The 55381-nt window shown below is 69.8% G+C and carries 53 protein-coding genes and 2 pseudogenes (2 of these 55 running past the window's edge); 26 read left to right on the top strand and 29 right to left on the bottom strand.

The genetic code is table 11. The annotated features are described in order from the left end of the window. Both ACFWYW_RS14400 and ACFWYW_RS14395 read left to right on the top strand, forming a co-directional pair. Positions 1-712, top strand: the 3' portion of a protein-coding gene (locus ACFWYW_RS14400) for an aspartate kinase (protein WP_379613168.1). It extends 578 nt beyond the left edge of the window; only the last 712 of its 1290 coding nucleotides appear in the window; its start codon lies off the left edge, out of view; the stop codon is at positions 710-712. Further along, a complete protein-coding gene (locus ACFWYW_RS14395; RefSeq protein WP_379613169.1) occupies positions 709-1767 on the top strand; it encodes an aspartate-semialdehyde dehydrogenase in 1059 nt (352 codons plus the stop codon). Before ACFWYW_RS14400 ends, ACFWYW_RS14395 begins: the two co-directional genes overlap by 4 nt. Positions 1768-2242: 475 nt before the next feature. Here the strand turns inward: ACFWYW_RS14395 and ACFWYW_RS14390 are convergent, their stop codons facing one another. Further along, on the bottom strand, positions 2243-2656 hold the full coding sequence (locus ACFWYW_RS14390) for a hypothetical protein (protein WP_379613170.1): 414 nt from the start codon (positions 2654-2656) through the stop codon (positions 2243-2245). Between the two features lie 369 nt (positions 2657-3025). Here ACFWYW_RS14390 and ACFWYW_RS14385 point away from each other — a divergent pair, with 369 nt between their 5' ends. Then, a complete protein-coding gene (locus ACFWYW_RS14385; protein ID WP_184959208.1) occupies positions 3026-3694 on the top strand; it encodes a TetR family transcriptional regulator in 669 nt (222 codons plus the stop codon). Here ACFWYW_RS14385 and ACFWYW_RS14380 read toward each other — a convergent pair. Then, on the bottom strand, positions 3663-3845 hold the full coding sequence (locus ACFWYW_RS14380) for a hypothetical protein (RefSeq protein WP_379613171.1): 183 nt from the start codon (positions 3843-3845) through the stop codon (positions 3663-3665). The two genes, ACFWYW_RS14385 and ACFWYW_RS14380, sit on opposite strands and share 32 nt — an antisense overlap. A 105-nt stretch (positions 3846-3950) precedes the next feature. Between ACFWYW_RS14380 and ACFWYW_RS14375 the strand changes: the two genes are divergently transcribed. Genes ACFWYW_RS14375 through ACFWYW_RS14365 form a run of 3 tightly spaced genes read left to right on the top strand, consistent with a single transcriptional unit; the run spans position 3951 to position 6772 of the window. Then, complete coding sequence (locus ACFWYW_RS14375; RefSeq protein WP_379613172.1) at positions 3951-4913, top strand: LLM class F420-dependent oxidoreductase; 963 nt, start codon at positions 3951-3953, stop codon at positions 4911-4913. 10 nt (positions 4914-4923) lie between these two features. Beyond that, on the top strand, positions 4924-6342 hold the full coding sequence (locus tag ACFWYW_RS14370; RefSeq protein ID WP_379613173.1) for an amidase: 1419 nt from the start codon (positions 4924-4926) through the stop codon (positions 6340-6342). Between the two features lie 58 nt (positions 6343-6400). Continuing rightward, positions 6401-6772 carry a YkvA family protein gene (locus ACFWYW_RS14365; protein ID WP_379613174.1) on the top strand — a complete coding sequence of 124 codons (372 nt, stop codon included), beginning with the start codon at positions 6401-6403 and terminating at the stop codon, positions 6770-6772. Here the strand turns inward: ACFWYW_RS14365 and ACFWYW_RS14360 are convergent. Next, on the bottom strand, positions 6753-7949 hold the full coding sequence (locus ACFWYW_RS14360; protein ID WP_379613175.1) for an amidohydrolase family protein: 1197 nt from the start codon (positions 7947-7949) through the stop codon (positions 6753-6755). The genes ACFWYW_RS14365 and ACFWYW_RS14360 overlap by 20 nt on opposite strands. 232 nt (positions 7950-8181) lie before the next feature. On the opposite strand from ACFWYW_RS14360, the gene ACFWYW_RS14355 reads away from it, so the two are divergent. Then, the gene (locus ACFWYW_RS14355; RefSeq protein WP_379613176.1) at positions 8182-8763 is read left to right on the top strand and encodes a class IV adenylate cyclase; all 582 of its coding nucleotides are present in this window, start codon (positions 8182-8184) and stop codon (positions 8761-8763) included. Here ACFWYW_RS14355 and ACFWYW_RS14350 read toward each other — a convergent pair. The 3 genes from ACFWYW_RS14350 to ACFWYW_RS14340 are packed head-to-tail and all read right to left on the bottom strand — an operon-like array spanning position 8760 to position 11245. After that, on the bottom strand, positions 8760-9557 hold the full coding sequence (locus ACFWYW_RS14350; RefSeq protein WP_379613177.1) for an endonuclease/exonuclease/phosphatase family protein: 798 nt from the start codon (positions 9555-9557) through the stop codon (positions 8760-8762). The genes ACFWYW_RS14355 and ACFWYW_RS14350 overlap by 4 nt on opposite strands. 3 nt (positions 9558-9560) lie before the next feature. Continuing rightward, positions 9561-10157 (bottom strand): dTMP kinase, encoded by a 597-nt coding sequence (gene tmk / locus ACFWYW_RS14345; RefSeq protein WP_379613178.1) that lies wholly within the window; start codon positions 10155-10157, stop codon positions 9561-9563. Then, positions 10154-11245 carry a radical SAM protein gene (locus ACFWYW_RS14340; protein WP_379613179.1) on the bottom strand — a complete coding sequence of 364 codons (1092 nt, stop codon included), beginning with the start codon at positions 11243-11245 and terminating at the stop codon, positions 10154-10156. The genes tmk and ACFWYW_RS14340 overlap by 4 nt, the downstream gene beginning before the upstream one ends. Positions 11246-11921: 676 nt before the next feature. Here ACFWYW_RS14340 and ACFWYW_RS14335 point away from each other — a divergent pair. Further along, the gene (locus ACFWYW_RS14335) at positions 11922-12464 is read left to right on the top strand and encodes a GntR family transcriptional regulator (RefSeq protein WP_379640982.1); all 543 of its coding nucleotides are present in this window, start codon (positions 11922-11924) and stop codon (positions 12462-12464) included. Continuing rightward, the gene (locus ACFWYW_RS14330; protein WP_379613180.1) at positions 12461-13195 is read left to right on the top strand and encodes a GntR family transcriptional regulator; all 735 of its coding nucleotides are present in this window, start codon (positions 12461-12463) and stop codon (positions 13193-13195) included. The genes ACFWYW_RS14335 and ACFWYW_RS14330 overlap by 4 nt, the downstream gene beginning before the upstream one ends. A gap of 449 nt (positions 13196-13644) precedes the next feature. On the opposite strand, the gene ACFWYW_RS14325 is transcribed toward ACFWYW_RS14330, so the two are convergent. Then, positions 13645-14388 carry a tyrosine-protein phosphatase gene (locus tag ACFWYW_RS14325; RefSeq protein ID WP_379613181.1) on the bottom strand — a complete coding sequence of 248 codons (744 nt, stop codon included), beginning with the start codon at positions 14386-14388 and terminating at the stop codon, positions 13645-13647. A 453-nt stretch (positions 14389-14841) separates the two neighbouring features. Further along, the gene (locus tag ACFWYW_RS14320; protein WP_379613182.1) at positions 14842-15621 is read right to left on the bottom strand and encodes an SURF1 family protein; all 780 of its coding nucleotides are present in this window, start codon (positions 15619-15621) and stop codon (positions 14842-14844) included. Positions 15622-15748: 127 nt separating this feature from the next. Between ACFWYW_RS14320 and ACFWYW_RS14315 the strand changes: the two genes are divergently transcribed. Next, a complete protein-coding gene (locus ACFWYW_RS14315) occupies positions 15749-16396 on the top strand; it encodes a VC0807 family protein (protein WP_379635187.1) in 648 nt (215 codons plus the stop codon). Here the strand turns inward: ACFWYW_RS14315 and ACFWYW_RS14310 are convergent. Next, positions 16370-16837, bottom strand: coding sequence for a winged helix-turn-helix transcriptional regulator (locus ACFWYW_RS14310; RefSeq protein WP_379613184.1), 468 nt, complete (start codon positions 16835-16837; stop codon positions 16370-16372). The genes ACFWYW_RS14315 and ACFWYW_RS14310 overlap by 27 nt on opposite strands. Positions 16838-16897: 60 nt before the next feature. On the opposite strand from ACFWYW_RS14310, the gene ACFWYW_RS14305 reads away from it, so the two are divergent. From ACFWYW_RS14305 to ACFWYW_RS14295, 3 genes are read left to right on the top strand one after another with little or no spacing between them, the layout of a single operon-like run. Then, positions 16898-17410, top strand: coding sequence for a GNAT family N-acetyltransferase (locus ACFWYW_RS14305; protein WP_379613185.1), 513 nt, complete (start codon positions 16898-16900; stop codon positions 17408-17410). Beyond that, complete coding sequence (locus ACFWYW_RS14300) at positions 17407-18006, top strand: TetR/AcrR family transcriptional regulator (RefSeq protein WP_379613186.1); 600 nt, start codon at positions 17407-17409, stop codon at positions 18004-18006. The genes ACFWYW_RS14305 and ACFWYW_RS14300 overlap by 4 nt, the downstream gene beginning before the upstream one ends. 35 nt (positions 18007-18041) lie before the next feature. Continuing rightward, positions 18042-19016 carry an NAD(P)-dependent oxidoreductase gene (locus tag ACFWYW_RS14295; protein WP_379613187.1) on the top strand — a complete coding sequence of 325 codons (975 nt, stop codon included), beginning with the start codon at positions 18042-18044 and terminating at the stop codon, positions 19014-19016. On the opposite strand, the gene ACFWYW_RS14290 is transcribed toward ACFWYW_RS14295, so the two are convergent. After that, positions 18991-19293, bottom strand: coding sequence for a hypothetical protein (locus tag ACFWYW_RS14290; protein WP_379613188.1), 303 nt, complete (start codon positions 19291-19293; stop codon positions 18991-18993). The genes ACFWYW_RS14295 and ACFWYW_RS14290 overlap by 26 nt on opposite strands. Before the next feature lie 130 nt (positions 19294-19423). Here ACFWYW_RS14290 and ACFWYW_RS14285 point away from each other — a divergent pair, with 130 nt between their 5' ends. Continuing rightward, positions 19424-20824, top strand: a complete 1401-nt coding sequence (locus ACFWYW_RS14285; RefSeq protein WP_379613189.1) for a methyltransferase — start codon at positions 19424-19426, stop codon at positions 20822-20824. A 279-nt stretch (positions 20825-21103) separates the two neighbouring features. Here the strand turns inward: ACFWYW_RS14285 and ACFWYW_RS14280 are convergent, their stop codons facing one another. The 3 genes from ACFWYW_RS14280 to ACFWYW_RS14270 form a co-directional block, all read right to left on the bottom strand. After that, a complete protein-coding gene (locus tag ACFWYW_RS14280; RefSeq protein ID WP_379613190.1) occupies positions 21104-24085 on the bottom strand; it encodes a BTAD domain-containing putative transcriptional regulator in 2982 nt (993 codons plus the stop codon). A 244-nt stretch (positions 24086-24329) separates the two neighbouring features. Next, positions 24330-24977, bottom strand: coding sequence for a GNAT family N-acetyltransferase (locus ACFWYW_RS14275; protein ID WP_379613191.1), 648 nt, complete (start codon positions 24975-24977; stop codon positions 24330-24332). A 103-nt stretch (positions 24978-25080) separates the two neighbouring features. Next, the gene (locus tag ACFWYW_RS14270; RefSeq protein WP_379613192.1) at positions 25081-26364 is read right to left on the bottom strand and encodes a pyridoxal phosphate-dependent aminotransferase; all 1284 of its coding nucleotides are present in this window, start codon (positions 26362-26364) and stop codon (positions 25081-25083) included. Between the two features lie 79 nt (positions 26365-26443). Here ACFWYW_RS14270 and ACFWYW_RS14265 point away from each other — a divergent pair, with 79 nt between their 5' ends. Both ACFWYW_RS14265 and ACFWYW_RS14260 read left to right on the top strand, forming a co-directional pair. Beyond that, positions 26444-27379, top strand: coding sequence for a LysR family transcriptional regulator (locus ACFWYW_RS14265; RefSeq protein WP_184959225.1), 936 nt, complete (start codon positions 26444-26446; stop codon positions 27377-27379). A gap of 10 nt (positions 27380-27389) precedes the next feature. Beyond that, the gene (locus ACFWYW_RS14260) at positions 27390-28061 is read left to right on the top strand and encodes a ribonuclease HII (protein ID WP_379613193.1); all 672 of its coding nucleotides are present in this window, start codon (positions 27390-27392) and stop codon (positions 28059-28061) included. On the opposite strand, the gene ACFWYW_RS14255 is transcribed toward ACFWYW_RS14260, so the two are convergent. Genes ACFWYW_RS14255 through ACFWYW_RS14245 form a run of 3 tightly spaced genes read right to left on the bottom strand, consistent with a single transcriptional unit; the run spans position 28058 to position 30305 of the window. Beyond that, positions 28058-29317: an FAD-binding oxidoreductase gene (locus tag ACFWYW_RS14255; RefSeq protein ID WP_379613194.1), complete on the bottom strand. Its 1260-nt coding sequence runs from the start codon at positions 29315-29317 to the stop codon at positions 28058-28060. The two genes, ACFWYW_RS14260 and ACFWYW_RS14255, sit on opposite strands and share 4 nt — an antisense overlap. A 4-nt stretch (positions 29318-29321) precedes the next feature. Further along, positions 29322-29759 (bottom strand): carboxymuconolactone decarboxylase family protein, encoded by a 438-nt coding sequence (locus ACFWYW_RS14250; RefSeq protein ID WP_379613195.1) that lies wholly within the window; start codon positions 29757-29759, stop codon positions 29322-29324. A gap of 60 nt (positions 29760-29819) precedes the next feature. After that, the gene (locus ACFWYW_RS14245; RefSeq protein WP_379613196.1) at positions 29820-30305 is read right to left on the bottom strand and encodes an RrF2 family transcriptional regulator; all 486 of its coding nucleotides are present in this window, start codon (positions 30303-30305) and stop codon (positions 29820-29822) included. A 55-nt stretch (positions 30306-30360) separates the two neighbouring features. Between ACFWYW_RS14245 and ACFWYW_RS14240 the strand changes: the two genes are divergently transcribed. Further along, positions 30361-31395 (top strand): LLM class flavin-dependent oxidoreductase, encoded by a 1035-nt coding sequence (locus tag ACFWYW_RS14240; RefSeq protein ID WP_379613197.1) that lies wholly within the window; start codon positions 30361-30363, stop codon positions 31393-31395. Here the strand turns inward: ACFWYW_RS14240 and ACFWYW_RS14235 are convergent. Both ACFWYW_RS14235 and ACFWYW_RS14230 read right to left on the bottom strand, forming a co-directional pair. Then, a complete protein-coding gene (locus ACFWYW_RS14235) occupies positions 31364-31750 on the bottom strand; it encodes an SCO5389 family protein (RefSeq protein ID WP_379613198.1) in 387 nt (128 codons plus the stop codon). The genes ACFWYW_RS14240 and ACFWYW_RS14235 overlap by 32 nt on opposite strands. 88 nt (positions 31751-31838) lie before the next feature. Further along, positions 31839-32774: an ATP-binding protein gene (locus tag ACFWYW_RS14230; protein ID WP_379613199.1), complete on the bottom strand. Its 936-nt coding sequence runs from the start codon at positions 32772-32774 to the stop codon at positions 31839-31841. A gap of 70 nt (positions 32775-32844) precedes the next feature. On the opposite strand from ACFWYW_RS14230, the gene ACFWYW_RS14225 reads away from it, so the two are divergent. Continuing rightward, entirely contained in the window at positions 32845-33318 is a 474-nt protein-coding gene (locus tag ACFWYW_RS14225; RefSeq protein WP_379613200.1) for a tetratricopeptide repeat protein, read from the top strand. Here ACFWYW_RS14225 and ACFWYW_RS14220 read toward each other — a convergent pair. Beyond that, positions 33315-34712, bottom strand: a complete 1398-nt coding sequence (locus tag ACFWYW_RS14220) for an LCP family protein (protein ID WP_379613201.1) — start codon at positions 34710-34712, stop codon at positions 33315-33317. The two genes, ACFWYW_RS14225 and ACFWYW_RS14220, sit on opposite strands and share 4 nt — an antisense overlap. Before the next feature lie 125 nt (positions 34713-34837). Between ACFWYW_RS14220 and ACFWYW_RS14215 the strand changes: the two genes are divergently transcribed. Next, positions 34838-35554 carry a class I SAM-dependent methyltransferase gene (locus ACFWYW_RS14215; RefSeq protein ID WP_379613202.1) on the top strand — a complete coding sequence of 239 codons (717 nt, stop codon included), beginning with the start codon at positions 34838-34840 and terminating at the stop codon, positions 35552-35554. Between the two features lie 40 nt (positions 35555-35594). Here ACFWYW_RS14215 and ACFWYW_RS14210 read toward each other — a convergent pair whose 3' ends face one another. The 4 genes from ACFWYW_RS14210 to ACFWYW_RS14195 all read right to left on the bottom strand — a co-directional run bounded on the left by ACFWYW_RS14210 (position 35595) and on the right by ACFWYW_RS14195 (position 39452). Next, complete coding sequence (locus ACFWYW_RS14210) at positions 35595-36212, bottom strand: hypothetical protein (RefSeq protein WP_379613203.1); 618 nt, start codon at positions 36210-36212, stop codon at positions 35595-35597. Next, on the bottom strand, positions 36213-36875 hold the full coding sequence (locus ACFWYW_RS14205) for a hypothetical protein (protein ID WP_379613204.1): 663 nt from the start codon (positions 36873-36875) through the stop codon (positions 36213-36215). Positions 36876-36963: 88 nt separating this feature from the next. Then, the gene (locus ACFWYW_RS14200) at positions 36964-37965 is read right to left on the bottom strand and encodes a polyprenyl synthetase family protein (protein ID WP_379613205.1); all 1002 of its coding nucleotides are present in this window, start codon (positions 37963-37965) and stop codon (positions 36964-36966) included. A gap of 74 nt (positions 37966-38039) precedes the next feature. After that, a complete protein-coding gene (locus ACFWYW_RS14195) occupies positions 38040-39452 on the bottom strand; it encodes an MDR family MFS transporter (protein ID WP_379613206.1) in 1413 nt (470 codons plus the stop codon). Between the two features lie 56 nt (positions 39453-39508). On the opposite strand from ACFWYW_RS14195, the gene ACFWYW_RS14190 reads away from it, so the two are divergent. From ACFWYW_RS14190 to ACFWYW_RS14180, 3 genes are read left to right on the top strand one after another with little or no spacing between them, the layout of a single operon-like run. Beyond that, positions 39509-40015: a PadR family transcriptional regulator gene (locus ACFWYW_RS14190; RefSeq protein ID WP_379613207.1), complete on the top strand. Its 507-nt coding sequence runs from the start codon at positions 39509-39511 to the stop codon at positions 40013-40015. 14 nt (positions 40016-40029) lie between these two features. After that, positions 40030-40428: a VOC family protein gene (locus ACFWYW_RS14185; RefSeq protein WP_379613208.1), complete on the top strand. Its 399-nt coding sequence runs from the start codon at positions 40030-40032 to the stop codon at positions 40426-40428. Positions 40429-40462: 34 nt separating this feature from the next. Continuing rightward, positions 40463-41401, top strand: coding sequence for a serine hydrolase domain-containing protein (locus tag ACFWYW_RS14180; RefSeq protein ID WP_379613209.1), 939 nt, complete (start codon positions 40463-40465; stop codon positions 41399-41401). On the opposite strand, the gene ACFWYW_RS14175 is transcribed toward ACFWYW_RS14180, so the two are convergent. Then, on the bottom strand, positions 41376-42251 hold the full coding sequence (locus tag ACFWYW_RS14175; RefSeq protein WP_379613210.1) for a LysR family transcriptional regulator: 876 nt from the start codon (positions 42249-42251) through the stop codon (positions 41376-41378). The genes ACFWYW_RS14180 and ACFWYW_RS14175 overlap by 26 nt on opposite strands. 71 nt (positions 42252-42322) lie before the next feature. On the opposite strand from ACFWYW_RS14175, the gene dapA reads away from it, so the two are divergent. Then, positions 42323-43198: a 4-hydroxy-tetrahydrodipicolinate synthase gene (gene dapA, locus ACFWYW_RS14170; protein ID WP_379613211.1), complete on the top strand. Its 876-nt coding sequence runs from the start codon at positions 42323-42325 to the stop codon at positions 43196-43198. A gap of 4 nt (positions 43199-43202) precedes the next feature. Here dapA and ACFWYW_RS14165 read toward each other — a convergent pair whose 3' ends face one another. Further along, the gene (locus ACFWYW_RS14165; protein WP_379613212.1) at positions 43203-44348 is read right to left on the bottom strand and encodes an FAD-dependent monooxygenase; all 1146 of its coding nucleotides are present in this window, start codon (positions 44346-44348) and stop codon (positions 43203-43205) included. 51 nt (positions 44349-44399) lie between these two features. Here ACFWYW_RS14165 and ACFWYW_RS14160 point away from each other — a divergent pair, with 51 nt between their 5' ends. From ACFWYW_RS14160 to ACFWYW_RS14150, 3 genes and pseudogenes are all read left to right on the top strand, one after another. Next, positions 44400-44894, top strand: a complete 495-nt coding sequence (locus ACFWYW_RS14160) for a MarR family winged helix-turn-helix transcriptional regulator (protein ID WP_379613213.1) — start codon at positions 44400-44402, stop codon at positions 44892-44894. Positions 44895-45055: 161 nt separating this feature from the next. Beyond that, positions 45056-45385, top strand: a pseudogene (locus ACFWYW_RS14155) (ATP-binding cassette domain-containing protein); the annotation flags it as partial. Positions 45386-45814: 429 nt separating this feature from the next. Then, positions 45815-47350: pseudogene (locus ACFWYW_RS14150) on the top strand (ATP-binding cassette domain-containing protein); the annotation flags it as partial. Between the two features lie 340 nt (positions 47351-47690). Here ACFWYW_RS14150 and ACFWYW_RS14145 read toward each other — a convergent pair. From ACFWYW_RS14145 to ACFWYW_RS14130, 4 genes are all read right to left on the bottom strand, one after another. Next, positions 47691-52457 (bottom strand): DNA repair ATPase, encoded by a 4767-nt coding sequence (locus tag ACFWYW_RS14145; RefSeq protein WP_379613214.1) that lies wholly within the window; start codon positions 52455-52457, stop codon positions 47691-47693. Positions 52458-52461: 4 nt separating this feature from the next. After that, the gene (locus ACFWYW_RS14140; RefSeq protein WP_379613215.1) at positions 52462-54546 is read right to left on the bottom strand and encodes an SPFH domain-containing protein; all 2085 of its coding nucleotides are present in this window, start codon (positions 54544-54546) and stop codon (positions 52462-52464) included. Further along, a complete protein-coding gene (locus tag ACFWYW_RS14135) occupies positions 54546-55103 on the bottom strand; it encodes a hypothetical protein (RefSeq protein WP_379613216.1) in 558 nt (185 codons plus the stop codon). Before ACFWYW_RS14135 ends, ACFWYW_RS14140 begins: the two co-directional genes overlap by 1 nt. 137 nt (positions 55104-55240) lie before the next feature. Further along, positions 55241-55381, bottom strand: the 3' portion of a protein-coding gene (locus ACFWYW_RS14130; protein WP_379613217.1) for a DUF1269 domain-containing protein. The gene runs 351 nt beyond the window's last position; the window shows 141 of its 492 coding nt (coding positions 352-492); the start codon falls outside the window, past its right edge — the gene reads right to left on this strand; it ends in the stop codon at positions 55241-55243.

The following is a 55381-nucleotide window of genomic DNA, read 5'->3' as shown; positions in this document are numbered from 1 at the left end:
CCCCAAGATCTCCTACGAGGAGATGATGGAGATGGCGGCGTGCGGCGCGAAGATTCTGCACCTCCGGTGTGTCGAGTATGCTCGCCGCTTCAACCTGCCGATCCACGTACGCAGCTCTTTCAGCACCAAGGAAGGCACGTGGGTCGTGTCCGACCCTTACACCCCGAACGAAGCGAGTGAAGGAACCGAGATGGAGCAGCCGATCATCTCCGGCGTCGCGCACGACCGGAGCGAGGCCAAGATCACCGTTGTCGGGGTTCCCGACAAGGTCGGCGAGGCTGCCCACATCTTCAAAACCCTGGCCGACGCCGAGATCAACATCGACATGATCGTGCAGAACGTCTCGGCCGCGGCGACGGGCCGTACCGACATCTCCTTCACGCTTCCCACGACGGACGCCTCGACGGCGCTGACGTCGCTGAAGAAGATCCAGGACAAGGTCGGCTTCGAGTCGCTGCTGTTCGATGACCAGATCGGCAAGGTCTCGCTGATCGGCGCGGGCATGCGCTCGCACCCCGGCGTGACCGCGACGTTCTTCGCGGCCCTCGCCGACGCGGGGGTCAACATCGAGATGATCTCCACGTCGGAGATCCGCATCTCGGTGATCGTCGAGCAGGAAGGTGTGGACGCGGCCGTGGCCGCCGCCCACCGGGCGTTCGACCTTGACGCAGACCAGGTGGAAGCAGTGGTGTACGGAGGAAGTGGCAGATGAGCAGGCCTAATCTCGCACTCGTGGGCGCGACGGGTGCGGTCGGCACCGTCATGCGCGACATCGTCTCCAACCGGGCGGACATCTGGGGCGAGATCCGCCTCGTGGCCTCCCCGCGCAGCGCCGGGAAGGTGCTGAAGGTCCGTGGCGAGGACGTCGTCGTCCAGGCGCTGGCGCCCGAGGTCTTCGACGGCATCGACATCGCCATCTTCGACGTGCCCGACGAGGTGTCGGCCGAGTGGGTGCCGGTCGCGGCCGAGCGCGGCGCGATCGCGATCGACAAGTCCGGCACGTTCCGCATGCAGGCGGACGTCCCGCTCGTCGTCCCCGAGGTGAACCCCCTCGACGCCCGCCGGCGGCCGCGCAACATCATCTCCACCCCCAACTGCACCACGCTGTCGATGATGGCCGCGATGGGCGCCCTGCACGCCGAGTACGGCCTCCAGGAGCTCGTCGTCGCGTCCTACCAGGCGGCGTCCGGTGCGGGAGTGGCGGGTTCGGCCCGGCTCTACGACGAGATCGAGGCGCTGGCCGGAGACCGCAACATCGGCCAGGTGGCCGGTGACGTACGCCAGGTCTTCGACAAGAAGCTGCCCGCCGACTCGCCGTTCCCGGCGCCGCTCGCGTTCAACGTGGTGCCGTGGGCGGGCTCGCTCAAGGAGGACGGCTGGGCGTCCGAGGAGCTCAAGCTCCGCAACGAGTCCCGCAAGATCCTCGGCATCCCCTCGCTGAAGGTCTCCGCGACCTGCGTGCGGGTGCCGGTGATCACGACGCACTCGCTGGCGGTGCACGCGCGCTTCGAGCGCGAGGTGACGGTGGCGGGCGCGCACCGCGTGCTCACCGCGGCGCCGACGGTGGTGCTCGTGGACGACCCGGCCAACGGGGTGTGGCCGACGCCGCTTGAGGTGGTCGGCACGGATCCCACGTATGTGGGACGGGTCCGGCAGGCGATCGACTTCCCCAATACGCTGGACCTGTTCGTCTGCGGCGACAACCTGCGCAAGGGGGCGGCTCTCAACGCCGCCGAAATCGCCGAGCTGGTGGCTGCCGAGCTCTAGTTCTTCTGTTACAGCTTTTCTGTTACGGCGAGGCGCTTTTAGCCTCTCTAAGTTACGGCGAGGCCGCCGGATCCGCCTCCGTCCGGCGTGGGTTGCCCCCGGTCATCGGGCGCTTCTCACGTCGGACGTGGTCCCCGCCGTCACAAGGCCCTCTTGACCGGGTCCCGCGGGCTCCGGCTGGGCGCCGTGCGCGTTGCGCCGGGTCCGGCCGTCCGGGTGTTCGCCGTACCGGCGCTGACAAGCGTTGGGGGGCGGGTCAGCGCGTGGTGTGGTGGCGGGTGCCGTGCGTGGTGTGGTGGCTGGGCGTCGTGCGCGTTGCGCCGGGCTCGGCCGTTCGGGTGTTCGCCGTACCGGCGCTGACAAGCGTGGGGGGCCGGTACGGGTCCGGGCCTGTATGGGTCCGGGTCGGTCGGTTCGGCTGGGCTCGGCTCGGGCGTGGCGGTGTGGTGGCTGTGGGGCCCGGTTCTGGCTCTGGTCAGCGGAACAGGATGTCCCAGTGGTCGGACTCCTTGGCGAAGACGGTTCCGTCTGAGGAGCGGTACAGGGCTGAGCCGTCGCTGCGGGTGCCCACGCGGGTGTGGCTGGTGGCGATGTGCCGGTCGACGCATGGGCTCAAGGAGATGTCCAGCTTGTAGCCGTGCTCGTGGCTGTAGCGGCCGGGCATGTGGCCCGCCTCGGTGCCGCCGGTCACCATGATCTTGCAGCCGCTGTCCCGCTTCAGCTCGATGATCTTGGCGATCGTGGCCGTGCGGACGGCGTCCAGCGAGGTGCAGTACCGTAGCCGCCGGTTGGCGCAGCCGCCCGTCGACTTCCAGCGCAGGCCGGCGTTCCTCAGGCGGCCCACTGCTGTGTGGTGCGAGATGCGTACGGCGGCCTGCCGGGTCTTCACCCGCTTCAGGTTCACCTTCGGGGGGTCGGCCGTCGTGAACCAGTGTCCGGTGTGAACGCCTCCTTCGATCGCGTACGTGCGCGTTACCGGTGGCGGCGACTTCCGTGCTTCTCCTGTCGAAGCAGCGGATGCGGCCGATGCCAATGCGATTATCGAGATCTCAAGGCCGAGGAGTGCGACGACCATCAGCCGCACCTTGCCACGTATCCACATGTCGATGCTCTTTTCGCGGAATAGCCCTCCCGCCAGAAACATCAATCCCACGCTTCACACCAGATGACCCCTTCCTCAGAGCGATCTTTGCCTTGTGGCGGCGATCACCGTGCGGCTCCATGACCTAAAGGCGGTCTTGCCCGTAAAGTGACGAGGGTGTCCGAACCCCGAAACCGAGGATCGGAGAGCACCCGAGAGGTCATCGTCGAGACGGCCTTGAGACTGTTTCGGGAGCGCGGCTTCGATGCGACGACGATGCGGGCAATCGCGGCCGAGGCCGGGGTATCCGTGGGTAACGCCTACTACTACTTCGCGAGCAAGGAGGCGTTGATCCAGGCCTACTACGACCGCGCCCAGACGGAGCACGAAGAGGCCTGCCGCGAGCTGCTCGCGACGGAGCGCTCGTTCGCGGCCCGGCTGAGCGGTGTGCTCGGTGAGTGGGTACGGGTCAGCGAGCCGTACCACGAGTTCGCGGTGAAGTTCTTCAAGCACGCGGCGGAGCCGACGAACCCCCTCAGCCCGTTCAGCGCCCAGTCCTCACCCGCGAGGGAGGCGGGCATCGCGATCTACCGGCAGGTGGTCGAGGGCTCGCGGGACAAGATGGACTCCGAGCTGCGTGAGGAGCTGCCCGAGCTGCTGTGGCTGCTGTCGATGGGCATGGTGCTGTTCTGGGTGCACGACACCTCGCCGGGGTGTCAGCGCACGTACCGGCTGATCGAGGTGACGGTGCCGCTCGTGGACCGGCTCGTGGGCCTGTCTCATCTGCCCGGACTGCGGGGGATCACCAAGGACTTCATCGGGGCCGTGCATGAGCTGCGGGCTTGACCGGCGTGCCCGAGCACAGCGGCAGCATCGTGGCGGGGAGCGTGCAGGTGGGGCCGGTGTCCTCCGCCGCCACGGCGATCACGGAGGCCAGGAAGGGGATCGCCAGGCCGCCGGTCAGTACTACGGCCGCGAGCAGCCGGGTTCGTCTCACGGGGATGTTTTAGCACGTCAGAGCGCTGGAGGCGGTTAACCGCGATCAAGTGGCGCGTACATACCGGCTGGTTGGTATGGTCGGCCTAACACGCTGGAGGGTGCGATGACACAGAACTGGGGCATGACGATCCCCTTCTACGACCGCTCGCTGGCCGAGTCGAAGGAGCTGATCGCCGAACTGCCCGCGCTCGGCTACACCGACGCCTGGTCGGCGGAGGTCAACGGGACCGACGGGTTCATGCCGCTGGCCATGGCCGGGGAGTGGGCGCCGGGGCTGCGGCTGGGCAGCGCCATCGTCCCGGTGTTCACCCGCGGACCCGGGTTGCTGGCCATGTCGGCGGCCACGCTGGCCGATCTCGCCCCGGACCGCTTCGTGCTCGGCATCGGTTCGTCCTCTCCGGCCGTCGTGGGGCGGTGGAACGCGGTGGAGTTCGCGCGGCCGTACCAGCGCACCCGGGACACGCTGCGCTTCCTGCGTGAAGCGCTCGCGGGGGAGAAGGTGTCGGAGCGGTACGAGACGTTCGAGGTCAAGGGCTTCAAGCTGGAGCGGGCGCCCCGGGTGGCGCCGAAGATCGTGCTGGCCGCGCTGCGGCCCCGGATGCTGCACCTGGCGGCGAGCGAGGCCGACGGCGCGATCACCAACTGGCTCGCGCCGGAGGACGTGCGCAAGGTCCGCGCCGAGCTGGGCGGGGAGACCGAGCTGATCGCCCGGTTGTTCGTCTGCGTGAGCGAGGACGCCGACAGGGTGCGCGAGATGGGGCGCTGGATGCTGGCGGCCTATCTGACCGTGCCCGCATACGCCGCCTTCCACGACTGGCTGGGGCGCGGTGAGGTGCTGCGGCCGATGCACGAGGCGTGGGCGGCGGGCGACCGGCAGGCCGCGCTCAAGGCCATCCCCGACGAGGTGGTCGACGCGCTGATCGTGCACGGCGACGCCGCGACCTGCCGGGCCAGGATCGGCGAGTATGTCGCCAACGGGCTCGACACCCCCGTGCTCGCGCCGGTCCCCGGCGGCGAGATCCCCATCGACCAGGCGGTACGCGCGCTGGCGCCGAAAGCCGGCTAAGGGAGAACCTGTGGACGAGATCCTCCGGCTGGACGCGGTCGGGCAGGCGCTGGCCGTACGGGATGGGCGGGTTTCGCCGCGTGAGCTGACCGAGGCGGCGATCGCGAAGATCGACAAGCACGACGGGGAGATCGGCGCGGTCGTGCACCGGCGGTTCGAGCGCGCGCTGGCCGAGACGGGCGAGTTGCCCGAGGGCACGCCGTTTCGCGGGGTGCCGATCCTGCTGAAGGACCTCGGCTGGGCGGAGAAGGGCGAGCCGTACAACGCCGGGTCACGCACGCTGGACGGCGTCAGGATCGCCGCGGACGCCTACAGCGTGGCCAAGCTGAAGGCGGCCGGGTTCGTGATCCTCGGCAGGACCAGCACGCCGGAGTTCGGCACCACGATCACCACGGAGCCGGTCGCGTTCGGGCCCACGCGCAATCCCTACGACCCCGCGTACTCGGCGGGCGGCTCCAGCGGCGGCTCAGCGGCGGCGGTGGCGGCCGGGATGGTCGCGGTGGCGTCGGCCAGCGACGGCGGCGGCTCGATCCGCATCCCCGCCTCCCTGTGCGGCCTGGTGGGGCTCAAACCCACCAAAGGCCGCACCAGCTATGGGCCGTCGGGCGGCGAGGGCTGGAGCGGCTTCTCGGTGGCCGGGCTGGTCACCAGGACCGTCAGGGACACCGCCGCCGTGCTCGACCTGATCGCCGGCCTGGAGGAGGGCGACCCCTACACCGCGCCCGCGCTGCCCCGCCCGCTGGCCGAGGAGGTCGGCGCCGATCCGGGACGGCTGCGCGTCGGTTTCGTGACCCGCCACCCGCGCGGCGACGTACCCGAGCACGAGGACCTGACCGCCGCCGTCACCGGTGCCGCGAACCTGCTGGAGTCCCTGGGCCACCACGTCGAACCCGGCCACCCGGACGAACTCGGCAGCCCCGACTTCCCCCACCACTTCGGCGCCCTCGTCGCCGCGAACGTCGCCGCCGAGGTCCAGAGCGTCGGCGCGTGGCGCGGCCGCCCCGTGTCCCTGGACGAACTGGAACCACGCAACCGCGCCATGGCCGAGACCGGCGCCAAACGCACCGCCGTCGAGCACGTCCTGGCCGTCCAGTGGATGGACGGCTTCCGCCGCCGCATGGCCGCCTGGTGGCGCTCCGGTTTCGACGTGCTGCTCGCGCCCTCGCTCGGCGTGCCGCCGTTCCCGCTGGGCTGGCTGCCCCCTGACGACCTCAGCACCGGCTTCGGCCGCACCTCCCACGCCGTCTCCTACACCTCCGCCTTCAACGCCACCGGCCAGCCCAGCATCTCCCTGCCCCTGCACAGGACCGCCGCGGGCCTTCCCGTCGGCGTCCAGCTGGTCGCCGCCACAGGCCGCGAGGACCTTCTCGTACGGCTGGCCGCCCAGATCGAATCCGCCCGCCCCTTCGAGCATCCCGCCATGCGCTGATCGTTAGGAACCAACCGGATCGGGTAACACGTTATGTCGTGAAGGAGGTGGCGCACCTATGCCTAAAGCAAGCCGCGCGGCAGCGGTCTGGCGTACATATCGCGACGTGAGCGAGCCCGGCTCCCCGGGTCTGTTCAAGCGGGTCAGGGCGATCCCGCGCCTGATCGGCGCCGTGGCCCGGGGTCAGTACCCGGGCATGGGCAAGAGCAAGCTCGCCCTGATGGGGCTCGGCGTGGTCTACCTGATCTCGCCCATCGACGTGATCCCCGACTTCCTCCTGCTCGTCGGCGTGGCCGACGACTTCGGCGTGTTCCTCTGGCTGATGGGCTCCCTGATCGGGGAGAGCGGGCGCTACATCGGCTGGGAGCGCAGGGTCATCCAGGGCGCCGCCGTTCCTCCCGACCTTCCTCCTACAGCTCCTCGCGCCTGAGCCACGCTCGCGACGGCAACGGGTGCCCGAACAACCGGGCGGCGTTGCCGTACGCGACCCTGGCGATGTCGGCCGGCGGGAGCTGGCCGAGGTTCCTGGCCACGGCCTGCTGGGTGTCGGGCCAGGTCGAGTCGGAGTGCGGGTATCCGCTTTCCTGGAGGACGTGGTCGAGGCCGACCGCCAGCCGTACCCCTGACAGGGCGTGGTCGTCGAGCGTGCCGAAGAAGAAGTTGCGGCGCAGGACCTCGCTCGGCTTCAGCCCGCCCTCCCACGACGCCTCGCCCGCGACCGGGTGGTCGAGGGCGTAGTCGGCGCGCTCGGCCAGCATCGGCAGCCAGCCCACCCCGCCCTCCACGATGAGCACCCGCAGGTTCGGGAACCGCAGCGGGATGCCCGACCACAACCAGTCCGCGCAGGCGAACATGGCGCTCGTCGGCATCAGCGTGGTGATCGCCTCGATGGGCGTGTCGGGGGAGGGCACCGGCGACCAGCTGGAGTCCCCGGTGTGCAGGCAGACGACGGTGCCGGTCTCCTCACAGGCGGCGAAGAACGGATCCCAGTGGTCGGAGTGGATCGACGGCAGCCGCAGCCTCGTCGGGAACTCCGGGAACACGACCGCCTTGAAGCCGCGGGCGGCGTTGGCGCGGATCTCCTTCGCCGCCACGTCCGGGTCGGGCAGCCACGGGAGCTGAAGGCCGATGATCCGCTCGGGGTAGGTGCCGGCCCAGACGTCGATGTGCCAGTCGTTCCAGGCCTTGACGAGGGCCAGGCCCAGTTCTTGGTCTCTGGTCCGCGCGAACGGCATGCCGGACTGGCCGGCCAGCATCCCGGGAAAACAGAGGGCGGCCCAGATGCCGGCCGTGTCCATGTCCTGGATCCGGGCCTCGATGTCGTGGCAGCCGGGGCGCATGTTCTCGAACCTGACCGGGTCGAGGGTCCACTGCTCGCGGGGCAGGCCGGCGCCCACGTCGATGCCGGCGCACGGGTACGTGGCGCCGCCGTACCGCCAGACCTGGTGACCCGCCTCCGTCTCCACGACCTTGGGCGCGACCTCGGTGTACTTCTCCGCCAGCCGGTCCTCGAAGAGGTCGGGCGGCTCGATCAGGTGATCGTCGGCGGAGATGATCACGTAGTCGCGCCGCCTCGGTTCGGGGTCGGGGAGCAGCGGCGTAGTCACGCAGGTAACCGTACGACGACGGCATGACCTCGAACAAGCTGCCAGGCCCCCGTCAACCGCCCCAAAACCCCGCCCTACCGCCGCATTCGCCCCCGGAACTCCTTGACAACCGGCCTTGACGCGCTGGTGTTCGTGTGTTTCATGGCCTGGAACCCTTCCGGGACACTCACGGTGTGCCTTGCGATCAGCTGCTCGTAGTTGCCTGGCTGGAGAGCGGCTACCATCCCGCTGGGTGACATGGGCGACGTGGGAGGTCGGCGTGACTGGCGGGGTGCAAGAGGTCGAGGTCAAGTATCGGGTGGAGGACCTGAGCGGCCTTGAGGATGCGCTCGCCGCGCGCGGGGCGATCCTCTCAACGCCGGTCGTGCAGGATGATCAGGCGTTCGCGCAGGGCGGTTGGACGTACGGGCAGAGCAAGATCGGTGCGGCGTTCGCCCGGCTCCGGACTCAGCAGGGCCGGCACCTGTTCACGGTGAAGAAGCCCCTCGACAACGCCATGGCCTGCCTGGAGCACGAGACCGAGGTGGCCGACCGGGCGCAGATGCATGAGGCGATCGTGGCGATGGGCTTCTATCCCACCGTGCGGATCGTGAAGCGGCGCCGTACCGGTGAGCTCGACGGTGTGGCGCTGTGTGTGGATGAGGTCGAGCACGCGGGCCTGTTCGTGGAGTTCGAGCGGCTCGTGGCCGACACCGCCTCGGGGGCTGCGGCACAGCGCGAGCTCGACCGGCTGGCTCGTTCTCTGGGAGTGGAGCTGATACCGGTCAGCGACACCTACGACTCCCTGGTACGCGCGGCGCTGTCCGGGGTCTAGAACAGGGCGATTTCGTCGTTGTCGCGGGGGTTGGTGACCGGCAGGCGGGTGGCATGGATGTCCAGGGTCAGCGTCACCGCGGCGTGGTCGGTCAGGCCCCGTTCGCGGGTCTCGTGCAGGTAGGTGCAGGCCGTGATGCGGTCGGCCAAGGCTGTGGCCAGGTGCATGTAGTCATAGCGGTAGCCGTCGCCGGTGCGGCCGATCCAGCTGTGCGGGTGCGGGCCGGGCACGTGGTGGTCGTGCGCGTCGAGCAGGCCGTGCTCGGCGAGGCCGTCCAGCAGGCCGTACTCGAAGGGCAGGAAGCCCCGGTGCGGCGGCTTGTGAGTGCGGGCGATCACGTTGTAGTCGCCGCCGAGCAGCAGCTGCTCGCGCTGGTGCTGTGGTAGCCCTTCCAGGCCGTGCAGGAGCGAGTCGACGAACGCTCGCTTGCGCTCGGTCTTCTCGACGCTGGCATCACGGCTGGGCACGTAGACCGCCGCCACCGTCAACTGCGGCTCGGTGTCGAGCACCGCGGCGGCGACGCGCCCGGGGATGCTCACCTTGCTCAATGCCACGACCTCGTCGACGACCTGGACGCGGCTGATCAGGGCGGCGCCGCGGTCGCCGATGTCGTCGGTCTTGACGACCGCGTAGCCGGCGCGGGCGAAGCGCTGCAGCAGGTGCGCGGTCCCGGTGCCGGCGCTGGTCTCGGTGAGCAGGAACACGTCCTCGTCCCTGCCGGCCAGCCAGTCGAGCAGCCGCTCCGCGCGGGCCTGGGCGGCGGCGCCGATGTTGATGGTCAGCAGGGACAGCACTGGCTACTCCTCCAGGTTCAGATGGGCGAGCATGATGGTGACGACCTGGTCGACGTCGCGGCCGATGCAGTTGATCCCGGCTTGGCGCCAGCCTTCGCCGGAGAGGAAGGCGTATGCCTCCTCGTACAACTGCCGTTCCCGAGCGGGCGATGCGGCTTGCTCTAGCCGTGCGCGTTGGCGACGCTCATCCAACCGCTTCTCGATGATCGCCGCATCGTGATCCAGGTAGAAAGTGAGCATGGGCTGTAGCGCCCATCGGTTGTAGGCCCAGACCTCGGCCAGGTCGAGGCCGTCAAGGCGCTGCAGAACGAGGGAGGACGGCACGTACCGGTCACTGATCACGACCTGCCCCTCGTGCAGCGCGGGGATGATCTCGTCGGTGACGTGCACGCAACGGTCGGCGGCCACGGCCAAGGCGAGCGCGCGGCCGATCAGGCCGTGCTCGCCGAAGCGCACCAGCCGGCCGAGCGGGGTGTTGGACGGTTCGCAGGTGGAGTGCACGCGATATCCGCGATCGCGCAACCGTTTGGCCAGCATGGCCGCGCTGGCCGTCTTGCCGACGCCGTTGGGGCCCTCGATCACGATGAACCGGTCATTCATGTGAGTCGCCTGCCGATCTGCAGGAGCGGCTGGGGGCACTGCTCGCTGTCGAGTTCGCCGATGGACAGGCCGCGGGCGATGACCGCGGCGGGGCAGCCCTTGCCGCACTGGCTGTTGATGGCGCAGCCGGTGCAGGTGGCGTTGGTGCCCATGCGCAAGGTGCCCGCCAGGTCGTAGCCGTCCAGGGCGGGGGCGACCTCGTCGGTGAGGATGTTGCCGACGAGGAAGTCGCTGTCGGGGTGCGGGGATTCGGGGGTACGGGCCGCGAAGACCAGATACGGGCAGACGGCGGTGAGCCCGTCGGCGAAGACGTAGAGCAGCTTGCCGGCGTCGCAGCCGGCCAGTGGCCTGTCGTCGTTGGGGAAGCGGATGTGCACGAGGTCGACCCCACGTTGGCGGAAGACCTCGGTCACCTCGTGAATCGCGCGCATCTTCGCTTGGTCGGCGGCCAGCTTCCGGTGGCTCCTGACGCCGCGGCCGAAGGAGGACAGCGGGTTCATGAGCACGTACTCGGCGCCGACGTCGACGGCGAATTCGCACAGGGCCCCGAATTCTTCCACTTCGGTGAGCGCGTTGGGAGTCGACAGCAACCCCTGAAGCAGGCCGGCATCGGCGAACTTGCGGGTGGTGGTCACGGTGACGTCGAAAGAAGCGACGTTGCCCCGGAACCGGCCATGGCTTTGCGGGCGGAAGCCGTCCAGGCTCACATTGACGTGCACGTTACCCAGGCCGGCCAGTTGGCTGATCTGCTCGTCGGTGGTCTGGGTGGCGTTGGTGCAGATGCCCACGGGCATGCCCAGGCCGGTGATGAGCTGGACAATTCTCATGAGCTCGGGATGGACGAAGGGTTCGCCGCCGGTCAGCGTGACACGCTCCACGCGGGCGCGCCTCAGGCGGGGCAGGACCTTGGCCTCCAGATCATCGAGGGACAGATCGAGGCCCTCGCGGGTGGAGGAGACGAAGCAGTGGGCACAGTGCAGGTTGCACCGCTCCGTGATCTGAACGAGCGCCTTGCGGCCGTCTCCGGCGACTGAGGTTCTGAAGTAGCAGGAGTTGGCAGTGGTCTCCACGATCAAAGAACGCTTCACGATCAACCTCCAGATGATGGTGCGGCTTCCTTTCGTCGTGCTCGAACCGCGTGCCGGCCGGCCGTCGGGGACGGAAGGGTATGAACCCGATGGCCATGGGCTCTTCGGTCAGTCGAACGGAAGGTCGACCAGCCGGCCACTCGACCGTCTCGGCCGAAGACCGGCGGCGCGAAGCCGGTCAATTCGCCGTCGACCAGAACGCAGTAGCGCCGTCGGCATCGAAACGGCGGACTAGGTCGTAGGGGTCCCCGGGCCGCACGCACCTGAGCGGTGTTCTTCACGGGGTCCGGGGCACATTCGCCGGGCGACCGCGCTGATCCGGCGCAGAGCAGCTCAGGTTGCCGGACTGACCTCACTACCGTCCGGCCAGCGTGCCTGTCGCCGCCGCCCGGTTCTCGTGTCCTTGCTGGTCCTGCCATTTCTGCACCTTTCCTCGCTAGTGGTGCCATGGGCTCGTGTCGGGACAAGCGCGCCGTACCGGCCGCAGGAGGTCCTCGACGCCATGGAAGCGCGGTCCTTGGCGCACGAAGGCTGAGGCGTATTGCAGCTACCATAATGCAATTCGCGAAAGGCATCAAGGACGTGTGAGGATTGGCTCTACGTCGGCCGGGCTCTTGAATCGCCTCGATAGCCGGTACCGTTTTGAGTAGTCGGCCATCGCGAGATGGGGTAGCGAATGTTGGAATCGCACTGGATGAGCGCTTCTGCGCCGTACACGAGGCCTCGTCCTGAAGGTGACCGAGACGCATGGACCGAGGAAGCCGCACGCCGCGGCCACACCGGGACGAATCAACTGCGCGAGGTAGCCGAGGTTCTACCGCCCTCCACGGTGGCGGAGTTCTTCGATCTGCGGCCCGGTGACGTGGCCGTCGTGCGCCGGCGGCTCGTCCTTTTGGACGGCTTGCCCAGCGAGCTGGCAGATTCCTACTATCCTGCCGCCCTCGCCCGCGGCACCCGGCTCGCCGAACCGCGCAAGATACCCGGCGGAGCCATCACCCTCCTCGCCCAACTCGGGTATCACCCGGGCGATGTCGAGGAGCGCGTCCGGGCCCGCCCCGCGACTGAGGACGAACGGCACGAACTCGGGATCGGTGAGAACCAATGGGTGCTGGTCCTCACGCGGCTCCTCCGATCGACTGAAGGCGTTCCGGTCGAGGTCACCGTGATGACGATGATCGCGGACGACCGGGAACTCCGATACAAGATGATCATTGAGTGAAAGGCGGCATCGAATTGGCAGCAAGGCCGGACACCCGTCCTCGGCATCAGCAGATCGCCGCCGAGCTCAGGGCGGAGATCATGTCCGGCATCCTCCGCGCCGGAGAACAGCTCCCTTCAACCTCGCATCTCGTCGCGAGGTTCGATGCTGCCAATGCCACGATCCAACGCGCGCTCCAGGCCCTGAAGGACGAGGAATTCCTCCGCGGCCATCCTGGCAAGGGCGTCTACGTGCAAGACAGGAAGACCCTGATCGTCGAGGCGGCGCCCTACAAGCGTCCGACGCCGCAGGGCTACAGTTACGAACTCCTTCATGTGGGAGAGGTCCTGCCGCCGAATGACATCTTCGCCGCTCTGGGCCTCGCCGATGGTGAGAAGGCTGTTGTCCGTCATCGGCTTTTGCGCCATGACGGTGAGCCAGTTGAACTCTCCTGGTCCTACTACCCCACCGGCATCGCCTTGGGCACCCCACTTGTAGGGAGAATGAAGATCCGCGGCGGCGCTCCGAGAGTTCTCGCTGATCTTGGCTATCCACAACGTCACTTCCGTGATCAGATATCGGTCCGCCAGCCCACCACGCAGGAGGTACAAGGCCTGAATCTGCCCGCGGACGTGCCAGTGTTCCGCCAGTTCCGGATCATCTACAGTGACGCTGGATTGCCGGTAGAAGCCTCAATTCTGATCAAGGGAGGACACCTCTACCAGCTGGCCTATCAGCAGGCTGTGGAATGACAACCCGCTGGCTGAAATGATTGTCGGCCCTCGCCTCTCGCGTTTCGTGCTCGCCGCCTTGGAAGATCGGAACGTCTTTCGTCTCGGGAACAACCAAGTCCCGTCGAGGGCAGGGCGGGGGCGAAAGCGGGTCGTCGGGCCTTGGCCCGACGGAGGCGCGCGGAGCGATAGCGGAGCACGATTTTGTTCGCGGTGGGGTCCAGCTGGCTTACCACCCAAGTGGGCAATGGGTGGGGCCTCAGAAGACAGTCCGACCGGAGGGAGGCCCTTCAGGGGCCGAGCTTCAGCTCGACTGGAGAAACGCCTGGAACCCTGGAACGCGCGAAGCGCGCCGATGTGCAAGACCTTGCCTTTGGGACCCGGGATCGCCTGGAGGGGGTGGGGTGGCGATCCCGGGCCGGAGGGTCCGCTGTCGTGAGGGTGCTGCTCACTGCGGACCCCGGCCCCTTCTACCCGGGGGAGATCGGGTCAGTCAGGAGATGGGCGTGCAGTTTGGTGATCGTCTTGGGGTCCAGGCCCAGGACGTCTGAGCAGTACGCCCGCAGGGAGCCATGGCGCTGGTCCATCTCTGCCAGGAACAACTCCATCGCCCCCGCCGGTGCCGCCCCGTACCCGGCCCACATGAGGGCGTCCTTGTTCCTGGTCTGCCAGTCCGCCAGGAAGCGGGGCGTGGCCAAGCCGGTCAGGGCGTAGTCCGCGACGATGTCCGTGGTCGCCACGCCCGCCAGCGACAGCACCAGCGCGGTCAGGATGCCGGTGCGGTCCTTTCCGGCGGCGCAGTGGATGACGACGGGGGCGTTGTCGGCCTCGGCGATGGTCTCGATGGCCGAGCGCAGGAGCGGGACGCCGTCCTCCGACACCTCCAGGTAGCGGTCGGCGAGAAAGCGTTCCACCCCGGTCGACGGGTCGAAGGTGGCGAGGTTCCAGGTGCGGCCCTCCACGGGGAGGTTGTGGTAGCGCAGCCCTTCGGTCTCGGGTACGCGCCCGCGCTTCTCGACCTCGGCGGGATGCCGCAGGTCGATGACGGTCCTGACCTTCAGGGAGCGGAACGTGGCGATGTCCGGCCCGGCCAGCCAGCCGAGCGAGTCGGCCCGGTAGAGCCGCTGCCACCGCACACTCCGCCCGTCATGGGCGACATATCCACCGACGTCGCGAAAATTGTGGATATTGGCGAACTCGATATGGCGGGTCACACCTAGAACGTAATCACACCTCGCCCGCGCCGGGAGCCTCGTGCGGGTCCCGTCTCATGCCTCGACGGCGGCCAGGAGCCTCGTGGGGGTCCACCTCACACCCCGACCGAGCCAGGCCGGCACGTGCGGGTCCCGTCTCATGCCCTCGACCGCGACAGGCGTCTCCTGCGCGACTTTCCTGCCTGCCGCCTCCGGTAGACGCGTGTAGGCGGTCCAGTTCGTTATCAGCAGGGCGAAAGCGAGCGAGTCGGGCCTTGGCCCGACGGGGTGGCGTGCGGAGCGCCTTGGTTCCGGGGCGGGCTCCAACCGCTCAACCACTTAGCCGGGCAACGGGTGGGGCCAGAAAGGCAGCCCGACCGGAGGGAGGCCCTTCAGGGGTCGAGCTTCAGCTCGACTGGAGAAACGCCTGGAACCCGGAAACGCGCGAAGCGCGCCAATGTGCAAGACCTTGCCTCACGCCTCCACCGCGACAGGCGTCTCCTGCTCGGCCTTCCGATCGGCCACCTCGCGCCGGATCAGCAGGATCCACCCGCCGATCGCCAGCCCGATGAACAGCCACCACTGCACGCCGTACGCCAGGTTAAGGCCCCCGCCCGACCCCACGTCCGGCGCGGGCACCGGCTCCGGCGCCGCGGCCGCCGTCGGCTGCTGCTCGGTCAGCTCAACATAACCATCCACCAGCCGGTACGGCAGCGCCGCCCCGATCTTCCCAGGATTGATCAGGAGCACCTGCCCAGCCGGCAGCCCGCCCCTCTCCTTGATCCCGCTGGTCTCCTCGGTCTCGGTCAGCCGTAGCCGCCCGGTGACATTCACCTGTCCGGCAGGCGGCGCAGGCACCTCGGGTGGCGCGTCCGCGCTCGCCCCCGCCTTCACCCACCCCCGGTTCACCAGCACGGCCTGCCCGTCGCCCGTGACGAGCGGGGTCAGCACGAAGTACCCGGGCCGCCCTTCCTGGGGCCGCCGCCGTACGACGAGAGCATGGGCCTGATCGTAGGTGCCAGAGGCCGTCACCAGCCGATAGCGGTCATCTTCGCTGACCGCACGGCCGGGCCGGGTCAGCGAGCCCAGCGGCACCGGCGCGGCCGTGATGTTGGCGGTGACGCGGTCGCTGTTGGCCGAGCGTTCCTCGAACCGCCCGAACTGCCACCTGCCCAGGAAGACGAAGGCGGGGATGACCAGCAGCACCACGATGTGGAGCGCCACCCATCGAGGGGTCAGGAGGAACCGGTACACCCTTCAAGGGTAGGCACCGGGAGCGGTGGTTCCTCACTCAGCCCGATCTGGTCGAACGGGTTACCAAAGCGCAGGTGATCGCGTACGGTCGGGACTCGTGCCGCCCCTCAAGAGCAAGACGTCGTGAATGACCCTTCTTGTCGCGCCACCGGCGCCCTCCGCCTTCGTGTTGCCCCGCATGGGAACGCTCCTGCTGCACGCGGCACCGCGCGTACTGGAGAGCATGATTCTGCCCGTCGCGCTCTTCTACGCGGGCATGCTGGCCGGCGGCGAGGTGGCGGGCATGGCGGCTTCTGCGGCCTGGGTGTTCGGCGGCATGGCGGTGCGCCTGGTGCGCGGCCGGCCGATGCCGGGCACGGTGATCCTGGCCGCGGTGGGCATCACGGCGCGCGTGGTGGTCGCGCTGGTGGCGGGGGATGTGCGGTGGTTCTTCCTGCCGCCGACGTGCGGGGTGTTCGCGGTGAGCCTGGTGTTCCTGGCCACCGCCCGCGGGCGCAGGCCGCTGGCTGAGCGGATCACGCTCGACCTGGTGCCGCTGCCCGGCCATGTCGCGGGGGATCCGGTGATGCGGCGCTTCTTCGTCCGCCAGTCGCTGGCCTGGGGTTGCGCGCAACTGCTCAACGGCACGCTGACGCTGTGGATCCTGCTCAGCCAGACCATCGGGACGTTCCTGGCCCTGCGCACGTCGCTGGTGGCCCTGCTGATGACGGCGATGGCCGTGGCCTCGGTGCTGGACTTCCGCCGCTGCCTACGCGCTCTTCAGCTCCGCCCCTGAGCCGGGCTCCGGCGTGACCTCGCGGGGTCCGCTGACCTCGTGGCCGTCGGCGCACCGGAAGTACTGCTCGATGGGGGCGCCGCAGTCGCGGTGGGTGAGTTCGACCGCCGGTCCGGCGTCGTCGGAGAGGTACTTGTCACCGAAGTGCATGAGCGCGACCAGCAGCGGATAGAGGTCGCGCCCCTTCTCGGTCAGCCGGTACTCGTCACGCTGGCGCTGGCCGGGTTCGCGGTAGGGCACCTTGCGCAGCAGCCCCTCGTCGACGAGCCGGGCCAGGCGGGCGCTGAGCACCTGGCGCGGCGCGCCGGTCATGGCCTGCATGTCGGCGAAGCGCCGTACGCCGCTGAAGGCCTCGCGCAGCACCAGGAAGGTCCACTTCTCGCCGACGACGTCCAGGGTCCGCTCGATCGAGCAGTTGTTCACCCGGAAGGGCACGTTCATGCCGCATATCATACCTGAGTCTAGTTGACAGACTCAGGCGTGCCGCGAGACGCTGAGTCTATGAAGGGAACCCAGATTCGCCCCATAAGGACAGGGGACGAGGCCGCGCTCCGGTGCTTCCTCGCGGGGTTGTCGCTGCACACGCAGACGCTGCGGTTCTTCACGGGGTTCAGCCGCCCGTCGGCCGGCCTGATCGGTGCGCTGATGAAAATCGACGAGCTCAGGGACGCGCTGGTCGCCGTACACGAGGGCGAGATCGTCGCCCACGCGATGAGCTACCGGGGCTGCCGCACCGACGTCGAGGTGGCCGTGGTCGTCACCGACCGGTGGCAGGGGATCGGCCTCGGGCCGAGACTGGTCGACACGCTGCTGATCCGCGCCGCCATCCGCGGCGCGACCACCGTCGCCATGGACGTTCTCGGCGAGAACCGGCGGGCCCTGCGCCTGATCCGCAGGGCCTGGCCCGACGCGAAATTGACGGTCTCTTCCGGTTCGGTCGAGGTGACCGCTATGATCAAGCAGGCAGTGGTATTTGCGGAACAAGGTTCTGTTGGCTCACCATTGACTGCGTGAAGAGTGTCAAGAACGGACGCGACGGCCGTACCCGCATCATCGAGGGTGCCCTCCGCCGCTTCAGCCAGGACGGGGTGTCGGCCACCACGCTGGCCAGCCTCCGTGAGGAGAGCGGCGTCAGCGTCGGCAGCTTCTACCACCACTTCGCCAGCAAAGAACACGTCTTCGGCGTGCTCTACTCCGAGATCCTCGCCGTCTACCAGGCCGAGTTCCTGGCCGAGCTGACCAGCCGGAACGAGGCGCGCGACGGCATCGAGGCGGTCGTGGCCTTCCACATGCGCTGGGCCGGCGAGCACCCCGAACGCGCCCGCATCCTGGTCAGCGAGCGCCCGCCGCGCAAGAACGAACCCGGCGGCCAGGAGGTCGCCGACGCCCGCCGCGCGTTCTTCCGCCAGGTCTCCGACTGGTGGAAGCCGCACATGAAGAACGGCCTGCTCCAGCCCGTCCACGCGACCATGTGCTACGTGCTGTGGCTCGGCCCTGCCCAGGAAATGTGCCGCCTGTGGTTCGCCGGCGCCCACACGCCCACCGACGAGGAGATCAAGGGCCTGGGCGAGGCCGCGTGGCAGAGCCTGCGCCAACGTCCGGACGCATAGGGACGAATACCCTCTGTGATGTTATTGTCACAAATGTGAGACGACCTCGGGCGCTGGTCCTGCCCACCCTGCCGGAGACCGCTCTCGCCAGCCTGGGCGAGATCGCCGACCTGGCCGAGGTTCCCGCCCGGCCCAGCCTCGGTTTCTCCGACGAGCAACTCGCCGACCTCGTCATCGAGACCGGCGCCTCGGTGATCGTCACAGAGGGTGACCAGGTCCGCGCGTCGGTCCTGTCCCTTCCGCTCGACATCGTGGCCTGTGTCGGCTCGCCGACGAACGTCGACCTGGCGCTGGCCGCCGAGCGCGGCGTCGCCGTACTCCATGCCGCCGACCGCGACCCCGACGCGGTCGCGGAGCTCACGATCGCGCTGCTGTTCGCGGTCAGCCGCCACGTGGTGACCGCCGATCGCGAGGTACGGCGCGACCGCGTCTACCGGGGCAGAATCCCCCCTTCCGAGCGCCACCGCGGCCTGCGCCTGTCCGGACGCACGCTCGGCATCGTCGGCCTGGGCCGGGTCGGCAGGGCGCTGCGCTGGCGCGGCCAGGGCCTGGGCATGAACGTGATCGCCTGCGACCCCTACACCCCCGACGCCGCCCACACGCTGCCGGAACTGATCGCCGAGGCCGACATCGTCTCCCTGCACGTGCCGGTGACCGAGGAGACGCGCGGCTTCATGGGCCCGGCCGAGTTCGCCGCGATGCGCCCGGGAGCGATCTACCTCAACACCTCGCGCGGCGCGCTGCACGACCTGTCGGCGCTGGTGGACGCCCTGCGGTGGGGGCAGCTCGGCGGCGCCGGCCTCGACCACTTCGAGGGGGAGTGGCTGGACCCCGCCCACCCGCTGACCAGGCTGCAGAACGTGGTGCTCACCCCGCACCTCGGCGCGGCCACTGGAGAGAGCCATGTCGAGCACGCGCACGCGCTGGTGGCCGACATCGGGCGCACCCTGCGGGGAGAGGAGCCCGCCTACCTCTGCCCGCCGGTCATACCGGTAGCCGGACTCTTGTAGCGATCCGCCAGCTGTGGGCGTCGAGGGAGATGTCGAGCCTGAGCTCGCCGCGCTGCCTGCGCAGGCCGGGCACCCGCAGCCGGTCGTGCACGGCGAAGCGCCCGCGATAGGGGTAGCCGAAACCCAGCTCGCCCGGCAGCACCCTGAGGTCGTCGTGGTTGCCGCAGCTCGGGCAGATCCACGAGACCAGGTCCAGGCCGCGGTTGTAGTCGGTGCAGGCGCGGAAGTACTCGTCGGGCCTGAACCGGGACTCGCAGGCGAGGCAGGGGATCAGCACCTCCTACAGATACCGCGGGCGCCTTACTGCCCGCTTGCAGAACGCTTGGGTAGCTCCGTAACAGTATGGTTACGCAGAGTTTCTGATCTTGCGTCGGTGTCTGGGGTGAGTTGCGGTCCGCGGTGGAAGGATGGGATCCGTGGAACGACTGCGCGAGCATCTGCTGGAGACCGGCTACACCATCGACGGAGTCCGCGACCGACTGGGCGCGGTGGCGGCCGGTGCGCTCGCGCGTGAGGAACTGGTCCCCGCCCTGCGGAGCACGGCCGAACGCGACCCGCTGGCCACCCTGATCCGCCTGTTCTGGCTGGGCGTCCCCGTCCCGGCCAAGAGCGTCGCCCCCGAGGTCCTGGCCTCGGGCCTGGTCACGACCGCCGGCGACGAGGTACGGGCCACCGTCCACCTGCAGCCGTGGGAGACCGACGGCTACCTCGTCTCCGACCGCAAGGTACGCCCCGGCGACCCCGCGCTGAGCCCCGACCACGTGGTGGGCGCGGGCGGCGCCTCGGCCAACCTCGCCCAGCTCGTCACCCGCCGCCCGGTGGAGCGCGCGCTCGACCTGGGCACCGGCTGCGGCGTACAGGTGCTCCACCTGGCCGGGCGCGCCGAGCGGATCGCCGCCACCGACGTCAACCCGCGCGCCGTCGAACTGGCCGGCCTGAGCTGGGCGCTGTCCGGCGTCACCGGCGTCGACGCCAGGACGGGCTCGATGTTCGAGCCCGTCAGGGACGAGTTGTTCGACCTGATCGTCTCCAACCCGCCGTTCGTGATCTCACCCGCCGGCAAGCTCACCTACCGCGAGGTGGGCGGCGACGACTTCTGCCGCGCTCTGGTACGGCAGGCCCCCCGCCACCTCAACCCCGACGGCCAGGCCCACTTCCTCGCCAACTGGCTCCACATCGAGGGCGAGGACTGGCGCGACCGCGTGGGCGGCTGGCTGGGCGAGACCGGCTGCGACGGCTGGGTGGTGCAGCGCGACGTCCAGGACCCGGCCGAGTACGTGGAGCTGTGGCTCAAGGACGCGGCCGAACAGGGCACCCCCGGCTACTCCCGGCACTACGACCAGTGGCTGTCGTGGTTCGACGAGCGCAAGGTCGAGGCGATCGGCTTCGGCTGGATCACCCTGCGCAACTCCGGCAGCCTGGACCCGGTGGTCAGGGTCGAGCACCTGACCCACCAGGTGGAGCTCCCGGTGGGCCAGTACGTGGACGGCGTCCTCGACGCGATCGCCGCCGCCCACCGGGCCACCGGTCTGGAGGCGGCCCGCCTGCGTACGGTCGAGGGCCTGCTGGACGAGCGCGTCGGTCGGCCGGGCGCCGAGGACCCGATGAAGATCGTGCTCCGCCAGACGAGAGGCCTGCGCAGGACACGGGACGTCGGCACGGTGGAGGCGGCCCTGGCGGGGGTCTGCGACGGCGACCTGGCCCTGGGCCCGCTGCTCAACGTGATCGCGGAACTGGTGGGCGACGGCGAGCAACTCGACGCCGACGCCCTGCGCCCGCTCATCGCGGAAGGCTTCTTCCACGTGTGAGCCGTCAACGGAAAAGGACATTGATTCCGCGTTGATTGGACGTTGACAGGGGCGGGAGACGCTAAGCGCACAGGCACGGACCTGGGGGGTTCGAGGTTCGTGTCTGGTCCGGCCGGTCGTCAAGTGAGGCGGCTAGCCGCCACGTGGAGCATCCGGATAACCGGGCCCCCTAGCGAAGCGTGGCGGTAGATGACCGGCCGGGCTGTAACCTTCCGCTCCCACCAAGGGGCAGCCTTGATCAACCACGTATGGATGACGCGACTCGACGACGAGCTGTACTCAGGTCTCGACGACCTGAGCGTTGTCGAGGAGGGCCTTGATGTCCCCGGCTTCGGGGGCGCCGAGCCTGGAGAAGATGTCGAAGGCCTGACGTAGGCAGTCGGTGCTGCGGGTCGTGCTCCCCAGGCCCATCAGCGCCTTGCCGAGGACGGCGAGCGAGAGCGCCTCGCCGTAGGGGTGGCCGATCTCCCTGCTGACCACGAGCGCCTGCTCGGCGTGGCGGACGGCGTCGGAGTAGCGCTCGGCGGTGATGAACGTCTCGGCCAGGCGCGAGCAGACCCGCTGCTCCCACACCCGCTGCTTGCTCGCCCGGAAGAAGGAGAGGCACTCGGCGTGGTGGTGGACGGCCTCGGCGATGCGGCCGACCCGCGACAGGACGATGCCGAGGTGGTAGCGGGCGCGGGCGGTGCCGGCGCCGCTGCCGATCTCGGTGAAGATGGCCAGGCCCTTCTCCGCCGCCGCGATGGCGTCCTCGGGGCGGCCGAGGCCGAGGTGCTCGCGGGCGGAGTAGGACAGGACCAGCGCCTCGCCGGCGGGCACGCCGTTCTCGCGGTAGAACTCCATGGCGGCGTCGAACCAGTTGAGCGCCTCGGTGTGGCGGCGCTGGCGGCCGACGACGACGGCCAGCGCGTTGCGCACCTCGCCGGTGACGACCTTCTCCTCGCGGTCCACCGACAGCTCGTGCACGATCCTGAACTGCTCTTCCGCCTGCTGGAGCTGGTTGCCGGCGAACAACACGCGGCCCAGCACGTACCGGGCGCGCAGTTCGCTGCCGGCGTCGCCGATGCGCTGCCCGGTGGCCAGTACGGCCCGGGTGGCCAAGTCGAACTCGCGGGTGTGGGTGCCCGACTCCAGCAGCGGCTCCATCGCCAGCAGCATGTCGGCCGCGGGCAGCAGTTGCTCGCCGGTGCGCGAGGCGGAGGCGGCCTGGTTGATCGCGGCGAACAGCGCGTCGCCCTCGGCGATCAGCCACGCCACCGCGTCGTCGGCCGAGGTGAAGACATGCCCGCTGCCGACCACGACCAGGTTGTCGGAGATCATGCTGCCCTCGTACGCCAGCCGGTGCGCCGACTGGCAGGAGGCCAGATAGAACCCGAGCAGCCGCCGCAACGCCATCGTGCGCGCCTGCGGCCGCTCCGACTTCTCCAAGGTACGGCGGGCGAACAGCTTGAGCAGATCGTGGAAGCGATAGCGGCCCGGCGCCGGCGCCTCCAGCAGGCTGGCGTCGACCAGCGACTCCAGCAGGTCCTCGGTCTCGAACGTGCTCATCGACAGCACCGCCGCGGCCGCCCCGGCCGAGATGTCGGGCCCGTTGGGCAGCGACAGCAGCCGGAAGGCCCGCGACTGGCCGGCGTCGAGCTGGCCGTAGCCGAGCGCGAACGTGGCCTCGACGGCCAGGTTGCCCACCCGCAGCTCGTCCAGGCGGCGCTGCTCGTCGGCCAGCCGCGGCACCAGCGACGCGACCGTCCAGGAGGGGCGGGCGGCCAGCCGGGCGGCGACGATCCGCACCGCCAGCGGCAGGAACCCGCACGCGGCGACCACGTCCATGGCCGCGCCGTGCTCGGCGGCCACCCGCTCGGGCCCGGCCACGGTGGCGAACAGCGACAGCGCCTCGTCCGGCTCCATCACGTCCAGGTCGATCAGGCGGGCCGAGGGCAGGTCGGCCAGCTTGACCCGGCTGGTGACGATCGCCGCGCACCCGGGCGTGCCCGGCAGCAGCGGGCTGACCTGCTTGGCGTCGCGGGCGTTGTCCAGCAGCACCAGGATGCGCCGCTCGGCCAGCAGCGACCGGTACAGCGCGGAGCGCTCCGACAGCCCTTCCGGGATCACGTCCGGCGGGATGCCCAGCGCGCGCAGGAACGCGCCGAGCGCCGACTCCGGCGCGGTCGCCTCGTCGGTGTAACCGCGCAGGTCGGCGTAGAGCTGGCCGTCGGGGAACTGGTCGTCGGACAGGTGCGCCACGTGCACCGCCAGCGCGGTCTTGCCCACACCGCCGATGCCGCAGATCGCCGCGACCGGGACGCCCTCGTGGGTGCCGCTCTGGGCCGAGGACAGCAGGGTGCGCAGCCGTCCGGCGATCTCCTTGCGGCCGGTGAAGTCGTTGACCGCGGCGGGCAACTGTGCCGGGCGCGGCAGCTCGTGCGCCGGCTCCTCCGCCTCATCGGTGTCGTCGGTGAGGTCGACCACGATCGAGACGGCCAGCGCCGGGTCGGCGGCCAGGATGCGCTGGTGCAGCACGGTCAGTTCGCGGCTGGGCTCCACGCCCAGCTCCTCGATCAGCGCCTCGCGGGTGTCGGTGAACACCGCCAGCGCGTCACCCTGCCGGCCGCACCGGTACAGGGCCAGCATCAGCTGGGCGCGCAGCCGTTCGCGCAGCGGGTGGTCGGCGGTCAGCGCGACCAGCTCCGAGACGATCGCGGGATGGTTGCCGAGTTCGAGGTCGACGTCCATGAGCGTCTCGACCACGCTGAGCCGGCGCTCGATCAGCCGGTCGCGCTGGTGGTCGGCGTACGGGCCGACGGCGCCGGCCAGCGGCTCGCCCTCGAACAACGCCAGCGCGCCGCGCATGCCGTCGGCCGCCTCCGCGGGCTTTCCCGCCCGGCGGGCGGCCTCGGCCTCGGCGATGCCGCGTTCGAACCGGGTCAGGTCGAGGGCGCCGTCCGGCAGGCGCAGCGCGTACCCCCGGCCGACGGAGGTCAGCAGCTCGGGACGGGTGCGCGCGGGACGGTGGGGCTCCAGCACGGTGCGCAGCCGGGAGACGTAGGTGCGCAGCGCGCCCAGCGCGCGCGGCGGCGCTTCCTCGCCCCACACCGCGTCGATCATCTCCGTCGGCGTGACCGCCCGGCCTTCCCGCAGCAGAAGCATGCCCAGAATGGAGCGCTGCAACGGGGTACCCAAATCGACTTCCTGGCCGCCGCGCCACGCGCGAACGGGACCGAGCACAGCGAAGCGCAGTTCGCTTTCGATGGCGTGACCAGCCATGCCGTGTGTCTCCCAGGCAATGGAACGATTTGTTACCAAATGATAGATCCATACTTGCCTAACACATAGGCATGAGCCAATTCGTTAACCGAAGCGTTGATTCGGCGTTGATCGGGTGTTGAGCCTGGCCGGTGATGCTGATAGAGCAGCGGGCATGGCCCCGATACGGGGGCGGCCGTGCCCGTCCCCATAGATATGAGGGGCCCCGCCCTGATATGTCGGGCGGGGCCTTAGCGGACGGTTGCTATGCGGCGGCCTCGACAAGCCCGAGTCTGCCGGACAGGCGTTCTCGGACCGCGGGCCATTCTGAGCTCAAGATCGAGTAGAACGCGGTATCTCGGACCGTGTCGTCGGCGCCTCGGCTTTCCGCTCGCCGCACCCCGTCGAAGTGTGCGCCGAGGGCCTCGATGGCGGCCAGGGACCGTTCGTTTCTTACATCTGCTTTGAGCGTGATGCGGTGGACGTTCCAGGTCTCGAAGGCGAGTGAGAGCATCAGGAACTTGCTCTCCCGGTTCACACCTGTGCCCTGGGCCGAAGCGGCCAGCCAGGTGTAACCGATGTCCGCCACGGACGGGACGTCGCCCACCGTCGCGCGAGCACCCGGAGGCCAGGGCATGGGGCCCTGCCAGTACTCCAGGTTCATCAGACGGGTGGCACCGACCACACGGTCGGTGTGCAGCCACCGGATGGCGAAGGGCATCGTGCGGCCCTCCGCCTGCTCAGCCATGGCGGCCTCCACATAGGAGGCAACCTCGTCCCGGCCATGCGGGACGCGAGTGAAGGCATACGTGGAGCGGTCTTCACTCGCCGCGGCGGCGAGGTCTTCGACCGCCGCGAGGCTGAGAGGTTCCAGGCGCACGAGGCGCCCGGACAAGGTGACAAGAGCGGGCATGAGCACATGATGAGGGCTGCTGTGCCCACCTGTAACCACGTGACGCGTGTCAACATTCGCGGGTTGCGGAAAACAGGGTGTTTTCGCAGGTCAACCTGGGGAATCAGCCCAAAGATTCGCCCAACTGTGACACCAGCGAGCGGTGCCGTTCACGTGGCCGCCGCACCGACAGTTCTTTGAGTCCCATGAGCAGGTGGTCGAGGCTGCCGGAGATCCACGGCAGGCACAGCGGGTCGGCCGAGGTGAGGGCGGTCAGCCGCTCCTCGGTGCTCTCCCCGTAGAGAAGGCTCGTGGCCACCCGTACGCGCGCCGCCGAGGGGTCGTCCCCGAAGGCGTGGCCGGGCAGGACGCCGATCCCGTGCTCGTCGAGCAGGATCCGCGTGACCTCGGCGGAGCCGCCCAGCCGCAGATGGCCGAGGTCCGGGTAGAGGTAGAAGCCGCCCTGTGGCTTCGCCACCGCGCAGCCGGCCTCGACGAACCGGTCGTAGACCGCCCGCGACACCTTGGCGTGCAGGCGCCTGCTCTGGTTGACGCGTTCCACCAGCTCAGGTGGCTCGGTGAAGGCGTAGGCCGCGGCGTCCTGGACCGGCGCGGCGGGCGCCGACCAGATCTCGCTGGCCACCGCGAGCAACTGCCTGCGCAACTGGCTCGCGCCGTCCGGCAGCCGTGCCACGCCGATCCGCCAGCCGCCCAGCGCCAGGCTCTTGCTCAGCCCCGTCGTGATGACCGTCCGCTCGGGCGCGAGGTCGGCCGGAGAGGTGTACGGCAGCGCCGTGTCGTGCAGCAGATCCCGGTAGATCTCGTCGGAGATGATGACCAGGTCGAGCTCGCGGGCGACCTCCACCAGCCGGTGGATGGTCCGCGGCGACGCGAGCCGCCCGGTGGGGTTGTCGGGCAGCGTCACCAGCAGCGACCGTACGGTCCTGCCCTGGGTGCGCGCGTGCAGCACCGCTGAGACGAGCTTGTCGGGATCGGGCGCCCCACCCTCGCCGGGGGGCGCCGGGACCATGATGGGCTTGGCGCCGACCAGGTCGGCCTGGGCCGCGTAGCTGACCCAGCTCGGCGCGGTCATCACGATGTCGCCGCCCAGCGCCAGGATCATGCCGTACAGGAGGGACTTGCTGCCCGGCCCGCACACCACGTAGTCGGGGTCGGTCGCCAGCCCCCGCCGGTTCCAGTAGCCCGCCGCCGCCTCGCGCAGCTCGGCCGCCCCCGCGACCGGCCCGTAGCCGTTGCGCTCGGATGCGGCGACCAGCTTGTCGCGCAGCGCCGGGTGGACGGGCAGCCCCGCCTCGCCGAAAGCGAGATTGAGCACGCGTTCCCCGGCGCGCCGTCTTCGCTCGATGTCCTCGTTGGCCGCCAGCGTGGCGGAGAGGGTAACCGTCATGTTTGTCACGTTCCCAGCGTGGTTGGATAGAGGCATAAGTACAAGCGAGGCTTCATGTGGGTAGGCATAAGGAAGTCCGATGCTCGATCTGCGCCGTCTGACCTTGATCTGCGAGTTCGCCCGCCGGGGCAGCATCGCCGCGACCGCCACGGCGCTCGGTTACAGCCCGTCCGCGGTCTCCCAGCAACTCGTCGCGCTTGAGCGGGAGACCGGTACGGCGCTGCTCGACCGGACCGCGCGCAGCGCCGAGCTGACCGACGCCGGACGCCGTCTGGTGGCCCACGCCGAGCGCATCCTGGCCATGGTCGAGGAGGCCGAATCCGACCTTTCCGCCCAGGCGGGCAGCCCCACCGGGCGCGTGGTCCTGACCGCCTTCCCGACGGCCGCGGTCGCCTTCGCGCCCGCGCTCGCCCGTACGCTGCGCCGCCACACCGAGCTGTCGCTCCGGCTCGGGCAGAGCCGCTCGGGCCGCGGCATGCGCGAGGTGCAGGCGGGTGAGGTCGACATCGCGCTCATCGACGACTGGTACGGCAGAGCCCGCGACAGCGACAGCACCCGGGTCTTCCCCCTCCTGCACGACCCCCTGGTGCTCGTGGTGCCGCGCAAGCACCGGCTGGCCGACCCCGACATCCCCCTCGACCTGGCGGAACTGCGTGACGAGCCGTGGATGGCGACCCCGGACGGCGAGCCGTCCCGCCTGGCCGTGGACCGGCTGTTCGTCGACGTGGGCGGCACCAAGCCCACGCCGTGGGAGTTCGAGGGACTCGGGACGATCCTGTCGCTGGTGGCCAAGGGCATCGGGATCGCCGCGGTCCCGTCCCTGGCGCTGGCGGCGGGCGTGCGCGGCATCGCGGTGCGCACCTTCCCCGGCGATCCGGTCGGCCGGGAGGTGCACGCGGTGGCCCGCACGTCCAGCGTCCACCGGCCGTCGGTGTCGGTGACCCTGCGGGCCATCCACGTGGCCGCCCGCTACATCGCGGCCGATCTGGAGCAGTTGCGGCTGGCCGAGCGATAGCCTCTGCCGCATGGCGCCCACCTACGACATCGAGCGGCAGCTGCTCGCCCTGCCCAGCACCCGCCTGGTCGCGGGCGTGGACGAGGTCGGCAGGGGCGCCTGGGCGGGGCCCGTCACGGTCTGCGCCGTGGTGAGCGACCTGTCCGAGCCGCCGGCGGGGCTGACCGACTCCAAGCAGCTCACCCAGCGCCGCCGCGAGGGCCTCATCGGCGACCTGGAGTCCTGGGCCGCCGGCATCGGCTTCGGCGAGGCGTCCCACGCGGAGATCGACACGCTGGGCATGACCGAGGCGCTTTCGCGGGCGGCCAGACGGGCGCTCGAGTCCCTGCCGGTGCGCCCGGACGCGGTCATACTCGACGGCGCCCACGACTACATCGGCCCGCCCTGGCCGGTCCGCCTGGAGGTCAAGGCGGACGCGGTGAGCGTCTCGGTGGCGGCGGCCTCGGTGCTGGCCAAGGTGCGCCGCGACGCGTACATGGGCACGATCGGCTGCGACGAGTACGGCTTCGCCGACAACGCCGGCTACCCCTCGCCCATCCACCTGACCGCGCTGGCCGAGCACGGTCCCACGCCCCACCACCGCCTGTCCTGGTCCTACCTCGACGACCTGCCGAAGTGGCGCCACCTGAAGCGCCACCGCGACCCGCTCGCCTTCGAGGGCCAGGAGTCCCTGTTCGGCTAGATCGGGTAGTTGGCGCGGAAGACGCCGTTGGGGTCGCGCCGCCGCTTGATCTCCCGCAGCCGCTCGTGGGCGCGCGCGCCGAACGCCTGCGCCGCCTTCTCCCCGGGCTTCAGGAAGGTGTACGGCTTGCGCCCCTCCCCGCCCAGCGCGGCGGCCAGCGCGATCTCCTTGCCCTCCACGTCACCGGTGCCCGGGATGCCGAACATGTACAGCAGGTACGGATCGGCCACCGCCCCCGCCGCGCTGTCCGACGGCCGGGCCAGCGCCCCGCCCAGGTGCCGGATCTGCACGCTGAGCAGCGGGTCGATGGGCTCGCTCAGCAGCGCCGCCGCGTGCTCCAGGCTCGGCAGCAGCTCGGCGTGCGACTGGCCGGGGCCCGGGTCGGTCGGCTCCTGCTCGATGGAGCCGAGCTCGTGCACGGGCAGCTCGGCGTGGCTGTCGGAGATCAGGCCGGCGATCCTGCCGAACGGCGCGAGCAGCGCCTTGGCCTCCCGCTCCGGGCCGAGGTAGGTGGAGTCGAGCGCCACGAACGGCGGGGCGCCGGGGAACTGCAGCAGGTCCAGCCACAGGGTCAGCTCGTCCGGCGCCACGGCCGTCACCCGCCGGAACGCCTCCAGCACCTCGGGGGCCCGCTCGGCCGGCCAGAGCAGCCGCCCGCCGTACAGCTGGGGGGCGGGGTGCAGGTCGATCTCCAGGGCGGTCACCACCGCGAAGTCGCCGCCACCGCCGCGCAGCGCCCAGAACAGGTCGGGGTCGGACTCGGCGCTCACCCGGCGCGGCGCGCCCTCGGCGTCGACGATCTCGAAGGCGCGCACGCTGTCGGCGGCCCAGCCCCACATGCGGCTGAACCAGCTCAGCCCGCCGCCGAGGGTGTAGGCGGTCACGTTGACGGCGGGGGTGCTGCCGGCCAGGCCGGTCAGCCCGAGGGGACTGGCGGCTTCGAGGAGCCTGCCCCACTTGACGCCGGCGCCGACCCTGGCCACGCGGCCGTCCAGGGTGACCTCGTCGAGGCGGGAGGTGCGCAGGAGGATCGTGCCCTCGGTGTCGCCGCTGGCGCCGTGGCCGCTCGGCTGGGTGGTGACGGTCAGGCCGTTCCTTGCCGCGTGGCGGACCAGCGCGGCCACGTCGGCGGCGTGCGCGGCGTGGGCGACGGCCAGGACGGGCTGCTCGATCGCCAGGTTCCAGGGCTTGGCGGCCTGCTCGAACGCGGCGTCGCCGGGGCGCAGGATCGGGCCGTCGAAGTTCTCGATGTTCATGGTCTTACGCTCCAGCGGGCTTGCGGATGGTGACGTTGATGCGGTTCCAGGCGTTGATGTTGGCGATGGCCATGATCAGGGCGGCGAGCTGCTCTTCGGTGTAGTGGTCGGCGGCGGCGTCCCAGACGTCGTCGGGCACGCCGGCCGGGTTGTCGCTCAGGCGGGTGGCGGCCTCGGCCAGGGCCAGGGCGGCGCGCTCCTCGTCGGTGTAGTACGGCGCCTCGCGCCACGCGGCCACGGACCAGAGGCGCTCGTCGCTCTCGCCGGCCCGCTTGGCGTCGCGGGCGTGCATGTCGACGCAGTAGCCGCAGCCGTTGATCTGGCTGACCCGCAGGCGGAGCAGTTCCAGGGTGCTCTGGGGGACGTCGCAGCGGCGCAGGTGGGCCTCGACGGCCAGCAGGCCCTGGTACCCGGCGGTGGCGATCTCGATGCGGGCGCTCATGTGTTATTCTCGCTTTCCTGGATGTTTGATATCTAGAATTTGGTCGCGGGAGAAGCCCGCTCAGGTGCGCAGGCTCTCGAAGCGGGCACGGGTGCCCTCGCGGGTGCGCGGATGCTTGCGCTGGACGGTCGCGGCGATGTCGGCGACCGTCTTGCCCGCCAGCGACTTGCGCCAGGCGAGGTCGGCCTGCCGCATGGCCACCGCGACCTCGCAGTGCGCGCGGTAGTCCACGTCGTCACGGCCGCCGGGCCCCTTGCGCAGGATGCCCTCGCAGCGGAACGCGTCCTCGCGACCCTCGATCGCGGTCACGATGTCGAGCAGCGTGATCTGGTCGGGCCGCCTGGCCAGCTTGAAGCCGCCGCGCGGGCCCGAGATCGAGGTGAGGATGCCCGCCTTCACCAGGGACTGAAGCTGTTTGTTGAGGTAGGCGGCGGGCAGCTCGTAGAAGGCGGCGAGCTTCTTCGCCGTGACCGCCTCTTCTGGGTCGAGCCACGTCATGTTGACGCAGCTGTGCAGCGCCCACTCGACGCCCTCGTTCATCCGCATATTCTGGATACTAGACCTCCAGAATAGGAAGCGCAACCCGGTTAGCATCTGAGGGGTGCGTATCGGGATCTTTCTGATCGCGGCCCAGTTTCCCGGGCAGGACGCCGGTCAGGCGCTGGCCCAGGCCGTGGAGTGGATCGAGGCCGCCGAGGCGGCCGGGTTCGACGACGTGTGGATCGCCGAACATCACTTCATGTCGTACGGCGTGTGCCCGTCGGCCACCACGCTCGCCGCGCTGGCCCTGGGCCGGACCCGGCGCATCGGCGTCGGTACGGCGGTCAGCGTGCTGTCGGCCTGGCACCCGGTGGCGCTGGCCGAGCAGGCGGCGATGCTGCACCACCTGTCCGGCGGCCGGTTCACGCTCGGGGTCGGGCGCGGCGGGCCGTGGCTGGAGCTGGAGGTGCTCGGCACCGGCGTGGAGCGCTACGAGCGCGGGTTCGCCGAGTCGCTCGACCTGCTGTGCGCGGCGATGTCGGGGGAGCGGGTCGCGGCCGACGGGGAATTCTTCCGCTTCCGCGAGGTGGAGATGGTCCCGGCGGCCCGGATGCGGCCAGTGGTGGCCTGCACGTCGCGGGCGACGCTGGCGCTGGCGGCCGAGCGTGGGCTGCCGATGCTGCTGGGCATGCACGTCGGCGACGAGGAGAAGGCGGGCCTGCTGCGCGAGCACGCGGCGCTGTCGGGCGGCGTCGGCGGGCACGTGGCCGCCGCCGTGGGGTTCGTGGGGGACTCGACCGAGCAGGCGGTCAGGGAGCTCAAGGAGGCCATGCCGCGCTGGCTGGAGCCGGGTTTGGCGGGATACGTGCCAGTGGACGGCCGGCCCCGCCCGCCCCGCGATATCCCGAAATATGTGGACTTCTTAAGTCAGGTGCACCCGGTCGGCGACGCCGATCTCTGCGTCGAGCGGATCCGGCGCACCGCCGAGGTCACCGGCCTGCGCCACCTCATCCTCATGGTCGAGGGCGGCGGGCCGGACCGGACTCTGGACAACATCCGCCGCCTCGGGCGGGAGGTGCTGCCGAGGGCCCGGCGGCCGACACCGCCGGGCCCCGCGCTGCCGGCTAGCAGTCCACCAGCTCCGGCTTCTGGTTGAGGATCTGCGCCCTGGGGGTCACGAACTCGGCGAGCGCCTTTTCGGCCGACGGGTCGAAGACGGCGACCCGGTGGCAGTTCTGGAAGGCGAGCCGTACCCCGAAGTGGCGCTCCAGCGCGCCGCGCATCGAGTCGCTGGCGAGGCAGCGCAGGAGCTGTCCCCGCGCCTCCTCCGACGGCGGCGGTACCTGGTTGTCGGCGAACTCGGCGCCGCTCTGACCACGCTGCTGGACCAGCTCGCTGATCACCGACCAGGCGTAGGGCAGGGAGTCGCGCACGCAGGCGACGAAGGCCGCGTCGTCGACCTCCCCGGCACGGGCCCGATCGAGCAGATCGTTCGGAACGGTCAGCGACATGCTGTCTCCTCACTATGGAAGAAAGGGATCTATCTGACGCTAGGTGAGAGCCCCGGAGGGCTCCAGATGGCGGGAGGGGGACAGTCGTCTATTGGGCCAGCGCGGCAGGGCCGTACACGAAGCCGGGGTCGATCTGCGTGGCGAGGTCGAGGCCGGTGCGCTCGTTGCCCCACGCGCGGGCGTTGCGCAGGTGGAACTCGGCCGTCTGACGGCCGAACCGCGCCCAGTCCTTGGGCTGCGCGTCGAGCTGCTTCAGCAGTACGGCCAGCGCGTCGAGGTTGCCGGTCTCCAGATCGGCCAGCGCGAACGGCCGCCCCTGCTCCAGCGCGCGCACGGCCGGCGAGTGCTCCATCCAGGTCAGCAGGTCGTCGCCCACGTGCTCGCGCAGGAACTCGACGTCGCCGGGGTCCTGCACCTTGTTGCCGACGACCGCGATCGGCACCTCGAAGTCGGCGGCGTAGTCGCGGTACTGCCGGTAGACGCTGACGCCCTGCCGGGTCGGCTCGGCGACGAGCACGGTCAGGTCGAAACGGGTGAACAGCCCGGAGGCGAAGGAGTCGGCGCCGGCGGTCATGTCGACCACGACGTACTCGCCGGCCTCGTCCACCAGGTGATTGAGCAGGAGCTCGACCGCGCCGACCTTGGAGTGGTAGCAGGCGACGCCGAGGTCCTCCTCGCCGAACGGGCCGGTCACCATGAGCCGCGGGCCCTCGGGCGTCGGGACCGTGTAGGGCAGGTCCTCGAACGTCAGCAGCCGCGAGCCGCGCCCCGGCGGGGTGGTCTTGACCATGGCCGCGGCCGAGGGGATGCGCGGGTTGTCGCCGCGCAGCAGGTCCTTGATCTCGGTGAGGCGGGCGCCGAGCGGCTCCGGCTGGGTGTCGAGGCCGAGCACGAGCGCGAGGTGCTGGTTGATGTCCGCGTCGACGGCGACGACCGGGCTGCCCTGGCCGGCCACATATCTGGCGAACAGCGCGGACATGGTGGTCTTGCCGCTGCCGCCCTTCCCCACGAATGCCACGCGCACGCCGGAGCCTCCCTTTGGTTTTGAAAACCGTTTTCGTTCTTGGGTGGGCTCATCATGCCACACTGCGGCCATGAGAGAAGAAGCTTTGGCGCGAGTCGCGGAACTGAACCGAGAGGGCAAGCTGGAGGAGGCACGCGCTTCGCTGCTGGAGTTGTCGGCCGCGTATCCGGGTGATCCGGACGTGGCGCGGGAGACGGCCTACGCGCACGACCGGCTCGGCCTGGAGAAGGAGGCGGTGCCGTACTACGAGAAGGCGCTTGAACTGCGGGCCGATGACCGGATCGGGGTGTTCACCGGGTTCGGCAGCACGCTGCGGGTGCTCGGCCGTTATGACGAGGCGCTGGAGACGCTGGAGCGCGGGCTGGCCGAGTTCCCCGGCGATCCGGCGTTGCGCGCCTTCCGCGCGATGGCGCTGCACAACAAGGGAGCCCACCGCGAGGCGGTGAGCTCCCTGCTGAAGCTGGTGTCCGAGGGCGAGCAGGCCGGTGGGTACGGCCGCGCGCTCGCCTACTACGCCGACAACCTCGACCTGGTCGTGGACTAACCGCAGGTCTCGTCGAGGGCGATCGGGCGGTCGGCGCTCGGTTCCTGCGTGGGCGTGGGCGTGGGCGTCGGCCGCTCGCCGGGGGCGGTGGCGGTCTTGTTCGCCGGGCGCTCGGCCAGCGCCTGCTCGACCTTCCGCCTGATCAGCTGCCAGTCGGGGTAGGCGGTGCTGATCAGCGGCGGCACGAAGCTGAGGCTGCGGATCCTGGTGTCCTTGACCTTCTGCGCCAGGTCGACCAGGGCGGGCAGCAGGCTCTGCGGGATGTCGGTGGAGATGGCCCGCTTGGTGGCGGTGGCCAGGCTCTCGAAGCTGTTGAGCACGGTCATCGGGTCGGCCTGCTTGGCGACCGCGTTGAGCAGGCACTTCTGGCGGCCCATGCGGACGTAGTCGTCGCTGTCGGTGCGCGAGCGGCCGTACCAGAGCGCTTCCTCGCCGGAGAGCTTGCGGGTGCCGGCGGGCAGCAGGCCCTCGCGGTACTTGCCGTAGACGATGGGTTCCTTGATGGTGACCTTGACCCCGCCCATCGCATCGACGATCTGGGCGAAGCCATACATGTCGACCATCGCGTAGTAGGTGACCGGGATGCCGAGGATGCCGCTGATCGTCTGCTTGAGCAGGGCCGGGCCGCGCTGGCCCTTGTGCACGCCTGGGGTCATCTCGGGGTAGTCCTCGGCGTACTGGAAGACCTCGTTGAGCAGGCCGGGCGTGTACGGCGGCTCGCCGGTGAAGCCATAGGGGAAGCGCTGGCGGGCCGGGCCGGCGGGCAGCGGCACGTTCTCCAGGTTGCGCGGCAGGCCGAGCAGGGTGGCGGCGCCGGTGGCCACGTCCACGCTGGCCACGGTCATGCTGTCGGTACGCACGCCCGGCCGGTTGGCGGCGGCGTCGGCGCCGATGAGCAGGATGTTGACCCGGTCGGCCCCGCTCCAGGGGTCGGCGGCGACGACGGGGGCGGTGTTCGTGTTGTTGAACAGGCTGGTGACCACGTCGCGCGAGACATAGGCCAGGCGGGCGGCGTAGGCGGTCGGGGCGACGACCAGGACGCACAGGACGACGGCCAGGATCGTGGTGGCCTTGCGGGCGGCGGTGTCGGAGGCGGCCGGCCGTACCAGGGCATAGGACCAGATGATCACCGTGGACCAGGCGACGGCGATCGCGATCAGCGTGATCGTCAGGGTGGTCAGCCAGCTCGGCTGGACCGCCAGCGACAGCAGATGGCTGCCCAGGACGGTGATCACGGTCAGCACGGAGGCGAGCAGCAGCGCGTAGACGGCCATCAGCGCCAGGCCGGTACGCCGCCGGCCGGTGGCCAGGTGGGCCACGCCCCACAGCAAGGCCGAGCCGAAGGTCAGCGCGATGCTGGCGCCGAGGCTGAATTCGCGATCTCTGGCTGCCATCCCCTGCCAACCCCCGTTTCGAGCAGATCCGTCTCAGATTAGTAACGGTTTAGGGATGATTGGGACAAAATCCGGGTTGTGGCGCGTCAATTCACGGCAACGGAAACTTGCGATATAACGTGAGTGTGAGACGTGGAAAATATGGATTCGACGCGCCGCTGCCCTTCGCGGGACTGGTCGTGGGAGCCGTTGTGCTGCTGGCTCTCACGATCGTCTCCTTCGCCTACGACGTGCTCCCCGCCGGCCTCGCCTTCCTCCTCGGAGGTCTATATACCCTGGCCAGCGCGTTCAGCTACGCGTACACCACACGCCGGGGAAAGTTCGAGATCTGGGCGGGGGAGCTCGACGACCTCGACGGCGGCGAACGCGTGCTCGACCTCGGCTGCGGGCGCGGCGCGGTGCTCATGGCCGCCGCGCGACGGCTGTCCAAGGGGTACGCGACCGGCCTCGACCTGTGGCGCGCCAAGGACCAGTCGGGCAACCACGCCGCCGCCACCCTGGCCAACGCCGAGGCGGAAGGCGTCGCCGACCGGATCGAACTGGTCACCGGCGACATGCGGGCGCTGCCGTTCGTCAGCGACAGCTTCGACACGGTCGTCTCCAGCCTCGCGATCCACAACATCGGCACCGCCGGAGGGCGCGCCGAGGCCGTGCGCGAGGCCTACCGCGTGCTCGCGCCGGGCGGCCGGCTGCTGATCGCCGACTTCCAGCGCACCGAGGAGTACGAGGCGGTCCTGCGCGGCCTCGGCGCCTCCGACGTACGCCGGCGCGACCTCGGCTGGCGGTTCTGGTACGGCGGGCCATGGTTCGCCACCCGGATGGTGGAGGCCGGCAAGCGGTGAGTCTGCAGCGTGCGGGCTTTGAGTCGCGGGTGGGCTGGGGTCAGAGGAGGCGGGGGAGGGCGGGGCGCATGACGCGGAGGGCGGCGCCGGCGTCGGCGAGGTAGAGGTGGGGGACGTCCACGAACACGCGCATCGGGCCCTGGTCCAGGCCGAGATTCCGCGCCATCTCGGCCTGGACGTCCGCGAGCGGGAGGTAGTTCAGGTAGCTGGTGAAGGCGTTCTGGGAGCGGAAGGTGGCGGTCATCAGCAGGCGGTCGTCTCTTGCCCGGAAGGCGAGGCCGGTCAGGCAGGGGACCGAGTCGTACGGCTCGCCTGGGGTGGTCAGGGAGATCCAGCCGCTCTTGCTGTACGGCCTGGCCCGCAGCAACTCCGCCGCCCAGGTCAACTGGCCCTTGATACGGGCGCCATAGCTGTATTTGAACGGCTCCACGATCGTGTCTTCGGTGAATTTCCTGGTGTAGAGGGCCAGCTTGGCGGCGTCGCCGTACCGCTCGACGATGGGGTCGGCGGGGCGCGGGCGGGTGATCTCGACCAGCACGGGCGGGCCTTCGATGACGGGGCCGCGGTCGTCGTCGGCCGGGACGCCGGATATCCAGACATGGCGGATCAGGCCGATCCACGCCTCCCCACATGACGCCCATTGCACTGGGCTGTCCATTTACGTCTCCATATTCGGGAACTTGTAGGGGTTGTGGGGGAGCCGGCGGCGTCTTGTCACGTTGCAACGCACGTAGTAGATCGAGTAGTGCACCAGGGCGACGAGCAGGATGCTGGTCAGCAGCAGGAGCAGGTTCGGGTACGTCCTGGACAGCCCGGTCACCCCGACCGTCAGGTACGCCGAGTTGACCAGGGCCATCATCATCACGTTGATGCCCGGCCAGGTCAGCGGCGCGTAGGTCTCCGGGAAGCGCGGGTCGACGGGCAGGTTGGGTGTCCAGTCGAGCTCGTCCTTCAACTGTGCCGTGTACAGCAGGCGGAAGTTGTTGATGGCCCTGGCCGTCCTGCCGTGCGCGTTGACCGCTTCGATGAGCCGCAGGAACGGCAGCACCCCCAGCAGGCCGAAGGCGGCCACCAGCGCGAAGAGGTACGGGGGAACGGTCTGCCAGGTCGTCAGATCATGGGGATTGACGACCTTGGCACTGGTCAGCGCGATCGTGGCGAGGAACGGCACCGACAACAGGCTCATCGCGAGCCTGGTCATCTTGAGCCGTTCTTCCTTCGCGGCCAGGTGGACCTGGTAGATGCCGCTGAAGTCCACGGCGGCGAGTTGGAGGAAGTGGGTCGCTTCGAGCGGCCCCGGTGAGGGGGATGACTTCCGCATCAGCGTGCTCCTGGATGGCCCGGTGAATCCAGTATGAGCACAGTTTCTGGAATTTGACTGGCTTTCCTGCCAATCATTCCAACAAATCTCAACTCGTGGATGTCAGTGCAGGTCGGTTGATGGTTCTGATGATTGTGTCGATGTATGAGGTGGGCAGAGAGTAGAGGATTCCGGCGATCTCGTGGTTGCCGATCTCGGGGAGTGCGGCGAGGGCGTCGGCGGCCAGTCCGCGGCAGTATTCGATGGTCGTCTCGATCATCTTGGTCTGGCGGAGCCTGGTGAGGATCTCGGCTACTTGCTCATCCGAAATTCCCCTTTGTAGTGATATATCGCCGTTTGTGAGGAAGTTCGCTTTTGCGAGGATTAGCGGGAGGCTGTAGACGCCCTGCTTGAGATCGTTGCCCGCGGGTTTGCCGAGTTGCTCGCTGGTGGCGGTCAGGTCGAGGAGGTCGTCGAGGATCTGGAAGATCAGGCCGAACCGCTCGCCGTACGCGGCCATCCTCGCCCGGTCCTCCGGGGAGGCCTGCGCGCAGACGGCGGCCACCAGGCAACTGGCGCGGAAGAGCGCCGCGGTCTTGCCGGTGATCGAGCGCAGGGCGCCGGCCTCGGTGCGGTGCGGGTTGAACAGGTCCGTCGTCTCCAGGTACTGGCCTTCGGCCAGCTCCACCACCGTGGCCGCCAGCACTTCGGCGACCGGGCGCGAGACCGAGGTGATCGCGGCCAGGCCCGCTCTGGCCAGCATGAAGTCCCCGATGACCAGGGCCTTGCCGTCGCCCAGGTCGGCGTTGAGCGTCGCCGCGCCCCGGCGTTGCGTCGCGCGGTCCATCAGGTCGTCGTGAACCAGTGAGCCCGCGTGGATCAGTTCCACGCAGGCCGCCGCGGTGATGACCCTTCTGTCGGGGGTCTTGCCCAACGCCATCGCCGTGGCGAGCGTCAGCGCGGGTCTCAGGCGTTTGCCGCCGGAGTTGATCACACGGGAGGCACCGGCGTTGATCCCCGGCAGCGCCGAGGAGCCGCTCAGTCGCGCTACGCGCGTTTCCACCTTGCGGAGGCCGTTGACGATCGCCGGGTTTCGCAGCAACTGATCCATACCTCCAGACTGCGTCGCTGTGGCTGTGCCGTACCTGAGAGACGCTGAGTTTTTTCTCAGGAGACCCACCAGCCTCACGGGAGGGCGAGGCGGGTGTTGGGGAGGGCGATCAGGGCCAGCAGGGCGACCAGGGCGCCGGCCACTCCCAGGACGGGGATGATCAGGGCGGCGGCGGAGGCGTGGGCGGCGGGCAGGCCGTGGAGCGGGGCCTGCTCGGTCAGGACGGAGGTGTAGGTGGTTCCGGCCAGGGCCAGGGCGACGGAGCCGCCGATGTGGCGGAAGAAGTTCAGGTTGGCCGAGGCGGTGCCGAGGTACTGGGGTGCGACGGAGGCCTGGGCGGCGACCGTCAGGCCGGACAGCATGGGGCCCATGCCGAGCCCGATCAGCGACATCCAGACGATGAGCAGCCAGTTCGGGGTGTGGACGGTCAGGTTCAGGCAGAGGAGCGTGCCGACGATCATCAGGGCGGGCGCGGCGACGAGCCACGGCTTGTAGACGCCGGTCCTGGCCATGAGAACGCCCATGATCCAGCTGCCCGCCAGCATGCCGAGCATCAGCGGGTAGATGCGCAGGCCGGAGGTGGTCGCGTCCTCGCCGAGCGCCTCCTGGAAGTAGCGGGGCAGGAACACGACGCCGGTGTACATGACGAACGCGGTGAAGAACGAGGTCACGTTGACCAGCGTGTAGCTGCGGCCGGCGAACAGGTGCATGGGCATGACCGGCGAGGCGGCCCGCCGTTCCACGAGGACGAAGACGGCGAGCAGCACCAGCGCGAGCCCGATCGGCCCCAGCACCGGCAGGCTGGTCCAGGTGTTGCCGTCGATGCCCTTTTCGGTCAGGCCGATCAGCAGCGCGCCGATGGCCAGGCTGAAGATCGCGATGCCCAGGTAGTCGGGGCGTTCGCGGCCGGTGCCGGGCTGGTGGGGCAGGCTGCGCGCGACGACGGCGAGCAGCACCAGGCCGATCGGCACGTTGACGTAGAAGGCCCAGCGCCAGGTCGCGTGGTCGGTGAACAGCCCGCCGAGGAACGGCCCGGCCAGGTAGCTCAGCGCCATGACGCCGCCGATGGCCCCCTGCACCCGGCTGCCGCCCTGGGTGGGCGGGAACAGGCTGAGCGCCAGCGCGAGCGACAACGGGACCAGCGCGCCGGCGCCCAGGCCCTGGATCGCGCGGAACGCGATGAGCTGGGTCATGTCCTGCGCGAGGCCGCACAGGGCCGAGCCGAGGACGAAGATGACCATGCCGATCAGCAACAGCGGTTTTCTGCCGTATTGGTCGGACAGCCTGCCGTACAGGGGCATCGTCACCGTCGAGGTGAGCAAGTAGGCGGTCACGACCCAGGTGTAGAGGTCGGATCCGCCCAGTTCCAGGGTGATGCGGGGCAAAGCGGTGCCCACGATCGTCTGGTCCAGCATCGCGATGAACATCCCGCCGAGCGCGGCGGCCACGAGGAGGGTGGTGCTCTGGGGCTTTATGTCAGTCCGCACCTGTGAAGATTCATATGTAAGTCTTTACATGTCAAGTCTTGGGTATGCTCCGGAGCATGTCCCTGCGGATCGCGTTGCTCGGCCTGCTGGCCGCCAAGGGCCCGGCGAGCGGTTACGACCTGGCCAAACTGTTCGAGGGTTCGCTCAACCATGTCTGGCAGGCCGGACACACCCAGATCTATCCGGAACTGGTGAGGATGGCCGGTGACGGGCTCCTGGCGGTCGAGGCCGAGGGCGCGCGAGGGCGCAAGATCTACACGATCGCGGACGAGGGGGCGCGGCAACTGCGCGAGTGGCTGGCCGATCGCGAGCCGGCCACGACCGTCCGCAGCGAGACGGCTTTGCAGGCGTTTCTCCTGCCGATTCTCGACACGGACGAGGCCATCGCGGCAGTCGAGCGAGTCAAGGCGCGTGCGCAGAAACGCCTGGACGAACTGAAATGCCTGCCGCCGGTCGCGGAGAATCCCAAGTTCGGCAAGTACGCGCTGCGCCTCGGCCTGGCCCAGACCCGCGCGACGATCGAATGGGCCGACGAAACACTCCACGCGCTGCGCACCAAATAGGCCATGATCTACCGATGATCGGTCATATCGGAGTCAACGTTCCCGACCTCGAAAGCGCGCGGACCTACTATGACGCGCTGATGCCATTGCTGGGCTTCGAAAAGTACCTGGATATGGCCGATCAGTTCGCTTTCCGTCCGGCGGGGGGCAAACCGGGCGCGTACCTCTTCTTCTATCCGGCGGTCACGGAGAGCGCCTACAGCAGGCACCAGACCGGGCTGCAACATCTGGCCTTCATGGTCAAGAGCCGGTCGGCGGTACGAGCCGCGCATGACTGGGCCATCGGGATGGAATGCCAGATCCTCCAGAAGCCCCGAAATTTCCCTGAATATCCGCCGCCCTACTACGCGACGTTCTGGCTGGATCCGGCGGGGATCATGCTGGAGGCGGTGTGCCACCACGACCGGCCTTGACTCTCACACCGTGTGAGATGGGACGGTATGCCCTATGACGGAACTTGCTGAACGAGTCGACCAGGTCATCCGCGACGGTCGCGCGCCCGGCCTGCACGGGCTCGTGGTGGTGCGTGGTGGCGAGACGGTCCTTGAGCGCTATGGCCAGGGCGAGGACTTCAAGTGGAACGATTCGATCGGCACCGTGGTCTTCGACCGCGACACCCCGCACGACATCAGGTCGGTGACGAAGAGCATCACGGCTCTGGTGTACGGCATCGCCCTGGGCAAGGGCATGGTGCCCGATCCGGACGAGCCGCTGATGGCCGCCTTCCCCGAGTACCCTGACCTGGCCGCGTCCAAGCGAAACCACACGATCGGCCACGCGCTGACCATGACGCTGGGCCTCGAATGGGATGAGAGCGTCCCCTACACCAGCCCGGCCAACAGCGAGATCGCCATGGAGATGGCGCCGGACCGCTATCGCTACATCCTGGAACGCCCGGTCGTCGAGGAGCCCGGCACCCGCTGGGACTACTGCGGCGGCGCCTCCGCCCTGATCGGCCGGCTGATCGCCAAGGGCGTCGGCACCACCCTGGACGCCTTCGCCCGCGACACGTTGTTCGATCCGCTCGGGATCTCGTTCGAGTGGATGGCGGGTGAGGACGGCACGGTCTCGGCCGCCTCCGGCCTGCGCCTGGCGCCGCGCGATCTGGCGGCCCTGGGGCAGGTTGTGCTGGAGGGCGGGCGGGGAGTCGTGCCCGGGGAGTGGATCACGCGGTCGCTCACGCGGCACGTCACGCGGGAGGACGGGTCGGGGTACGGGTATCAGTGGTACCTGGGCGACGGGTGGTTCGGCGGGTTCGGGAACGGGGGGCAGCGGCTCTTCGTCGTGCCGGGCGAGGACCTGGTCGTGGCGATCGCGGCCGGCGAGTACAACGACTTCGGGCAGCCGAGCGCCGCCGCCGTCATGGACGCCGTTCTCCGCGGGTGACCGCGCTCTTGAACGCGGCCACGGCGGCGAGGATCGCGGGGTGCCGGCCGTACCCCTTGCGGAAGGCGACGAGCGTGCGACGCGACAGCGGCAGCGGGGTCAGGCGCACGCCCGGCGGCGGCGCCTGCGCGGCCAGGCCGGGCACCAGCGCGACGCCCTGACCCGCGGCGGCGAAGGCGAGGACGGTGTCGAAGTCGTCCACGTGGTGCCGTACGTGTGGCTCGAACCCGGCCGCCTGGCACGCCCGGATCGCCATCGTGTGGCAGAGCGTGCCCGGTTTGCTCATGATCCACGGGTCGTCGCGGGCGTCCCGGATCGAGGGCCGGTCGGTGAGGTACATCGGCTCCTCGAACAACGGCTCGGCGCAGATCCCCAGATCCACGACAGGCGGCACGAAGTCGTATTCGTGCACCAGCGCCACGTCCAGCTCGCCCGCCCGCAGCGCGGCCGACACGTCCGCCGGGTCGATCTCCGACACCATCGGCTCCAGCGCCGGGTGGCCCGCCGCGAGTTCGGCGAGCGCGCGCGGCAGCAGCACCCTGGCCGCCGACGGGAACGCGCCGATCCGCAGCGGCCCGCCCGGCCCGCCGCTGAGCGCGGCGAGCGCCGCCGTCGCCCGCTCCAGCTCTTCCAGTACGGCATGCGCGTGCGTCACCAGCACCTGGGCCGCCGGGGTCAGGCTGACCGTGCGGCCGGTGCGTTCGAGCAGGGGCAGCCCGGCCTCCCGTTCCAGGGCGCTGAGCTGCTGGGACACGGCCGACGGGGTGAAGTTGGCGGCTTCGGCGACGGCGGCGATGGTGCCGCGCTGGGCGAGTTCGCGCAGCAGGTGGAGCTTGCGGGGGTCGAGCATAAGACAAGCTTAAGCTCGACGGTAGGAATCGGCGCTGGACCTAATCAATGATCGTGCCGCACGCTCGGAGCATGCTGAGAGGAATCTACGTACCGCTGATCACGCCCTTCACCGCGGGCGATCAGGTCGATCTGGAGGCGTTCGAGAAGCTCGCGCACCACGTGCTCGACCAGGGCGCGAGCGGGCTCGTGGCGCTCGGCACGACCGGCGAGGTCGCGATGTTGAGCGCCGAGGAGCGCGCCGCGGTGATCGGGAACTGTGTGCGGGTCGCCGGTGAGCGGGATGTTCCGCTGATCGTGGGCGTTTCCGGCAACGACACCCGCTCGACGATCGCCGCCCTGCGCGCGTTGCCGTCCGGGGTGACGGCGGCGCTGGTGCCGGTGCCGTACTTCCTGCGCCCGTCGGAGCGCGGGGTGATCGCGCACTTCGAGGCGCTGGCCGAGGCGTCGCCGGTGCCGCTGGTGATCTACCACATTCCCTACCGGACCGGTCAGCCGGTCTGCGCCGCCACGCTGCGGCAACTGGGCGCGCACCCGATGATCGCCGGGGTCAAGTACGCGGTGGGCGGCATCGACCAGGACGCCGTCGACCTGCTGGCCGATCTGCCGACCGGGTTCGAGGTGCTGGGCGGGGACGACGCGTTCATCTCGCCGCTGCTCGCGCTGGGAGCCTCGGGCGGCATCCTGGCCTCCGCGCATCTGGCCACGGACCGGTTCGTCGCGTTGGTGGAGGCTTGGGAGTCGGGGGACGCCGTACTCGGGCGCTCGCTCGGACACCGGCTCGCGCGCCTGTCCGCGGCGCTCTTCGCCGAGCCCAACCCCGCGGTGATCAAGGGGGTGCTGCACGAGCGCGGGCTGATCCCCACCGCGGAGGTACGGCTGCCGCTCCTGCCCGCCGGAGCCCAGTCGGTCACCCAGGCCGTCGCCGCCCTGTCCACCATGGGCTGACCCGTCACAAGGAGACGTGGTGGCGGTACAGCCAGGAAAGTGACTCCTGGCTGGCCGTCTTCTTCAGGAACAACGGCATCATCAGGTCGCGGAACACCCGCCCCACCGGCCCCGCGGCCTTGCTGTTGCTGATGGTCCGCGAGTACGACACCACCCGCTCGGCCCGCTCGCGGCGCTCGGCCTCGAACGCGGCGAACGCGGCGCTGTGGTCGGGGGCGTCACGCAGGCAGCGGGCCAGCACGATCGCGTCCTCGATGGCCTGCGAGGCGCCCTGTCCGGCGCTGGGCGAGGTGGCGTGCGCGGCGTCGCCGGTCAGTACGACTCTGCCCTTGTGCCAGGTGGGGACGGGCGGCAGGTCGTACACCGGGAAGCCGTCCCCGATCGGGCTCTCGCGCAGGAGGTCGGCGGTGCGGTTGCCGTCGTGGCGGAAGGCGTCGACGAGCAGCGGCCGCCAGTCGGCGGGCACGTCGCCCTCCTCGCGCGGCAGGTTCGCGAACCACCAGATCTCACCCGAGGCCGCCACCGTGTAGCCGAAGAACGCCTTCTTGCCGAAGATCATGTGGTACGTGCCCGGTTCGCCGGTCAGGCCGGGGAAGGTGGTGATCCCGCCGAAGCTGTACAGGCCGGAGTAGCGGGGCGCCGGGGCGTTCGGGTCGAGGAGGGTGCGGGTGCGTGAGTGCACGCCTTCGGCCGAGATCAGGATGTCTCCGGTCGCCTGCGTACCGTCGTCGAAGTGGGCCACGACCTGGTCGCCGGTGTCGTCCAGGGAGACGAGGCGCTTGCCGTACCGGATCTTGATGCCGCGCGCGGTGGCCTGGTCGCGCACGATGCGGTAGAGGTCGGAGCGCAGGATCGTGTGGCTGACGGTGCCGTCGTCGAGGGCCAAGCCGTTGGCGACCTCGCCGAGGCGTTTGCCGGAGCCGCTGGTCATGACCATGCGCGGGGTCGGGATTCCGGCGGCCATGACCTCGCGGTGCGTGTCGAGGACGCGCAGGGCGGACAGGCCGTTGGAGGCGACGTTCAGGAACGAGCCGACGCCCTCCGCCGTCGCGCCGTAGGCCTCGAAGATCTCGGCCTCGATGCCCGCCTTCCGCAGTGCCATCGCGGTCGCCGGTCCGCCGATCCCGCACCCTGTGATGAGAGCCTTCATCGTGATAACCTTTCGTTCGGTCGAACGAAATATATGACGATGGGAGACGGTGTGTCCAGAGATATTTCGGAACACCGAAAGAATCTTCTCCAGGCGCTCGGCGACGCGGGGCGGGAGAGCAGCAACGCCGCGGTCATGTACCACACCGTCATGAGCGGGCTGCTCGGCCTCGGAGTGACCGAGTGGAAGGCCCTTGACCTGCTACAACGCTTCGGGCCGCTGACCGCGGGCGAACTGTCGCAGCACACCGGTCTGGCTCCGGCCTCCGTGAGCGGGCTGGTGGACCGGCTGGAGGCGAAGTGGATGGTACGCCGCATCCGCGACCTCAAGGACCGGCGCCGGATCATCGTCGAGATCAACCCGGAGCAGCTGTCCGGGGCGAGTGCCGAGGCGATCGAGGTGTTCGAGCCGTTGATGCGGGGACTGGCTGATCTGTACGACGCGTACACGGACGAGCAGTTGGAGCTGATCCTCGACTACGTGACCAAGGCGGCGGCGGTCCAGCGCGCCGCGACCACCATCCTCACCGAACGCCGGGCCCCATGATTAGGGCTTGACATATCGCCCCATCCACCCCAACCTAATCCGCATGGGTTCCCTGTGATTCTCGCACCGGACGCGTAGAGCGCTGCTCCGCGATCCGTACCGCCATCGATCCGTTCGTTTTCGATGCGGCATTTGTGCCGAGAATCGGAGGTGGCTGCTTTATGCGCGCTACCCAACTATCGCTCTCAGACATCACCAAGCGTTACGAAGACCGCGTCGTCCTTGACCGGGTGACCTTCACCGTGAAGCCCGGCGAGAAGGTCGGCGTCATCGGGGACAACGGGTCGGGCAAGTCCACGTTGCTGCGGCTGATCGCGGGGGCCGAGCCGCCCGACAACGGCGAACTCACCGTCGTGGCGCCCGGCGGCATCGGGTACCTGCCCCAGGCACTCGACCTGCCCGCCGGATCCACGGTGAGCGACGCCATCGACTGGGCCCTCCGCGACCTCCGCGCCCTGGAGGCCCGCATCCGCACAGCCGAAACCCGCCTGGCCAACGCCGACCCCACCCCCACAACCTCGACCGACAACACACCCACGCCCACCTCACCCACGACCACCACCACCCCGCCCACGGCCACCGCCACCTCGGTCACCCCGCCCACAGGAACTACCCCCACGACCACCACCGCCACCCCGCCCACGGCGACCCCGCCCACGGGTGCCGGGACTACCGGCTCCTCGCCCACCGGCTCTTTGTCCTCTGCCAACGACACCGCCACGGCCACGTCGGCCACGGGTGCTGGGGCTGCCGGCTCCTCGCCCACCGGCTCTTTGTCCTCTGCCAACGACACAGCCACGGCCACGTCGGCCACGGGTGCTGGGGCTGCCGGTGCCGGGTCCGCGGGCGCGGCCGTAACCGGTGATCAGGGTGCTGGGACACGTGGGACCGATACCACCACCGCAGGGATGGCTGTGGCCGAGCTGGAGGTGGAGCTGGCTGCCTATGGGGAGCTGGTGGCGGCTTTTGAGGCGCGGGGCGGGTACGAGGCCGATGCGTGGGTGGAGGTGGCTCTGCATGGGCTGGGGCTCCCGGGGCTGGATCGGGAACGCCCGCTGGACACCCTGTCCGGCGGCGAACGCTCCCGTCTCGCCCTGGCCGCCACCCTCGCCGCGGCCCCCGAGCTGCTCCTGCTCGACGAACCCACCAACGACCTGGACGACCAGGCCGTCACCTGGCTCGAAGAGCACCTGCGCGCCCACCGCGGCACGGTCGTGGCCATCACCCACGACCGGGTGTTCCTGGACCGGATCACCTCCACGATCCTGGAGGTCGACCAGTCCCAGGTACGCCGCTACGGCAACGGCTACACCGGCTACCTCACCGCGAAGGCGGCCGAGCGGGCGGCATGGGCGCTGGAGCACGAGGAGTGGAAGAACGAGCTGGCCCGCCACGCCACCCTCGTCGACGCCAACGCCTCCCGCCTCGGCGCCATCCCCCGCAAGGTCGCCAAGGCCGGCATGGGCACCGGCGCCTGGCGCGCCCGCTCCCGGGCACATGGCGCGATGAGCCGCATCCGCCAGTCCAACCAACGCCTGGACTGGCTCCGCACCCACCCCGTCCCACCCCCACCGGCCCCCCTCCGCTTCACCCCCACCCACCTCTCCCCGACCAGTCCCGACCGAGTCCCCGCGACCCGACCGGGCCGAGCACCGACGAACGGCATGCCAGCGGCTGGGCCGGACCGGCCGTCCGTGTCTGGGCCGGACCTGGATGGGGCGTCTGGCCCGAGACACGCGTCTGGGCCGGACCGGGATGGGGCGTCTGGACCGAAACACGCGGCTGGCAGGGACCCGGCGGCCGGGTCCGCCCCGGCAGCCGGGTCGGATCAGATGGCCGGGTCCGGTCAGGTTGGTGGGGTGGAGCGGGCTGGGTTGGTGGAGCTTGGTGGGGTTCGGGTGGGGGAGCGGCTCAGGCTGGGCTTCCTGCGGATCCTGCCCGGCGAGCGGCTACTGGTCACCGGGCCCAACGGGGCGGGCAAGAGCACGCTCATGCAGGTGCTGGCCGGCGAGCTGGTACCCGACACCGGGACGGTCAAGCGCCCGCCCCGCGTGGGGTACCTGCGCCAGGAGGACCGGCCGCGCCGGATGGATCGGACCGTGCTGGGCGCGTTCGCCGAGGGGCGGCCGGGCAGCATGGACGAGCACGCCGACGCGCTGCTGTCCTTGGGACTGTTCCGTCCCGCGGACCTGCGGTTGCGGGTGGGTCAGCTGTCGTACGGCCAGCGCCGCCGCATCGACGTCGCCCGCCTGGTCAGCCGGCCCGTCGACCTGCTCCTCCTGGACGAGCCCACCAACCACCTCTCCCCCCTCCTCGTGGAACAACTGGAGGAGGCCCTGTCCGTCTACGAGGGCGCCTTGGTGATCGTCACCCACGACCGCCGCATGCGGGCCGCCTTCCAGGGCTCACGCCTGGAACTCAAAGACGGCCACCCCACCTCTCTCCAACCTGCATAGCCCGCCCGCGACGTGCCCATCCACAGCCTGTGGATGGGCACAACCGCCAACAGCCAGGCAGCCCGAAGGCCCCATCCGGCGCCCTCCGGCCAGTGCCCGGCCGCCCGTTGCCTGTGGTCCGGGCCGGGTTGGGGCGGAGCCAGACCAGGTAGAGGCGGTCATCGGGGCAAGTTGGGCAGCCGTCGCAAGTCGGGCAGCCGTGGCAAGTTGGGCGGCAGGGGCGAGTCAGGTGGCTGGGGCGAGTCAGGTGGGGCCCATGGATGACCTGCGCACGCGTCAGTCCCCGCGCCGCCGCCCAGGTCAGCGGGGCGGCGGGGCAGGGAAGACGCGAGGTGGATCGTCAGGTTTCGGGGGTGGATTGGCGGATTGCGGTGGTGATGTCGGTGACGCGGTCCGTCAGGAGGCCGATGGCGCCCACTGTGCGGGTCACCGGGTCGTCCTCCGCCCCGCCCAACGCCCTCGTACGCAGGTACGCGGCCTTGATGGCGGTCCAGCGCTCCCGCTGTTCCGGTGTCAGGCGCCCCCTGAGCTCGGCGAGCTTGAGCAGGTTGGCCTCGGCGTCGGAGGTGAGCGTCTGGGCCTCACCGACGTAGTGGTCGTCGATCACCGCCTCCAGTTCGGCGTCGTTCATGGCGGGCACGATCCGCTCGGCCAGCTTGTTCATGTTCCGGTACGAGCCCTGCAGCTTGTACGGCGGCTCGGTACGCGCGTCGTCCGACTGGGCCGCCGAGGCGATGTACGCCTGGTTGTTGGCCAGCACCACCTCCTGCACCCGCACCAGCTTGGCCAGCACGGACAGGATCTGGTCCAGTTCGACCTTGGAGTAGGGGTGCTTGAGCTGGTCGGAGCGGACCGTCTGGTCGCCGCGCGCCAGCCGTACGAGCAACTCGACGTCGGAGCGGTCGCGGGTGGAGAGCGGGGCCAGGACGGGGTTGGAGGTGAGGGCGTTGTCCACATAGCTGAGCGCGAACAGCTCGTCGCGGCCGGACAGCACGTCGCCGAGGTTCCACACGTCGGCCCGGTTGGCGAGCATGTCGGGGATGCGGAAGCGCTTGCCGGACTCGGTGTACGGGTTTCCGGCCATGCACACGGCGAAGCGCTTGCCGCGCAGGTCGTAGGTACGGGTGCGGCCGTTCCAGACGCCTTCGATGCGGCGCTGGGCGTCGCACAGCGAGATGAACTTCTGCAGCAGCTCGGGCGAGGTGTGCTGGATGTCGTCGAGGTAGAGGAGCGTGTTGTTGCCGGTCTCCAGCGCGAAGGAGATCTTCTCGACCTCCTGGCGGGAGGTGGCGTCGGGAGCCTCCTCCGGGTCGAGCGAGGTGACGGCGTGGCCCAGGGCCGGGCCGTTGACCTTGACGAAGACGAGGCCCAGGCGGCTGGCGACGTACTCCATGAGGGTGGTCTTGCCGTAGCCGGGCGGTGAGATGAGCAGCAGGAGGCCCATCTGGTCGGTGCGTTTGCCCGCTCCCGCCGCGCCGACCTGCTTGGCCAGGTTGTCGCCGATGAGCGGCAGGTAGACCTCGTCGAGCAGGCGGTTGCGCACGAAGGCGCTCATGACCTTGGGCTTGTACTCGTCGAGCCGCAACCGCTCGCGCTCGGCCGCGACCAGCTCGACGCGGCGTTTCTGGTACGCGCGGAAGGCCGGGACGCGTTCGGCGGCGAACGTCCTGGTCCTGGTGAGGATCTCGTCGAGGCGCAGCGGCAGCGTGCGCTCGGTGATGCGCGGGTGGGCGCCGAGCAGGCCCTCGACCACCGCGCTGACGCTCGCGCTGGAGTCGTAGCGGGGCAGGTCGCCGCAGAGTTGCAGGGCGATGGCCTCGGGCAGGTCGGGTGACTGGTCGAAGGCGCCCAGCCAGGCCTCGGCGAGCTGGATGCGCGCGGGCGGCTCCAAGGACTGGAGATCGTCCTCGAACGAGCGCTGCGCCGCCGGGCCCAGCCGGGCGCGGAAGTTGTCCAGCACGGCACGGGCCGCCTTGCTGGTGACGAAGCCGGGCGGGGTGGTGGCCAGCTCCTCCACGAGATACTCTCCGGCCAGCCGGGCCACGCCGGGGGCGGCGGTGATCAAGGACGACAGTTCCTCGGCCAGGGCGGCCACGGCCTCGTGGGCGCCGAACGCCTCGCGCGCTCTGACCAGGGAAGACGCCCTGGTGGTGAATGTTTTACGTGAAACCTCGTCGGTGTGGAAGGCCCAGAAGAGCTGGGCCGCCGCTCTGGCCGCGGGGGAGTAGCGCAGCAACCCGGCGCCATCGCGCAGGCGGACCAGGGCGTCGAGGATCAGGGTGGCGTCGTGATCGTGGACGCCGCGTTCGTAGCCCTCGTCGTAGCGTTCCTCGGCGGCCCGCCGTACGAGATCCGCTGAGGGGAGGTCGGCGGTGCCGAGAAGTGCGGCGGCCAGGTGCTCGGCGCGGTAGACCTCGGGCGTCTCCGAGACGAGCAACTGGTCCCAGAACGGGCGGGTGTCGGCGAAGTCGGACGGGACCGCCGCCCGGTAGTCGGTGCCGGTGATGGCGAACTGCATCGTGCCGTCGTGGGGGACCAGCGTGAGGTCGACGGGCTGGGTGTTGACCGCGAAGCGGTGGCGCCCCAGCCGCAGCGTCTCGCCGCCCGCGTCGAACAGGTCGAGCCGGTCGCGCAGCGAGCGCCCGGCCTCCTGCTGGGCGGCCTTGACCCGGCCGTCGAGCTCTTCCGCGCGCACCGGGTCGCCCAGGGTACGCAGCTCGGCGGAGACCGACTGGAGCTTGGCGACCATGGGGTCGGTGGCGAAGTAGGTGTTGACCTCGTCGAGCGAGGCCAGCCCGGCCACCCGCCTGGCGACGCTGCCCAGGATGCGCTCGGCCGAGGCGAAGACCCGGTCGGCGCGGCGGGCACGCTCGTCGAGCTGGCCCTGCTTGCGGGCGGAGAACGCCTCGTAGACGTCCTCCCGCTTGGTGGTGAGCTGGGCGGCGAAGTCGTCGAACTCCCCGAAGCGGGATTCGAGCCCTTCCAGCTGCAGCATGAGCTTGCCGAGCTGCTCGTCGCAGCGCTCCGGTGTGTCGGCCATGGCCAGCGCGCCGGTGATCGCCTGCCCAAGCAGCGCGAACTCGGCGGCGAAGGCGGCCCGCCCCTCGCTGGACAGCAGCTCCCTGCGCCGGCCCTCCAGCACCGCGCGGGCGCGGTTGACGCCGCCGAGCACCTCGGCGATGCGCTCCAGGATGGAGGTACGCACGGTGGCGTCGGCGATGTCGAGCGAACCGACCACCTCGGTGACCACCTCAAGCCCCTCGGCCTGGTCGGCCAGCAGCTCCGACACCGGGACGGCGTCGGCCACCGTGGCGATCGCGCCCGCGTCGGCGGCGAGCCGCTCGACCGCGCTGTGGTAGCCGGTGAAGGCGTCGGGACCCTGCAGGAACGTGACCGCGCGGGTGCCGCTCTCCTTCAGCTCGGCCGCCAGCTCGCCGGCCAGCGAGTCGAGCCGGGTGAGGTCGATGTAGCGGACCTCGCGCAGCGTCACCAGCCGCCCCTGCGCGCGGCGCAGCGTGGCCAGCAGGCTGACCCAGGCGTCGGCACTGGCCGGCAGGTCGCCGCGGGCCTGCCGCACGAGGGTGACGGTCTCCTCCTCGGTGGTGGCCAGCGTCCGCGCGGCCTGCGCGGTCAGCTGCTCGACGTTCTCGTACTCGTCGAGCACCTGGCCGGCGGTGGCGCGTACGTCGGTGAGCGGGGTGCGCAGCCCGTGCTCACCGAGCCAGTGGTAGTGGTCGAAGGCCCGCTCGCAGGCGGCGATCAGCGCCTCGAAGGTCGCCGCGGACGGCGACATCTCCTCGACCATGCGCGCCACGGACAGGCAGTCGGAGATGCCGCGGACCAGCTCGGCGTTGCCGATGCGCTCCAGCGGCCCCGAGCCGGTGGGCTGGGCGGCGGCGTAGGTGTCGGAGACGTACGGCGTCTGCCACACCTGCATGGGATGGACCCGGGTCGGCTCGTCGGAGGTGGCGCGGAAGACCACCATCGTGCCGTCGTCGAACAGGCTGAACCCGTGGCACGGGATGGGATTGGCCACCTCCTTCCTGATCACGTTGTACGGCAGCAGCAACGACCGCCCGTCACCCCGGGCATGGAAGACGTAGAGCACGTCCTCCCCGTTGGGCGAGCGGACCACGCGCTCGAACTCCAGCTCGCTGACGTCGAGGTCGAACGTCTTGCTGACCCCGGTCGCCAGGTAGTAGCCACCGGGGAAGATCAACCCCTGGTCCTCCGGCAGCCGCTGGCAGGCCTGGCCGATGCCGTCGAGCCTGACCACCGCCTTGGTCCGGGTGTTGAACACCAGGTGCCGCCACTCCGGCTCCTTGTACGGCCGGATGCGCAGCAGGATGAGCGGCCCGACCCGCGCGTAGGAGACGTCCGCGTCGGCCAGCGACTGCAGCGGCTCGGTGACCGGCTCGGAGTAGATCCCGTGGCCGCTCTCGGTGTTGTCCTCGACCTTGATGGTCAGGTCGCCGCCGACGGTCTCGACGAAGACCTCGCCCTCGACGGAGATGTGGGGATGGCGGCCCAGGACGTGGTCGTCGCGGGTGGTGACGGTCCACTCGAAGTCGTGGGACGCCGGGAACACGTGGTCGCGCTCGCCCCGGTTGTCGAGGTATTTGCCGGACAGGTCCCAGCGCAGGACCTTGCTGTCGCTCGGCCCGGTCTGGAAGACCGCCAGCAGCTTGCCCTCGACCCGGCGCAGGGTCTGCAGGCGGGTCTCCTTGTAGTACCGGTACAACTCGGCGAAGTCCTTCTGGAAGGCGGGGTCGGTGAGCGCCTCCCACTGTGCCGGATCGAACCGGAACGCTTCGCCGTCGCGGGTGAACCTGTGGACGGAGAACACGTCGTCCACAGCCGTTTCCGGCTTAAGTCCAATGAAAACGTTGTACCCGAACACCATCACCTCCCCGGCGGAGACGATGTCCCTGGGCACGCAGTTGTTCTCTGTCCTGATCCGTTCCGTGCCGAGCAGCGTGAGCTCGGCACCGCCGAAGACCTTCAGCCGCTCGTCGTTGACCGCCTCCGCGGCCTGGGCCAGCAGCTTGGCCTGCGACTGAAGGCGGTTCCTGAGCACCTCATAGGTGCCCGCCTCAAGATCCGCCATGCGCTCAGGCCCTCAGCGCGGCGACCGAGGAGTCGGCGACGCCGAGTCTGCGCGCGGTCTCGAGAAGCTCGGTCAGCTTCGCCTCCGGCCCGCCGCTCTGGATCATCTGCATGAGCAGCGCGGACACGGTGATGTTCTTGAGGTCCTCGGTGCCGATCCCGCCGACGATCGCCGCGAGGTCCGCGGGCAGGCTCGCCGACCCGTTGAGGTACGGCTCCGCCAGCGTCCTGGTCACGGCCGAGTGCTCCACGAACCCGTCGACCGCCTTGCCCGCGGTGATCGAGCCCACGATCTTGTCGAAGAACATCGTGTCGCCGCCCACGATGTCGATGTCGGCCTTGGCCAGCCCCGCCGCCAGCACGCCCGCCTGCGACTCGGCGACCTTCGCCTGCACCTCGATGCGCTTGAGGTGGACCTCCTTGTCGGCCTCCAGCCGCAGGCGGTACTCCTCGTGCGTACGCGAGGCCTCGTCCAGCGCGGCCAGCGCGGCGGCCTTCTCGGTCAGACCCTCGGCCTCGGCCTTGAGCTTCTCGCCGACGGCCGCGGCGGCGGCGAGCGCGAGGGCCTGCTCGCCCTCGGCGCGGGCCTTGAGCCGCTCGCCCTCGACCAGCGCCATCGCCTTGGCGCCTTCGGCCTCGGCGCGCAGCCGCTCGCTCAGCACCATCGCCTCGGCGCGGCCGACCTTCTCGATCGCCGCCGCGTCGCGCTCCTTCACCTGCACATCGGCCAGCCCCGCCGCGGCGCTCTCGGCCTGGACGCCTTCCGCGAGCCGGATCTTGGCGCGGGCGTCGAGGTCGGCGGCCTGCTGCCTGGCCTCGGCGAGCACAAGCTCCTCGCGGGCGCGGAACTTGGAGGCGGCCTCGGCGGCCTCGGCCGCCTTGATGTCCTTGACCAGGTTCTCCTGGGCCTCGGCCTCGGCGGCGATGATCGTGGTCTGGCGCAGCCGCTCGGCCTCCTCGACCGCGCGCAGCCGCTTGATGTTCTCCTCCTGCTCGGCGACGGTCTTGTCGACCGCGATGCGCTCGCGTACGACCTCGGCGATCGAGCGCTTCTCGGTCTCGACCTCCTTGTCCTTGGAGATGCGCGACAGCTCCGTCTCGCGCTCGCGGGCGATGACCTCCAGCATGCGGTCCTTCTCGATCCGCTCGGTCTCGATCGCGATCACGCGTTCCTTGTTCTTCTCCGCGACGGCGACCTCGCGGGCGCGGTTCTCGTGCTGGACGCCGAGCTGCTCGTCCGTCTTGATGTTGGCGGCCTGGGCCTTGAGGCGTTCCTCGGCCTGCACGCGGGCGGTCTCGGCCTCCTCGCGCGCCCTCATGGTCTCGATCTCGCGCTTCTGCTTGGTCTCGGCGTCGGCCTGGCGGCGTTCCAGCTCCAGGATCGCCTCGCGGGCGTCCACGTTCTGGCGGGTGATCTCCTTCTCCTCGTTGCGCTGGAACTCGTTGGTCCGCACGTGCTCGATGGCCGTGAGCTCGGTGATCTTGCGGATGCCCTGCGCGTCGAGGATGTTGGACTTGTCCAGGTTGTGGAGGGGCGTCTGCTCCAGGTAGTCGATCGCGGCGTCCTCGAGGCTGTAGCCGTTGAGGTCGGTGCCGATGAGCCGGAGGATCTCGTCGCGGAACTCGTCGCGCTTGGTGTAGAGGTCGACGAAGTCCAGGTGCTTGCCGGCGGTCTTGAGCGCCTCGGAGAACTTGGCGTTGAACAGCTCCTGCAGCGTCTCCTCCCCGCTGGCCCGCGCGGTGCCGATGGCCTGGGCCACCTTGATGACGTCCTCGGCGGTCTTGTTGACCCGGACGAAGAACGTGATGCGGATGTCGGCCCTGATGTTGTCGCGGCAGATCAGGCCTTCACGACCGGACCTGACGATCTCCATCGTCTTCACCGAGATGTCCATGGTCTCGGACTTGTGCACGACGGGCAGCACGACGGCGCCCGTGAACGTCACGTCGACCCGGTTGACCTTCGAGATGATCAGGGCCTTGCCCTGCTCCACCTTGTGGAAGAGGCGGCTGATGACCACGAGGATCGCGATGACGATGAGCAGGGCTGCGGCCAGCGTGATCGCCAGGCCAAGGGAGATGACACCCATCAGTGATCCCTTTCATAGGGCATGACCAGGAAGAATTCCCCGGAGGAGGAATAGTCGAAGATGAGGGCGTTGTCGCCGCGGGCGAGGCGGTCGTCGCCGGTCGTCCTGACCTGGACGACGGCGGAGGACCCGTCAGCGGCGGTGACCTCGGCCTGGCCGAAGTCGGAGGTGACCTGTCCGGTGCGGATCACGCAGTGCCGGCCGACGAAGTCGTGGCGCGAGGGGCCGCGCTCGTCGGGATACAGGCGGCGAAGCGGCACGACCAGCAGGCGGGCGCCGAACCAGCCGCCGGCCAGGGCCACGATGAGCACGGCGATCTGCAGGTGTGGCGCGGAGACGAACTGGCCGCCGATCAGGCTGAGCAGCCAGCCCAGCGTGATCACGATCGACAGCGTCACTCCGGCGGGCGCACCTGCCAGTCCGAGCCAGGAAGCGTCGACGTCGTCCAGGTCCAGAAGCCCGGTGAGCGCGGTCACCCAGTAGGCGACGACGATCACGAGCAGAAAGCTGAAAAGGACTGTCGGAAAACCCAGCACGGCTTGTAAGAACTCAGACATCTTCCCCCTGGTACATCCCCCGTCGGACTCTATACAGGTAAAGACGAAGTAAAGCGGAAAGTTCCCGATATGGGCAGGTTTGCCGCGCCGGATATACAAAAGAGCGACCGGAAACCCGGTCGCTCCTTGGTGGCAGGTCAGGCGCGGGCGGCCGCGACGGCCTCCTTGAGGTGCTTCTCGTCCTCGGTGCTGAGCGAGGTCTTGATGATCTCGCCGCCGTACTGCGCGACCTGCTCGATGACCTTGTCCGGCGTGCTCTGGCGGACCAGGAGGAAGAG

Source organism: Nonomuraea sp. NPDC059023 (assembly GCF_042740095.1).
GTDB lineage: Bacteria > Actinomycetota > Actinomycetes > Streptosporangiales > Streptosporangiaceae > Nonomuraea.
Note: the sequence above shows the minus strand (reverse complement) of the source record. Positions and strands in the feature narration are given on the sequence as shown.

Excerpts from the sequence above, each read along its gene's own strand:
- ACFWYW_RS14375 (WP_379613172.1), top strand. The coding sequence starts at position 3,951 with ATGACACAGAACTGGGGCATGACGATCCCCTTCTACGACCGCTCGCTG.
- ACFWYW_RS14145 (WP_379613214.1), bottom strand. The coding sequence starts at position 52,457 with ATGGCGGATCTTGAGGCGGGCACCTATGAGGTGCTCAGGAACCGCCTT.
- ACFWYW_RS14305 (WP_379613185.1), top strand. The coding sequence starts at position 16,898 with ATGAAGGGAACCCAGATTCGCCCCATAAGGACAGGGGACGAGGCCGCG.
- ACFWYW_RS14245 (WP_379613196.1), bottom strand. The coding sequence starts at position 30,305 with ATGCGGATGAACGAGGGCGTCGAGTGGGCGCTGCACAGCTGCGTCAAC.
- ACFWYW_RS14140 (WP_379613215.1), bottom strand. The coding sequence starts at position 54,546 with ATGGGTGTCATCTCCCTTGGCCTGGCGATCACGCTGGCCGCAGCCCTG.
- ACFWYW_RS14260 (WP_379613193.1), top strand. The coding sequence starts at position 27,390 with ATGGCGCCCACCTACGACATCGAGCGGCAGCTGCTCGCCCTGCCCAGC.
- ACFWYW_RS14220 (WP_379613201.1), bottom strand. The coding sequence starts at position 34,712 with ATGGCAGCCAGAGATCGCGAATTCAGCCTCGGCGCCAGCATCGCGCTG.
- ACFWYW_RS14250 (WP_379613195.1), bottom strand. The coding sequence starts at position 29,759 with ATGAGCGCCCGCATCGAGATCGCCACCGCCGGGTACCAGGGCCTGCTG.
- ACFWYW_RS14335 (WP_379640982.1), top strand. The coding sequence starts at position 11,922 with ATGTTGGAATCGCACTGGATGAGCGCTTCTGCGCCGTACACGAGGCCT.
- ACFWYW_RS14315 (WP_379635187.1), top strand. The coding sequence starts at position 15,749 with ATGACCCTTCTTGTCGCGCCACCGGCGCCCTCCGCCTTCGTGTTGCCC.
- tmk (WP_379613178.1), bottom strand. The coding sequence starts at position 10,157 with ATGAATGACCGGTTCATCGTGATCGAGGGCCCCAACGGCGTCGGCAAG.
- ACFWYW_RS14205 (WP_379613204.1), bottom strand. The coding sequence starts at position 36,875 with ATGCGGAAGTCATCCCCCTCACCGGGGCCGCTCGAAGCGACCCACTTC.
- dapA (WP_379613211.1), top strand. The coding sequence starts at position 42,323 with ATGCTGAGAGGAATCTACGTACCGCTGATCACGCCCTTCACCGCGGGC.
- ACFWYW_RS14185 (WP_379613208.1), top strand. The coding sequence starts at position 40,030 with ATGATCGGTCATATCGGAGTCAACGTTCCCGACCTCGAAAGCGCGCGG.
- ACFWYW_RS14285 (WP_379613189.1), top strand. The coding sequence starts at position 19,424 with ATGGGATCCGTGGAACGACTGCGCGAGCATCTGCTGGAGACCGGCTAC.
- ACFWYW_RS14275 (WP_379613191.1), bottom strand. The coding sequence starts at position 24,977 with ATGCCCGCTCTTGTCACCTTGTCCGGGCGCCTCGTGCGCCTGGAACCT.
- ACFWYW_RS14165 (WP_379613212.1), bottom strand. The coding sequence starts at position 44,348 with ATGAAGGCTCTCATCACAGGGTGCGGGATCGGCGGACCGGCGACCGCG.
- ACFWYW_RS14135 (WP_379613216.1), bottom strand. The coding sequence starts at position 55,103 with ATGTCTGAGTTCTTACAAGCCGTGCTGGGTTTTCCGACAGTCCTTTTC.
- ACFWYW_RS14210 (WP_379613203.1), bottom strand. The coding sequence starts at position 36,212 with ATGGACAGCCCAGTGCAATGGGCGTCATGTGGGGAGGCGTGGATCGGC.
- ACFWYW_RS14280 (WP_379613190.1), bottom strand. The coding sequence starts at position 24,085 with ATGGCTGGTCACGCCATCGAAAGCGAACTGCGCTTCGCTGTGCTCGGT.
- ACFWYW_RS14310 (WP_379613184.1), bottom strand. The coding sequence starts at position 16,837 with ATGAACGTGCCCTTCCGGGTGAACAACTGCTCGATCGAGCGGACCCTG.
- ACFWYW_RS14265 (WP_184959225.1), top strand. The coding sequence starts at position 26,444 with ATGCTCGATCTGCGCCGTCTGACCTTGATCTGCGAGTTCGCCCGCCGG.
- ACFWYW_RS14225 (WP_379613200.1), top strand. The coding sequence starts at position 32,845 with ATGAGAGAAGAAGCTTTGGCGCGAGTCGCGGAACTGAACCGAGAGGGC.
- ACFWYW_RS14270 (WP_379613192.1), bottom strand. The coding sequence starts at position 26,364 with ATGACGGTTACCCTCTCCGCCACGCTGGCGGCCAACGAGGACATCGAG.
- ACFWYW_RS14255 (WP_379613194.1), bottom strand. The coding sequence starts at position 29,317 with ATGAACATCGAGAACTTCGACGGCCCGATCCTGCGCCCCGGCGACGCC.
- ACFWYW_RS14365 (WP_379613174.1), top strand. The coding sequence starts at position 6,401 with ATGCCTAAAGCAAGCCGCGCGGCAGCGGTCTGGCGTACATATCGCGAC.
- ACFWYW_RS14235 (WP_379613198.1), bottom strand. The coding sequence starts at position 31,750 with ATGTCGCTGACCGTTCCGAACGATCTGCTCGATCGGGCCCGTGCCGGG.
- ACFWYW_RS14200 (WP_379613205.1), bottom strand. The coding sequence starts at position 37,965 with ATGGATCAGTTGCTGCGAAACCCGGCGATCGTCAACGGCCTCCGCAAG.
- ACFWYW_RS14175 (WP_379613210.1), bottom strand. The coding sequence starts at position 42,251 with ATGCTCGACCCCCGCAAGCTCCACCTGCTGCGCGAACTCGCCCAGCGC.
- ACFWYW_RS14190 (WP_379613207.1), top strand. The coding sequence starts at position 39,509 with ATGTCCCTGCGGATCGCGTTGCTCGGCCTGCTGGCCGCCAAGGGCCCG.
- ACFWYW_RS14395 (WP_379613169.1), top strand. The coding sequence starts at position 709 with ATGAGCAGGCCTAATCTCGCACTCGTGGGCGCGACGGGTGCGGTCGGC.
- ACFWYW_RS14180 (WP_379613209.1), top strand. The coding sequence starts at position 40,463 with ATGACGGAACTTGCTGAACGAGTCGACCAGGTCATCCGCGACGGTCGC.